Source organism: Youngimonas ophiurae (nom. illeg.), assembly GCF_049803795.1.
Classification (GTDB): domain Bacteria; phylum Pseudomonadota; class Alphaproteobacteria; order Rhodobacterales; family Rhodobacteraceae; genus Thalassobius.
In genome coordinates this window covers 1-55,586 of record NZ_JBNAGJ010000004.1, presented here as the reverse complement: position 1 = coordinate 55,586, position 55,586 = coordinate 1, and the positions used below count along the sequence as shown (strand labels likewise).

Annotated in this window: 57 protein-coding genes and 1 tRNA gene (1 of these 58 running past the window's edge); 19 read left to right on the top strand and 39 right to left on the bottom strand. The window is 60.2% G+C overall.

Translation table 11 applies throughout. The annotated features are described in order from the left end of the window. On the bottom strand, positions 1-500 hold the beginning of the coding sequence (locus tag ACP15O_RS10145) for an AMP nucleosidase (RefSeq protein ID WP_425095981.1). Its footprint begins 982 nt before the window's first position; 500 of the gene's 1,482 nt are visible here — the first part of the coding sequence; its start codon is at positions 498-500; the stop codon falls past the left edge of the window. Positions 501-685: 185 nt separating this feature from the next. Here ACP15O_RS10145 and ACP15O_RS10140 point away from each other — a divergent pair, with 185 nt between their 5' ends. After that, entirely contained in the window at positions 686-1,105 is a 420-nt protein-coding gene (locus ACP15O_RS10140) for a DUF1810 domain-containing protein (RefSeq protein WP_425095979.1), read from the top strand. A 64-nt stretch (positions 1,106-1,169) separates the two neighbouring features. Here the strand turns inward: ACP15O_RS10140 and ACP15O_RS10135 are convergent, their stop codons facing one another. From ACP15O_RS10135 to paaA, 5 genes are all read right to left on the bottom strand, one after another. Continuing rightward, entirely contained in the window at positions 1,170-2,213 is a 1,044-nt protein-coding gene (locus tag ACP15O_RS10135) for a 2Fe-2S iron-sulfur cluster-binding protein (protein WP_425095978.1), read from the bottom strand. 13 nt (positions 2,214-2,226) lie between these two features. Next, on the bottom strand, positions 2,227-2,721 hold the full coding sequence (gene paaD, locus ACP15O_RS10130) for a 1,2-phenylacetyl-CoA epoxidase subunit PaaD (protein ID WP_425095977.1): 495 nt from the start codon (positions 2,719-2,721) through the stop codon (positions 2,227-2,229). After that, entirely contained in the window at positions 2,721-3,467 is a 747-nt protein-coding gene (paaC, locus tag ACP15O_RS10125; RefSeq protein WP_425095976.1) for a 1,2-phenylacetyl-CoA epoxidase subunit PaaC, read from the bottom strand. Before paaC ends, paaD begins: the two co-directional genes overlap by 1 nt. Next, complete coding sequence (paaB, locus tag ACP15O_RS10120) at positions 3,467-3,751, bottom strand: 1,2-phenylacetyl-CoA epoxidase subunit PaaB (protein WP_425095975.1); 285 nt, start codon at positions 3,749-3,751, stop codon at positions 3,467-3,469. Before paaB ends, paaC begins: the two co-directional genes overlap by 1 nt. Before the next feature lie 92 nt (positions 3,752-3,843). Then, complete coding sequence (gene paaA, locus ACP15O_RS10115; RefSeq protein WP_425095974.1) at positions 3,844-4,827, bottom strand: 1,2-phenylacetyl-CoA epoxidase subunit PaaA; 984 nt, start codon at positions 4,825-4,827, stop codon at positions 3,844-3,846. Between the two features lie 107 nt (positions 4,828-4,934). Here paaA and ACP15O_RS10110 point away from each other — a divergent pair, with 107 nt between their 5' ends. Continuing rightward, positions 4,935-5,792: an SDR family oxidoreductase gene (locus ACP15O_RS10110; protein ID WP_425095973.1), complete on the top strand. Its 858-nt coding sequence runs from the start codon at positions 4,935-4,937 to the stop codon at positions 5,790-5,792. Here the strand turns inward: ACP15O_RS10110 and ACP15O_RS10105 are convergent. From ACP15O_RS10105 to ACP15O_RS10080, 6 genes are all read right to left on the bottom strand, one after another. Beyond that, the gene (locus tag ACP15O_RS10105; protein WP_425095972.1) at positions 5,789-5,974 is read right to left on the bottom strand and encodes a hypothetical protein; all 186 of its coding nucleotides are present in this window, start codon (positions 5,972-5,974) and stop codon (positions 5,789-5,791) included. The two genes, ACP15O_RS10110 and ACP15O_RS10105, sit on opposite strands and share 4 nt — an antisense overlap. 118 nt (positions 5,975-6,092) lie before the next feature. Further along, complete coding sequence (locus ACP15O_RS10100) at positions 6,093-6,272, bottom strand: hypothetical protein (RefSeq protein WP_425095971.1); 180 nt, start codon at positions 6,270-6,272, stop codon at positions 6,093-6,095. A gap of 133 nt (positions 6,273-6,405) precedes the next feature. Further along, positions 6,406-7,422, bottom strand: a complete 1,017-nt coding sequence (locus ACP15O_RS10095) for a glycosyltransferase family 2 protein (protein ID WP_425095970.1) — start codon at positions 7,420-7,422, stop codon at positions 6,406-6,408. 3 nt (positions 7,423-7,425) lie between these two features. Then, complete coding sequence (gene dxs / locus ACP15O_RS10090) at positions 7,426-9,354, bottom strand: 1-deoxy-D-xylulose-5-phosphate synthase (RefSeq protein WP_425095969.1); 1,929 nt, start codon at positions 9,352-9,354, stop codon at positions 7,426-7,428. Between the two features lie 19 nt (positions 9,355-9,373). Next, a complete protein-coding gene (locus ACP15O_RS10085; RefSeq protein WP_425095968.1) occupies positions 9,374-10,243 on the bottom strand; it encodes a polyprenyl synthetase family protein in 870 nt (289 codons plus the stop codon). A 7-nt stretch (positions 10,244-10,250) separates the two neighbouring features. Continuing rightward, positions 10,251-10,493, bottom strand: coding sequence for an exodeoxyribonuclease VII small subunit (locus ACP15O_RS10080; RefSeq protein WP_425095967.1), 243 nt, complete (start codon positions 10,491-10,493; stop codon positions 10,251-10,253). A 97-nt stretch (positions 10,494-10,590) separates the two neighbouring features. On the opposite strand from ACP15O_RS10080, the gene ACP15O_RS10075 reads away from it, so the two are divergent. Further along, positions 10,591-11,553, top strand: coding sequence for a phosphotransferase family protein (locus ACP15O_RS10075; RefSeq protein WP_425095966.1), 963 nt, complete (start codon positions 10,591-10,593; stop codon positions 11,551-11,553). Here the strand turns inward: ACP15O_RS10075 and ACP15O_RS10070 are convergent. The 3 genes from ACP15O_RS10070 to ACP15O_RS10060 form a co-directional block, all read right to left on the bottom strand. Next, positions 11,550-12,455 carry a histone deacetylase family protein gene (locus ACP15O_RS10070; protein ID WP_425095965.1) on the bottom strand — a complete coding sequence of 302 codons (906 nt, stop codon included), beginning with the start codon at positions 12,453-12,455 and terminating at the stop codon, positions 11,550-11,552. The two genes, ACP15O_RS10075 and ACP15O_RS10070, sit on opposite strands and share 4 nt — an antisense overlap. A gap of 81 nt (positions 12,456-12,536) precedes the next feature. Beyond that, positions 12,537-13,238: a response regulator gene (locus tag ACP15O_RS10065; protein ID WP_425095964.1), complete on the bottom strand. Its 702-nt coding sequence runs from the start codon at positions 13,236-13,238 to the stop codon at positions 12,537-12,539. Beyond that, on the bottom strand, positions 13,235-13,732 hold the full coding sequence (locus ACP15O_RS10060; protein ID WP_425095963.1) for a MarR family winged helix-turn-helix transcriptional regulator: 498 nt from the start codon (positions 13,730-13,732) through the stop codon (positions 13,235-13,237). The genes ACP15O_RS10065 and ACP15O_RS10060 overlap by 4 nt, the downstream gene beginning before the upstream one ends. A gap of 177 nt (positions 13,733-13,909) precedes the next feature. Between ACP15O_RS10060 and ACP15O_RS10055 the strand changes: the two genes are divergently transcribed. Next, entirely contained in the window at positions 13,910-14,776 is an 867-nt protein-coding gene (locus ACP15O_RS10055) for a branched-chain amino acid aminotransferase (RefSeq protein ID WP_425095962.1), read from the top strand. Between the two features lie 51 nt (positions 14,777-14,827). Here the strand turns inward: ACP15O_RS10055 and cobO are convergent, their stop codons facing one another. The 8 genes from cobO to ACP15O_RS10015 form a co-directional block, all read right to left on the bottom strand. Further along, positions 14,828-15,421, bottom strand: a complete 594-nt coding sequence (gene cobO, locus ACP15O_RS10050; protein ID WP_425095961.1) for a cob(I)yrinic acid a,c-diamide adenosyltransferase — start codon at positions 15,419-15,421, stop codon at positions 14,828-14,830. 87 nt (positions 15,422-15,508) lie between these two features. Next, the gene (locus ACP15O_RS10045) at positions 15,509-16,429 is read right to left on the bottom strand and encodes an ABC transporter permease (protein ID WP_425095960.1); all 921 of its coding nucleotides are present in this window, start codon (positions 16,427-16,429) and stop codon (positions 15,509-15,511) included. A 14-nt stretch (positions 16,430-16,443) separates the two neighbouring features. Continuing rightward, positions 16,444-17,736 (bottom strand): ABC transporter permease, encoded by a 1,293-nt coding sequence (locus ACP15O_RS10040; protein WP_425095959.1) that lies wholly within the window; start codon positions 17,734-17,736, stop codon positions 16,444-16,446. Positions 17,737-17,833: 97 nt separating this feature from the next. Further along, the gene (locus ACP15O_RS10035; RefSeq protein ID WP_425095958.1) at positions 17,834-18,907 is read right to left on the bottom strand and encodes an ABC transporter substrate-binding protein; all 1,074 of its coding nucleotides are present in this window, start codon (positions 18,905-18,907) and stop codon (positions 17,834-17,836) included. Positions 18,908-19,022: 115 nt separating this feature from the next. Continuing rightward, entirely contained in the window at positions 19,023-20,126 is a 1,104-nt protein-coding gene (locus tag ACP15O_RS10030; RefSeq protein ID WP_425095957.1) for an ABC transporter ATP-binding protein, read from the bottom strand. A gap of 374 nt (positions 20,127-20,500) precedes the next feature. After that, on the bottom strand, positions 20,501-21,571 hold the full coding sequence (locus ACP15O_RS10025) for an SMP-30/gluconolactonase/LRE family protein (protein ID WP_425095956.1): 1,071 nt from the start codon (positions 21,569-21,571) through the stop codon (positions 20,501-20,503). 38 nt (positions 21,572-21,609) lie between these two features. Next, positions 21,610-23,007: an aspartate aminotransferase family protein gene (locus ACP15O_RS10020; RefSeq protein WP_425095955.1), complete on the bottom strand. Its 1,398-nt coding sequence runs from the start codon at positions 23,005-23,007 to the stop codon at positions 21,610-21,612. Positions 23,008-23,102: 95 nt separating this feature from the next. Then, the gene (locus ACP15O_RS10015; protein ID WP_425095954.1) at positions 23,103-23,798 is read right to left on the bottom strand and encodes a GntR family transcriptional regulator; all 696 of its coding nucleotides are present in this window, start codon (positions 23,796-23,798) and stop codon (positions 23,103-23,105) included. Between the two features lie 150 nt (positions 23,799-23,948). Between ACP15O_RS10015 and ACP15O_RS10010 the strand changes: the two genes are divergently transcribed. The 5 genes from ACP15O_RS10010 to ACP15O_RS09990 all read left to right on the top strand — a co-directional run bounded on the left by ACP15O_RS10010 (position 23,949) and on the right by ACP15O_RS09990 (position 29,246). Next, positions 23,949-25,034, top strand: a complete 1,086-nt coding sequence (locus tag ACP15O_RS10010) for a polyamine ABC transporter substrate-binding protein (RefSeq protein WP_425095953.1) — start codon at positions 23,949-23,951, stop codon at positions 25,032-25,034. Positions 25,035-25,095: 61 nt separating this feature from the next. Further along, entirely contained in the window at positions 25,096-26,223 is a 1,128-nt protein-coding gene (locus ACP15O_RS10005) for an ABC transporter ATP-binding protein (RefSeq protein ID WP_425095952.1), read from the top strand. Between the two features lies 1 nt (position 26,224). After that, complete coding sequence (locus tag ACP15O_RS10000) at positions 26,225-27,112, top strand: ABC transporter permease subunit (RefSeq protein ID WP_425095951.1); 888 nt, start codon at positions 26,225-26,227, stop codon at positions 27,110-27,112. Beyond that, entirely contained in the window at positions 27,112-27,921 is an 810-nt protein-coding gene (locus ACP15O_RS09995) for an ABC transporter permease (RefSeq protein WP_425095950.1), read from the top strand. Before ACP15O_RS10000 ends, ACP15O_RS09995 begins: the two co-directional genes overlap by 1 nt. Positions 27,922-27,923: 2 nt before the next feature. After that, positions 27,924-29,246, top strand: a complete 1,323-nt coding sequence (locus ACP15O_RS09990; protein ID WP_425095949.1) for an NAD(P)/FAD-dependent oxidoreductase — start codon at positions 27,924-27,926, stop codon at positions 29,244-29,246. Here the strand turns inward: ACP15O_RS09990 and ACP15O_RS09985 are convergent. Continuing rightward, the gene (locus ACP15O_RS09985) at positions 29,243-30,166 is read right to left on the bottom strand and encodes a DMT family transporter (protein WP_425095948.1); all 924 of its coding nucleotides are present in this window, start codon (positions 30,164-30,166) and stop codon (positions 29,243-29,245) included. The two genes, ACP15O_RS09990 and ACP15O_RS09985, sit on opposite strands and share 4 nt — an antisense overlap. 135 nt (positions 30,167-30,301) lie before the next feature. Here ACP15O_RS09985 and ACP15O_RS09980 point away from each other — a divergent pair, with 135 nt between their 5' ends. Then, positions 30,302-31,816 (top strand): malonate--CoA ligase, encoded by a 1,515-nt coding sequence (locus tag ACP15O_RS09980; RefSeq protein WP_425095947.1) that lies wholly within the window; start codon positions 30,302-30,304, stop codon positions 31,814-31,816. Positions 31,817-31,997: 181 nt separating this feature from the next. After that, positions 31,998-32,573, top strand: a complete 576-nt coding sequence (locus tag ACP15O_RS09975; RefSeq protein ID WP_425095946.1) for an outer membrane protein — start codon at positions 31,998-32,000, stop codon at positions 32,571-32,573. 63 nt (positions 32,574-32,636) lie between these two features. Here the strand turns inward: ACP15O_RS09975 and msrA are convergent, their stop codons facing one another. The 9 genes from msrA to ACP15O_RS09930 form a co-directional block, all read right to left on the bottom strand. Next, the gene (msrA, locus tag ACP15O_RS09970; protein WP_425095945.1) at positions 32,637-33,134 is read right to left on the bottom strand and encodes a peptide-methionine (S)-S-oxide reductase MsrA; all 498 of its coding nucleotides are present in this window, start codon (positions 33,132-33,134) and stop codon (positions 32,637-32,639) included. Next, positions 33,134-33,580 carry a peptide-methionine (R)-S-oxide reductase MsrB gene (msrB, locus tag ACP15O_RS09965; RefSeq protein ID WP_425095944.1) on the bottom strand — a complete coding sequence of 149 codons (447 nt, stop codon included), beginning with the start codon at positions 33,578-33,580 and terminating at the stop codon, positions 33,134-33,136. Before msrB ends, msrA begins: the two co-directional genes overlap by 1 nt. 60 nt (positions 33,581-33,640) lie before the next feature. Further along, complete coding sequence (locus ACP15O_RS09960) at positions 33,641-33,859, bottom strand: helix-turn-helix transcriptional regulator (protein ID WP_425095943.1); 219 nt, start codon at positions 33,857-33,859, stop codon at positions 33,641-33,643. After that, complete coding sequence (locus tag ACP15O_RS09955) at positions 33,856-34,218, bottom strand: hypothetical protein (RefSeq protein ID WP_425095942.1); 363 nt, start codon at positions 34,216-34,218, stop codon at positions 33,856-33,858. The genes ACP15O_RS09960 and ACP15O_RS09955 overlap by 4 nt, the downstream gene beginning before the upstream one ends. A gap of 71 nt (positions 34,219-34,289) precedes the next feature. Beyond that, entirely contained in the window at positions 34,290-35,318 is a 1,029-nt protein-coding gene (queG, locus tag ACP15O_RS09950) for a tRNA epoxyqueuosine(34) reductase QueG (RefSeq protein ID WP_425095941.1), read from the bottom strand. 30 nt (positions 35,319-35,348) lie between these two features. Beyond that, complete coding sequence (fzlA, locus tag ACP15O_RS09945; protein WP_425095940.1) at positions 35,349-36,014, bottom strand: FtsZ-binding protein FzlA; 666 nt, start codon at positions 36,012-36,014, stop codon at positions 35,349-35,351. Between the two features lie 58 nt (positions 36,015-36,072). Beyond that, positions 36,073-36,885 (bottom strand): monofunctional biosynthetic peptidoglycan transglycosylase, encoded by an 813-nt coding sequence (mtgA, locus tag ACP15O_RS09940; protein WP_425095938.1) that lies wholly within the window; start codon positions 36,883-36,885, stop codon positions 36,073-36,075. Between the two features lie 60 nt (positions 36,886-36,945). Then, positions 36,946-41,484: a glutamate synthase large subunit gene (gene gltB / locus ACP15O_RS09935; RefSeq protein WP_425095937.1), complete on the bottom strand. Its 4,539-nt coding sequence runs from the start codon at positions 41,482-41,484 to the stop codon at positions 36,946-36,948. A 121-nt stretch (positions 41,485-41,605) separates the two neighbouring features. Then, positions 41,606-43,039 (bottom strand): NAD(P)-dependent oxidoreductase, encoded by a 1,434-nt coding sequence (locus tag ACP15O_RS09930; RefSeq protein WP_425095935.1) that lies wholly within the window; start codon positions 43,037-43,039, stop codon positions 41,606-41,608. Positions 43,040-43,263: 224 nt separating this feature from the next. On the opposite strand from ACP15O_RS09930, the gene ACP15O_RS09925 reads away from it, so the two are divergent. Then, entirely contained in the window at positions 43,264-44,067 is an 804-nt protein-coding gene (locus ACP15O_RS09925; RefSeq protein ID WP_425095934.1) for an undecaprenyl-diphosphate phosphatase, read from the top strand. Between the two features lie 48 nt (positions 44,068-44,115). Here ACP15O_RS09925 and ACP15O_RS09920 read toward each other — a convergent pair whose 3' ends face one another. Beyond that, the gene (locus tag ACP15O_RS09920; protein WP_425095933.1) at positions 44,116-45,093 is read right to left on the bottom strand and encodes a complex I NDUFA9 subunit family protein; all 978 of its coding nucleotides are present in this window, start codon (positions 45,091-45,093) and stop codon (positions 44,116-44,118) included. Between the two features lie 142 nt (positions 45,094-45,235). On the opposite strand from ACP15O_RS09920, the gene ACP15O_RS09915 reads away from it, so the two are divergent. The 7 genes from ACP15O_RS09915 (at position 45,236) to ACP15O_RS09885 (ending at position 49,203) form a co-directional block, all read left to right on the top strand. Then, positions 45,236-45,322 (top strand) — tRNA-Leu (locus ACP15O_RS09915). Between the two features lie 22 nt (positions 45,323-45,344). Further along, complete coding sequence (locus tag ACP15O_RS09910) at positions 45,345-45,956, top strand: ribonuclease D (RefSeq protein WP_425095932.1); 612 nt, start codon at positions 45,345-45,347, stop codon at positions 45,954-45,956. 42 nt (positions 45,957-45,998) lie between these two features. Continuing rightward, positions 45,999-46,604: an LPS export ABC transporter periplasmic protein LptC gene (gene lptC / locus ACP15O_RS09905; protein WP_425095931.1), complete on the top strand. Its 606-nt coding sequence runs from the start codon at positions 45,999-46,001 to the stop codon at positions 46,602-46,604. A 10-nt stretch (positions 46,605-46,614) separates the two neighbouring features. Next, a complete protein-coding gene (gene lptA, locus ACP15O_RS09900; protein ID WP_425095930.1) occupies positions 46,615-47,103 on the top strand; it encodes a lipopolysaccharide transport periplasmic protein LptA in 489 nt (162 codons plus the stop codon). A 4-nt stretch (positions 47,104-47,107) separates the two neighbouring features. After that, on the top strand, positions 47,108-47,866 hold the full coding sequence (gene lptB / locus ACP15O_RS09895) for an LPS export ABC transporter ATP-binding protein (RefSeq protein WP_425095929.1): 759 nt from the start codon (positions 47,108-47,110) through the stop codon (positions 47,864-47,866). Positions 47,867-48,124: 258 nt separating this feature from the next. Further along, the gene (gene hpf, locus ACP15O_RS09890) at positions 48,125-48,694 is read left to right on the top strand and encodes a ribosome hibernation-promoting factor, HPF/YfiA family (protein ID WP_425095928.1); all 570 of its coding nucleotides are present in this window, start codon (positions 48,125-48,127) and stop codon (positions 48,692-48,694) included. A gap of 44 nt (positions 48,695-48,738) precedes the next feature. Continuing rightward, the gene (locus ACP15O_RS09885) at positions 48,739-49,203 is read left to right on the top strand and encodes a PTS sugar transporter subunit IIA (protein ID WP_425095927.1); all 465 of its coding nucleotides are present in this window, start codon (positions 48,739-48,741) and stop codon (positions 49,201-49,203) included. Here ACP15O_RS09885 and ACP15O_RS09880 read toward each other — a convergent pair. From ACP15O_RS09880 to galU, 5 genes are all read right to left on the bottom strand, one after another. After that, entirely contained in the window at positions 49,191-50,630 is a 1,440-nt protein-coding gene (locus ACP15O_RS09880) for a nodulation protein NodH (RefSeq protein WP_425095926.1), read from the bottom strand. The two genes, ACP15O_RS09885 and ACP15O_RS09880, sit on opposite strands and share 13 nt — an antisense overlap. Before the next feature lie 6 nt (positions 50,631-50,636). Beyond that, positions 50,637-52,337, bottom strand: a complete 1,701-nt coding sequence (locus tag ACP15O_RS09875; RefSeq protein ID WP_425095924.1) for a DUF5927 domain-containing protein — start codon at positions 52,335-52,337, stop codon at positions 50,637-50,639. Beyond that, on the bottom strand, positions 52,334-53,344 hold the full coding sequence (locus ACP15O_RS09870) for a glycosyltransferase family 2 protein (protein ID WP_425095923.1): 1,011 nt from the start codon (positions 53,342-53,344) through the stop codon (positions 52,334-52,336). The genes ACP15O_RS09875 and ACP15O_RS09870 overlap by 4 nt, the downstream gene beginning before the upstream one ends. 45 nt (positions 53,345-53,389) lie before the next feature. After that, positions 53,390-54,613 carry a glycosyltransferase gene (locus tag ACP15O_RS09865; protein WP_425095922.1) on the bottom strand — a complete coding sequence of 408 codons (1,224 nt, stop codon included), beginning with the start codon at positions 54,611-54,613 and terminating at the stop codon, positions 53,390-53,392. A gap of 80 nt (positions 54,614-54,693) precedes the next feature. Continuing rightward, positions 54,694-55,569, bottom strand: coding sequence for a UTP--glucose-1-phosphate uridylyltransferase GalU (gene galU / locus ACP15O_RS09860; protein WP_425095921.1), 876 nt, complete (start codon positions 55,567-55,569; stop codon positions 54,694-54,696). Between the last annotated feature and the right edge of the window lie 17 nt (positions 55,570-55,586).

Sequence of the window (55,586 nt, the reverse complement as noted above, 5' to 3'; positions counted from 1 at the left end):
TCATCATTGGTGGTTCCCAGGTCCGGCACGTCAAACACGTCGCGCAGGGTAAAGGCCGCCGCCCCCTCTTGCGGGACCGTGGCCCCGCCCACCGCCATCGCGAAATGCACCGGCATGGGCGTGGTGGACACACCGATCACCACGGGCACCCCATGGTTATGGATCAGCAGGCCGATCTGCTGTTCAAGATAATGTTCGAACAGATCGGGCCGCGTGATGGTGGTGGCATAGGTGCCCGGCTCGGCCACATGGCCAAAGCTGAGACGCGAGTCGATCTGCGCAAAGCTGGTCGTGGTGATCCGCACCTCGGGATAGAACGCGCGAAACCGGGCCCTGGCCTGCCCGTCCCGCATGGCCTGCGCGAACCTGTCTTGCAGGAAGGTCACCGCGCCGTGGTACAGCTCTTGCAGCCGGGCAACGGCCAGTTTGGGATCGTCAAAAGCCTGCGGTTGCGACAAGTCGGGAATTTCAACAATTGAGTCCTGTGGGGTCGGGGTCATGCGTGCCTCTCTTTTCGGTAAAGTTGACACGAGGGACGGCCGCGTTCAACCTTTGCGCATCATCGGCGGCAAGGATGGCAAATGGATTACGAGACGGTCTCGGCCCGTGGTTTCGGGGCCAGCCTGACGGGGCTGAATGCGGAGGGATTTCCCTTGCGCGTTTTGCCCCCGCAGGAGCAGCCGTGATGGAAGGGCTGGACCGCTTCATTCTGGCGCAGGCGCGCAACCATGCCGATGCAGAACGCGAAATCGCCGCCGGCCACAAAGAAACGCATTGGATGTGGTACGTGTTTCCGCAATTGCGCGGGCTGGGCCGGTCAAACTTTGCCCAGCGGTATGGCCTGGAGGGGCTGTCCGAGGCGCAGGCCTATCTGGCGCATCCCGTTCTGGGGCCACGGCTGGAGCGGATGTGCAGATTAATGCTGACCCATCAGGGCACCCGGCCCGAGGCTATTCTGGGCAAAGTGGACGCGATGAAGCTGCGTTCCAGCGCGACGCTGTTTGCTGCAATCGCGGGGGCTGACTCGGTTTTCGATGAAATCCTGGACGGGTTTTTCGAGGGCTGGCCCTGTGCCAAGACCGTAAAGCTGCTGGAGCGGGCGTAAGGGGGGCTGACTGCCCCCCACGGCCTGCGGCCTCCCCCCGGAGTATTTTCATCAAAAAGAAGGGCTAGGCGGCGTCGAAATCCAGCACAAGTTTTTCGCTGGTCGGGCGGGCCTGACAGCCGAGGGTGAAGCCTGCCTTGAGCTCCCATTCTTCGAGAGAGTAGTTCACGGCCATTTCGGCGCTGCCTTCTTCGACCTTGCAGCGGCAGGTGCAGCACATGCCGCCTTTGCACGAATAGGGCAGTTCCAGACCCTGGCGGGCGGCGGCATCCAGAACGGTGTCATCCTGGGTGTCGAACTCGAAGATGCGGCGGGAGCCGTCCAGGATGACCTCGACCGTGACGCCTTGGGCCGCGGCGGCCTGGGCGGCGGCAGAGACCGGGGCTTTGGGGGCCTCGCCTTCGTAGAAGCGCTCGTAATGGATGGCGGTTTTGGCCACGCCTTCGGTTTCCAGCGTCGCGGCGACGTCGTCGATCATGTCACCGGGGCCGCATAGGTAGACACCGTCGGCCTTCGGGTTTATTGCGCCCGCGCGGGCCAGAGCGGCGATTTTGTCCCCGGTAATGCGGCCGTTCAGCAGGTCCACATCCTGGGGTTCACGGCTGAGGATGTGGATCAGCGTGAAGCGATCCGTATAGCGATCCTTCAGCGCGTCCAGAGCCTGACGGAACATGATGCTTTCGGTCTTGCGATTGCCGTAGACGAGTGTGACCTGATGCCCCTGCGCCAGTTGATCGGCGGCGATGGACACCATCGGCGTGATGCCGGACCCGGCCGCGATCAGGATCAGTTCCTTTTCGGCGTGGGGGGTAAAGCGTCCCTCGGGTGGCATGACCTGCATGGTATCCCCGGCCTTCAGCCCCTGTGCGAAGGTCGAGAATTTACCGCCCTCGACCCGTTTCACGCCCACGGTCAGCGGTGTGCCCGGCAGGCTGGCGATCGAGTAAGAGCGGCGCAGATCCTCGCCTGCGATGTCGGTACGCAGGGTCAGGTATTGGCCAGGCTTCCAGTCAAAAGCGCCGTTCAGATCGGTGGGCACATCAAAGGTGATCGCCACCGCATCGGGGGTTTCCTGGGTCACGGTCTGGATGGTCAGGGTGTGGAACATCTTGCCAGTCCTCTTAGATACATTTGAAATAGTCGAAAGGTTCGGCGCAGGACGTGCAGCGGTACTGTGCCTTGCACGCGGTCGAGCCGAACTCGCTCAGCCGTTCTGTCTGATCGCTGCCGCAGCGCGGGCAGGTCACGGTGGTTTCGCCGAACAGCATAAGACCCTTGCCGGTGGCCTCTTCCGGTGGCGCAATCCCGTAATCGCGCAGCTTTTGCCGCCCCTCGGCGCTGATCCAGTCGGTGGTCCAGGCGGGGGACAGAATGCGCTCGATCTGGACGTTTTCGAACCCGGCCTCGCGGATCGCGGTTTCGATCGCCAGCTCGATGGCCAGAGTCGCAGGACAGCCCGAATAGGTCGGGGTTACCCCGGCCTTTACGACACTATTTTCGAGCTTAACCCAGCGCAAAATGCCCAAATCGGCGACGGTGACGCAGGGGACCTCGGGGTCCGGCACCTGCGCCGCCGCGTCCCATGCGCGCGCCTCCTCCTGCGCGGCAGCGGACATTACCAGCTGGCTCCGGGATGCGCGCGATACAGCGATTGCATCTCGGCCAGCATATGCCCCAGATCCTCGCCATGGCGCCCATCGCGGCCACCCATATGCGGGTATTCCACGCTGGGCACATCCAGCAGAGCCTGATCGAAAATCTGCGCGATCACCGCATCGAACGCGGGACGCATCTCGGCGCGCTTGGGTAGAACACCCGCCGCTTCGGCCTCTTGCGCGGCTTCAGAGCTGTCAAACATCTCATCCACGTAGATCGAGAGCGCCTCGACAGCCGCCTTCATCCGCGTCGCGCTTTCTTCGGTGCCATCGCCCAGACGGATCACCCACTCGCCAGCATGACGAATGTGATAGGCCATCTCTTTCACGGCCTTGCCCGCCACACCGCGGATCACCTCGTCGCTGCTTGCGGCCGCAGCTTCCCAATAGGGCTTCATGAAGGCCGCGAAATACAGCTGGCGCAGCATGGTGTGGGCGAAATCCTCGTTGCGACGCTCGACCAGCAGACAGTTGCGATACTCGCGCTCCCCACGCAAATAGGCCATGTCGTCCTCGGATTGGCCCTTGCCTTCCAGCTCAGCCGCCCGCGCATACAGACTCCGCGCCGTCCCGATCATGTCCAACGCCATGTTCGGCATCGCCAGATCTTCCTCCAGCAAGGGCGCATGTCCGCACCATTCCGACACCCGATGCCCCAGCACCAGATTGTCGTCCGCCAGCTCCAGAATTGCCTGATAGATGGCCATCACATATGCCCCACTTCTTCGGGAATGTCATAGAACGTGGGGTGCCGGTAAATCTTATCCGCCGTCGGCTCGAAATTCTCTTCGGCCTGATCCGGATCGGACGCCACCACATCGGCAGACCGCACCACCCAGATCGAGGTCCCCTCCCCCCGGCGCGTATACACATCGCGCGCGGCCTGCACCGCCATCACCTCATCCGCAGCGTGGATCGAGCCCACATGCTTATGCGACAGCCCGTTCCGAGGCCGAATGAACACTTCCCAAAGCGGCGTGGTACGCACCATCTCGCTCTCCTCTCAATTTTCGTGAATCCCCAAAGGGACGGTGGGCGGGGCGATGTTGCCAACGGCAACGAGCGTCGTCCCACCCGTCCAAATTATTCCGCAGCCATCTTCCGGGCCTGGCGTTTCTCGGCATGGGCCAGCGCGGCCTCCCGCACCCAGGCCCCATCGTCCCAGGCCTTCTTGCGGTCCCGAATCCGATCCCGCGCCATCGGCCCATGCCCCTTCACCACACGCCAGAACTCGCTCCAGTCGATCTCGCCGTGATCATAGCCGCCCTTTTCCGCGTTCCACTTCAGATCGGGGTCAGGAATTTTCAGGCCCAGGTACTCGGCCTGCGGCACGGTCGCATCAATAAACTTCTGCCGCAGCTCGTCATTGCTGAAACGCTTGATCTTCCACGCCATCGACTGATCCGAGTGCTGGCTATCCGCGTCATGCGGCCCGAACATCATGATCGAGGGCCACCACCACCGGTTCAGACTGTCCTGCGCCATTTCTTTCTGCGCAGGCGTGCCCTGCGCCAGCGTCATCACGATCTCATACCCCTGACGCTGGTGGAAACTCTCTTCCTTGCACACACGGATCATCGCCCGCGCATACGGCCCGAATGAACAGCGGCACAGTGGGATCTGGTTCATAATCGCGGCGCCATCCACCAGCCAACCGATGGTGCCAATATCGGCCCAGCTCAGCGTGGGATAGTTGAAAATCGACGAATACTTGGCCTTACCCGAGTGCAGCTCTTCGGTCATCTCCTCGCGGCTGACGCCCAGCGTCTCGGCGGCGGAATACAGGTACAGCCCATGCCCGCCCTCGTCCTGCACCTTGGCCAGCAGCGCGGCCTTGCGGCGCAGCGTCGGGGCGCGGGTGATCCAGTTGCCCTCGGGCAGCATCCCCACGATTTCCGAATGTGCGTGCTGGCCGATCTGACGCACCAAGGTCCGCCGATAGCCCTCGGGCATTTCGTCATTCGGCTCGATCTTTTGCTCGGCGTCGATCCGAGCCTGGAACCGATCCAGAAACTCCTGAGTCTCCTGGGTGCTGCCATCAGCCCCGATCAAACCTTGCGAATACATGGCTGGGTCTCCTCCTGTCGCTCAATGCTTTATATGTTACGAAATTTATAAATGAAATAATTTTCGTAACACTTGTGGTCGGAAAAGTTTCAGCGCAGGTTAGTGACATGACTAAGACATTGATCTCATTCGGCCATGGCTATTGCGCTGCCGCCCTGGCGCAACGGCTGCTTCCCCAGGGTTGGGCCATTTTCGGCACCACGCGTAGCCCCGACAAAGCCAAAGCGATTCGCGCAACGGGCGTTGTGCCCCTGGTGTTAGGAGCGGATGACGGCCAGATCGCCAGGACGCTTGCCAATGCCACGCACATGCTGGTCTCGGCCGGTCCGGATGCGCAGGGCGATCCGACTTTGCGGCAGTTCGGCCCCCAAATCGGTGCCGTCAGCCATCTGGAATGGGCCGGATACCTGTCCACCACGGGCGTTTACGGCGATCATCAGGGCGGATGGGTAGATGAAAACACAGCCCTCACGCCCTCAACCCAGCGCGGGAAATGGCGTGTCGCTGCCGAGCGGGAATGGCAATCTTTGGACCTGCCGCTGCACATCTTTCGTCTGGCTGGCATTTACGGCCCCGGCCGCGGCCCCTTTGCCAAGGTCTGCAATGGCACCGCGCGACGGATCATCAAGGAAAATCAGCTGTTCAGCCGCATCCATGTCGCGGATATCGCGCAGACTCTGCACGCGTCGCTCCGGCGGCCAAATCCCGGCGCAATCTATAACCTGTGCGACAACGAAGCCGCCCCGCCCGAGGACGTCATTGCATACGCTGCCGAATTGCTGGATTTTCCGGTGCCTCCGGAAATTCCAATCGAGAAGGCCGACATGACCCCGATGGCCCGCAGTTTCTATGCAGAATCCAAACGTGTCAGAAATGATCGGATCAAGAATGAGTTGGACGTTGTTCTGCAATTTCCCGACTATCGCACGGGATTGCGGGCCCTGTTAGATCAGGAAAAGACCTAGCGCGCCGCGACCGCCGCGACCAGGACCAGGGCAATCAGCAAAACCGCGATGTTCCCGCTGCTGCTGGCGGCGACGTCATGCTCGATCACGGCAGGTGTAATGACGGTTTCACCACCCGCAAGCGCGGGCGAAACACTCAGAACCAAACCTGTCAGTATGGAAAAAGCAATTACCCGTTTCATGGAAAATCCCCCTATAAAGTTACGTAAAGTAACCCAGGATTGCCCAAAACGGGTAAAAAATCAAATTTTCAGGGGAAAGGGCGGGTTTCCCCGCCACAATTCATTCCCCGGATCGGCCTTAGTCGGCAGCGATCAGAACGGCCAGCAGCAGGGCCAGACCCATCACCGAGGCACCATCGCTGGAGCTGGAAGCTTCGGCGGCGATGACAACGGGCTCGACCGGCGCGGACTCGGGGTTGCCGGCAAAGGCCGGGGCGGCCAGGGTCATGCACAGTGCAGCTGCGATCAGTTTTTTCATTGGTAGTCTCCGTGGCTGGCAGTCTTTTGCTCGTCGCAGACATTTACGCGGAAAATGGGCGCGTTCAACCATACCGAAGCGCATGGTGCAGCGATGTCACAAAACCGTTGCAAAAATCATGCAGTCGCGCCAATCAAGCTTGGCTGGCGAAGGCCGAATAGGTTTGCGAGGCCACCAGGAACCCTTGCTCCACCAGCTGCCCCGGCCCGGCATAGACCTGCGATTGAGCCGGCGCGATCTGGAAATCTGTCGCGCCAACGGTGCCCATTCGCCGGGCATCCTCGGCATGATCCCAGGTTGCCTGGGCCACGCTGACCTGATCGCGCGCCACGAAGTCTCCGGCCAGCTTATAGTGTTTCAGAACAAAACTGACATCCGCCACAACCACCCCCGAGGCCGTATGCGGATGCGTCATCAGCTGCGCCCCCGGCAGGTTCCGCACCAGAGAATGTTTGGACAGCAGGCAATCCTCACCGAAAATCTCGCGGCGCAGGCCGCCAGTCAGCATGGTCACGCCCTCGGCGCCGCGATTGTCCTTCAGGAACCAGTGCAGCGCATTTTCCGGCGCGAAATACGGCACGCGGCCAAGTGCGCCCAGGCTATAGCGATCCGTCACCGCACGGGCCTGCGCATAGTCCAGCCCCCGCGTGCGCGACAGGGGCAGCGGCGCATAAAGATCCAGCATCTGCGAGACAACCGCCGTAAACCCCTGCGCATTGCAGTAATCCAGCAGCCTGCGCAACCCGCCGGGCATCTCGGCCATCTCATCGGAATCGGCGAACAGAATCCAGCCGCCTTGCAGCACCTTATGGGCGGCGGCCTCGCGCAGGTGGCATTCGTATTGCTTAGCCGGCAGCGTGTTGCGCAGCACCGTAACGCCCTCAAAGCCCTGCGCGATCTGAACCGTCTGATCGGTCGAACCATTGTCCAGAATCACGATATGCGCCACGCCAAGGGCCTGATGATGCCGGATGAAATCGGCCACCCAATAGGCTGCGTTCTTCATCATGGAAACGACAGCGCATTCATTGATCTGTAGCTGCACCCGTGCGGGGCCATGCAGCACCTGAGTCAGGCTCTGCACCATCCGCGCCTCTTGTCTGCGCCGCATCTTGTGCCGGGTTGCCCCCAGAAGACCGCGCAGACCCATCGCTTAGCCCGCCTGCCGCCCGATCGAGGCAATGCCCAGCACGTCCAGCACCTTGGCCTCGATGTCCTCGGCATTCAGCCCGGCGACGGCATACATGTCTTCCTGACTGGCCTGGTCGATGAAAATATCCGGCAGCACCATCGAGCGGAACTTCAGCCCGCCGTCGAACGCCCCGCTGTCGGCCAGGAATTGCGCGACATGGCTGCCAAAGCCGCCCACGGCACCCTCTTCGATGGTGATCAGAGCCTCGTGATCGGCGGCCAGCTGCGCGATCAGCGCCTCATCCAGCGGCTTGGCGAAACGTGCGTCGGCAATCGTGGGGGTGATGCCGCGCGCGGTCAGGGCCTCGGCGGCTTTCATCACCTCGGACAGGCGCGTCCCAAAAGACACAATCGCCACACGGCTGCCGGTTTGGATCACCCGGCCCTTACCGATTTCCAACACTTGGGGCACCTCGGGCATGTCCACGCCCACGCCCTCGCCGCGCGGATAGCGGAAGGCAATCGGGCCGTCATCATGCGCGGCGGCAGTGGCAACCATATGCGCCAGCTCGGCCTCATCCGCGGCGGCCATCACCACCATCCCCGGCAGGTTCGCCAGATAGGCAATGTCAAAGCTGCCCGCGTGGGTGGCCCCATCCGCCCCCACCAGACCGGCGCGATCAATGGCAAAACGCACGGGCAGGCGCTGAATCGCCACGTCATGCACCACCTGGTCATACCCGCGTTGCAGGAAAGTCGAATACATCGCGCAGAACGGTTTCAGCCCGCCAGCGGCCAGGCCCGCGCTGAAGGTCACGCCGTGCTGCTCGGCAATGCCGACGTCGAAACAGCGGCTGGGGTATCTCTCGGCAAAGAGATTCAGCCCGGTCCCGTCGGGCATCGCGGCAGTGACAGCGCAGATTTTATCGTCCTTGGCGGCCAGGCTCAGCAACGTGTCGGCAAACACATTGGTATAAGAGGGCGCATTGCTGGGCGCTTTTTTCTGCTGGCCGGTCAAGACGTCGAACTTGGCGGTCGCATGGCCCCTGTCTCGGGCCCGTTCGGCGGGGGCATAACCCTTACCCTTCTTGGTGATCGCATGGATCAGAATGGGCCCCGTCGCCCGCGCCTTGACCGTGCGCAGCACCGGCAGCAGCTGATCCAGATCGTGGCCGTCAATCGGCCCGATATAGCTGAACCCCAGCTCTTCGAACAAAGTGCCGCCGACAGTCATGCCCTTCAGCATTTCCTTGGCGCGTTTTGCCCCCTCACGGAAGGGTTCGGGCAACAGGCTGACGGCCCCCTTGGCGGCGGCCTTGAATTCCTGGAACGGCTCGCCCGCATAAAGACGGCTAAGATAACTGGACAGCGCCCCCACCGGCGGGGCAATCGACATTTCATTATCGTTCAGAATGACGATCATCCGCTTTTTCAGATGGCCGGCGTTGTTCATTGCCTCAAACGCCATGCCCGCGCTCATCGAGCCATCGCCGATCACGGCAATCGCATCGCCCAGCCCGCCTTCGGCACTGCCGCCCAGATCACGGGCCACGGCAAAGCCCAAAGCGGCGGAAATCGAGGTCGAGCTATGCGCCGCACCGAAAGGATCAAAGGGGCTTTCGGATCGTTTGGTAAAACCGGACAGCCCGTCCTTTTGGCGCAAGGTGCGGATACGATCACGCCGCCCGGTCAGGATTTTATGCGGATAGCATTGGTGGCTGACATCCCAGATCAGTTTATCCTTGGGCGTGTCGAATACGGCGTGCAGGGCGACCGTCAGCTCCACCACACCCAGACCCGCGCCCAGATGCCCGCCCGTCACGGATACCGCACTGACGGTTTCGTCGCGCAATTCCTGCGCAAGCTTATGCAGTTGCGCATCGGTGAATTGCTTCAGATCCGCAGGCAGGCTTACCTGATCCAGCAATGGCGTCTTCGGTCGGTCCGACATGGCCCCTCCGGGCTGGCTGTTAGCTTGCACGCGAGATAACGAACCGGGCCGCATCCCGCAAGGTTTCTGCCTCGTTCGCATAAGGATCTAGCGCATCGCAGGCCCGTGTCACCAGATCATGCGCGCGGTCTTTTGCCGCCTGAAGGCCCAGCAGCGAGACAAAAGTCGCCTTGCCCGCATCCGCGTCCTTGCCCACGGCCTTGCCGACGGTTTCGGCGTCGCCCTCAATATCCAGAACGTCATCCCAGATCTGAAAGGCCAGCCCCAGGCATTCGGCATAGGTGGCCAGCGGGCCACACTCCGCGCCCGCCATCACCGGGCCCGCCGTCGCGGCCCATTCGATCAAGGCGCCGGTTTTGCCCGCCTGCAACCGCGTGATTTCCTGCAAAGTCAAAGCCTGCGCAGCCGTTTCAGCCGCAATATCCATTTCCTGACCGCCAACCATCCCGGCAATCCCGGCGCGCGCGGCAAAGCCCTGGATCAATTCCAGTTTACGGCCTGCATCACACTCGGCCCGGCACAGCATTTCAAACGCCAGAGATTGCAGCGCATCCCCCGCCAGAACGGCCGTGACCTCGTTCCATTTGCGATGGACCGTCGGCTGGCCGCGGCGCAGATCGTCATCATCCATGCAGGGCATATCATCGTGGACCAGCGAATAGGCGTGCATGGCCTCGATCGCGGCGGCGGCGGGCAGGGCAGCCTGCGCATCGACGCCATGCAAACGCGCGCTTTCCAGCACCAGGAACCCACGCAGCCCCTTGCCGCCCCGGCACGCATACAGCATCGCCTGCGCCACCGGGCTGTCCTGACCGTTCAGCGTCTGCGCAATATAGCCTTCGGCCTGCGCGCGCGCATCGGCCAGAGCCGTCGCCAATACCACCGTCATTGTGAAATCACAGCCCCTCGGCCGGTTTCAGACCTGTCGCGTTCCCATCCGCATCCTGAGTAATCACAGCGACCTTTTCCTCGGCCTCGCGCAGCTTGGTCTCGCAGCGTTTTTTCAGATCGGCCCCACGGGTGTAGAGCTCGATCGACTCTTCCAGCGTGGCTTCTCCGCCCTCTAGCTTGTCAACGACAGCCGTTAGCTCGGCCATGGCCTCTTCGAAGGACATTTCAGATACGGGGCGGGCGGTCATCGGACACTCCTTAGCGGTTTCGCAGGCACCATAGCGGCGCAGGCGGGCAGGTTCAATTCGGTTGACGCGCCGCGCCCCCTGCCGGATGCTGCCAGGGATGAGCATCGTGACAACCAACAACGCCAAGGCCTTTCCTCAAGAGGCCGCCGCCGCCAGCCTGCTGGTTGAACAAGCCGCAAGCGCCGCCGGATTGCAGGCCCAGATCACGCAGCTGTTTCGCTTTGTCCCCGACAACCGGATCATTTTGCGCGGCACGTTGGCGCAGCAGGACGCCGTGTTCCGGATGCCTTTGTCTGCCGCCAGCCGCAAACAGATCACCCGTGAATGGGCCGAGCTGAACCGGACGCATCCCTATATGTCCCGCGGGCCCTGTCAGGTGGCCTGTCCGCTGCATTTCGATGAGGTCTCGGGCCTGATGGTGATCAGTCATATCCCCGGCACTCCGCTGATGAAACATCTGTGGACGCTTAACCCAGAGGACCGCGCCCCGGTGTATGCCCATGCAGGCGATTGGCTGGCCGCCTACACCCAACCCAGCCAGAGCACCCGCCAGGCCAATGTGCGCCACTGGCTGATCCGGGCGCGCGATGCGGCAGCCAAACAGCCTCATCCTGCCCTGGCCGAGGTCGAAACCCGCGTGTTCCGCAAAATGCGGCACCTGTCCAGGCAGATCGGCGGGCACGATTGGCGCGTGTCCATCCCGCACGGGGATTTTCACCCCAATAACCTGATCCTGAACGGCCAGATTCTGACAGGCATCGACACCGGCGGCTCTTCGGTCGCGCCGATCTACAAGGATATGGCCCGATCCCTGACACATATGGCACGGCGCGGGCTGTTCTTTGGCCAGGCGCGGAAATTCGGAGTGGACGCGCTGGCTTTTGACGCGCTGGCCAAGGCAATGCAGCTGACCGCGCCGGAACAAGAGCTATATCTGCCCTATCTGATCTGCTTTGAAACCCTGTTCCGGGTCGAGCACCCGCAGATGCCGCAGCACCGTGTCGAACACGGCAGGGAAATGGCGAAATCGCTGCTCCGAGACCTGCGGCAGATCACCTAACCGTCCATCAGCGCAGCCACATGGGCGGCCACGCACATGCCCAATGCGTGCAGATCATAGCCGCCTTCCAGCACGGAAACCACGCGCCCCTTTGCGTATTGTTTCAGTTGACGGGTCAGCCAGACGAAATCCTCGACCTCCCAGTTCAATTGCGCCAGAGGATCGGCACGATGCGCATCGAACCCGGCCGAGATCAGCAGCAGTTCGGGCGCAAACGCGTCCAGCATCGGGAAAACGCGGCGCTCATAGGTTTCACGCATCTGGGCCCCGCCGGATTCGGGCAGCAGGGGCAGATTAACGATCTGATCGTGCGCGCCGCGTTCGCCTTCGGTGCCGGTGCCGGGCCACAGCGGCGATTGATGCGAGGAAAAGAACAGCGCCTGCGGCTCGTCCCACAGCAAATCCTGCGTGCCATTGCCATGATGCACGTCGAAATCCACCACAGCAACGCGTGCCACCCCCCGCGCCAGCGCATGTTTGGCCGCAATCGCCACATTCCCGAACAGGCAAAATCCCATCTGACGGGCGGTTTCTGCATGGTGGCCCGGCGGGCGACAGGCGACAAAGGCGTTATCCGCCCGCCCATCCAACACCGTATCGACAGCGGCAACAGCGGCTCCGACCGCCCGGCGCGCCGCCTGAACCGACCCGGCCGACATGAACGTGTCTTCGTCCAGCGCAACCGAGCCGGCCTGCGGCTCGGCCTTCAGGATCTTTTGCAGATAGGTTTCAGGGTGACATAGCAGGATCTGCGCATCCGTTCCCAAAGGCGCTTCGTGACGGTCCAGGGCCATTCCCTTCAGCGCCGTGGTCACGGCATCCAGGCGTGCCACCTGTTCGGGATGCCCCGCAGGGGTGACATGCCCCCAACACGCCGTATGAGAATAAAACGCGGTCGTCATCTCTGACCCTCCTTCGTAAGGCCCAAAGGATCATCCCCCATCGCGCCCGCCGGATCAATCGCCCCCCCGCCGGCTGAACGGTCAGTCCGGGGCCAGCATGTACCCGGCCCCGCGGACCGTCTGCAAATACCGAGGCTGCTTGGGGTCTGCCTCGATTTTCCGGCGCAGACGTGTGATCTGTACATCCACCGCGCGTTCCTGCGCCTGCCCCCGATCGCGGCCCAGATCCTCGACCAGTTTGGCGCGGGAAATCGGCTCGTTCGGGCGGGCCGAGAAAATCTTCATCAGCTGGCTTTCGGTGGCGGTCAGGCGGATCATGTCTTCGTCCTGCCACAGCTCGCCCCGGTCCACGTCATAGCGGATCAGGCCCAGCGTCAGCACCTTGGGGGCCGTGTCGGCGGGGGCGGCCTCGGGCATCCGGCGCAGAATGGCGTTGATCCGCAGAAGCAGCTCCTTGGGCTCAAAGGGCTTGGCCAGATAATCGTCTGCCCCGGCCTCCAGCCCGGCAATCCGATCCTCGGTTTCGCCCTTGGCGGTCAGCAGCAGGATCGGGGTAGAAATGTCCGCGCGCAGGGCCCGTGTAAGGCTGATCCCGTCCTCGCCCGGCATCATCACATCCATCACGATCAGGTCGAACTCCAACCCCGACAAAAGCCGCCGCGCATGAACCGCATCCCGCGCCGCAGACACCAGAAACCCGTTACGCATCAGGTATTTCTGCAACAGCCCGCGAATGCGTTCGTCATCGTCAACGATCAGCAGATGAGGATCGACGTCATTCATGCGCCATTCTCGCGCAGGGCGTGGTATTTGCGCCGCATTTCAGGGTCCATCATTGCCTCCAACACCTGGCGGAATCCGGCCACCGCCTGCGGCCCCGCCGCACGATAGGCCGTCCGCATCCGGGCCCGCTGCGCATCGGACAGTTTGCGCTCCAGCGCCGCGCCCTCTTCGGTCAGGAACAGGTGCCGTTCGCGTTTATCGGCAACGCCGACCCGGCTTTCGACAAGACCATCTTCGATCAGGGTGCGCAACACACGATTCAGCGATTGCTTGGTCACCCCCAGCAGGATCAGCAGATTGTTAACGGTCGTTCCCGGTGCGCGATTGATGAAATGGATTGCCCGGTGATGCGCGCGCCCATAGGCCATGCCCGCCAGAATACGATCCGGATCTTCGGTAAACCCCCGATAAGCAAAGAACATTGCCTCGATTCCCTGGCGCAGTTGTTCGTCTGTCAGGAACAGAAGGTTCTCGCCGGTGGTTACTTCTGACATCGCCATCCCCTGTGAAAACTGTTAACAAAATGCCCGCGCAAGAGGCAGCTTAAGTCAGTCTTGTTGACATTCCAAGAGCGAACTGATACCGAATCGCAGCTTTCGCGCAAGAAACTGTCCGATACGGACCGAAATTGCGCAACTTTCGAAAATCGAACGAGGGTAAGGGGAACAGCAATGGCCGGGTATGATGACCGCGATGGTAAAATCTGGATGGATGGTAAAATGGTGGACTGGCGCGACGCCAATGTCCACATTCTGACCCATGCCCTGCACTATGCCTCCTCTGTTTTCGAAGGCGAGCGCTGCTATGACGGGAAAATCTTCCTGTCGCGCAAACATTCCGAACGCCTGCTGCGCTCGGGTGAAATGATGGACATGCCCATCCCCTACACCGTGGATGAAATCGAGGCCGCCAAACAAGCCGTTCTGGACGCCAACAACCTGACCGACGCCTATGTGCGCGTCGTCGCCTGGCGCGGCGCAGGCGAAGACATGGGCGTATCCGCCGCCCGGAACCCGGTGCGCATGGCCGTCACCGCCTGGGAATGGGGCAGCTATTATGGCGATGCGAAATACCAGGGTGCGAAACTGGACGTGGCCAAATGGAAACGCCCCTCGCCCGAAACCATCCCGACCTCGGCCAAGGCAGCGGGTCTCTATATGATCTGCACCATGTCCAAACACGCGGCCGAGGCCAAAGGCTGCTCGGACGCGCTGTTCATGGATTACCGTGGCTACGTGGCCGAGGCGACCGGCGCCAATATCTTCTTCGTCAAGGACGGCGAGGTCCACACCCCCCTGCCCGACGCCATCCTGAACGGCCTGACCCGCCAAACCGTGATCGGCATGTTGAAGGACCGCGGCATCACCGTGCACGAACGCCACATCCTCCCCGAGGAACTGGACGATATGGAACAATGCTGGCTGACCGGCTCGGCCGCCGAGGTCACCCCCGTGGGTCAGATCGGCGATTGGACATTCGAAGTGGGCGATCTGTGCCGCGAAATTTCCGAAGCATATGAGGCGCTGGTCCGCGCCTGATCTCTGACCGATAAAATGGAAACGCCGGCCCTTAGCGCCGGCGTTTTTACTTTAGAAATCCACCCCACGCTGCGCCTTGATACCGGCGGCGTAAGGGTGCTTGATCTCAGTCATTTCCGTCACCAAATCGGCATAATCACACAGCAGTTCCGGCGCATCGCGGCCCGTCAGAATCACGCTGGTCCGGTCAGACCGGCGCTTAAGCCCCTCCAGCACCTGTTCAGCAGACAGATAATCATACCGCAGAGCAATGTTGATCTCGTCCAACACGATCAGATCGTAATCGCCGCTTTCCATCATCTCGCAGGCACGATTGAACGCCGCCGTGGCCGCTGCAATATCGCGGTCCTTGTCCTGCGTATCCCAGGTAAATCCCTCACCCATCGTGTGCCAGTCAACACCGCCCAGACGATCAAAGAACTGGCGCTCTCCGGTGATCCATTTGCCCTTGATGAACTGCACAACGCCCACAGTTTTCCGCCAGCCCAGCGCACGGACGATCACACCGAAAGCAGACGAGGATTTGCCCTTGCCGTTGCCCGTATGGATCAGAATCAGCCCGCGATCAGGGTCGGTTGCCTCGGCCACCTTGTCCTGATGCGCCTTTTGCATCTTTTGCATTTTTGCCTTGTGATCGTCGCTCATATCCGCCTCCTGTTCGCCCCTTCCCATATAGAAAAAGCCGGGAAATTCCACCCCCGGCTCTTTCATCTTGCTGTAAATACTCAAAAATCAGCCAGGGCTCATCCCGCGCAGACGCTCCGAGCGGCGCCGCAGCAGTTCCACCGTGGTCAGCAGCGCAATTGAGATCAGCACCAAAATCGTCGCCACCGACAGGATCGCCGGGCTGATCTGCTCACGAATCCCGTTCCACATCTGACGCGGGATCGTCTGTTCATCCAGGCCACCGACGAACAGCACCACCACCACCTCGTCAAACGAGGTGACAAAGGCAAACAGCGCGCCGGAAATCACGCCGGGCAGGATCAGCGGCATCTGTACCCGGCGGAAGGTGCTGATCGGGTCCGCGCCCATATTGGCCGCCGCGCGGGTCAGCGAATGGTCAAACCCCACCAGAGTCGCCGTCACGGTGATAATCACAAACGGAATGCCCAAAGTCGCATGAGCCAGGATCACGCCCAGATAGGGAATGCCCCAATTCTGGATCGCAATCTCAGAGTAGAAAAAGAACAGCCCCGTAGCCACGATGATGATCGGCACGATCATGGGCGAAATCAGGATCGCCATGATTACCCGGCGAAAGGGCATCTCGGGGCGGGACAGACCCAGCGCCGCCACAGTGCCCAGCCCGGTGGCCAGAATGGTGGAAAAGAAACCGATGATGATCGAGTTCTTCGCCGCATTGATCCAGGCCGCATTCGACCAGGCATCGGCCCACCAGCTGAAATCGCGCGGGGCCTCGGGGGCCAGCATCCCAAAGGTCAGCAGCAGGTCATACCAACGGGTGGAATAGCCGGTTGGGTCCAGTCTCAGCATTTTCTCGGTGAAGGTGAAATAGGGCTCAGAGTTGAAACTGAGCGGTATAACCACCAGAATCGGCGCGATCAGGAACAGAAAGATCAACGCGCAGATCACCAGATAGGTGTAGTGCCAGGCTTTTTCCAGCGGATCGGCGTAGGACGGAAGTGCCATGTCTGTCTCTCCTCTTAGCCCAGTTTCAGATTGTCGATGCCGATCAGGCGGTCATACAGCCAGTACAGGATCATCACCCCGCCCAGCAGCATCGCAGCCAGCGCCGCAGCCAGGGACCAGTTCAGCGATTTCTGCATGTGGAACGCGATCAGGTTGGAAATCAGCTGACCATCGGCCCCCCCCACCAGCGCGGGCGTGATGTAATAGCCAACCGCCAGAATGAACACCAGCAGCGCGCCAGCCCCAATGCCCGGCACCGTTTGCGGGAAATAGATCCGGCGGAACGCGGTCCAGCTGGTTGCACCCAAACTGCGGGCCGCACGCACATAGGACGGGTTGATCGGACGCATCACCGAATACAGAGGCAGCACCATAAAGGGCAGCAGGATATGCGTCATCGCAATCACCGTCCCCAGCTGGTTATACATCATCTGCAATCGGTTCTCATCCCCCAGCAGGCCAATCCCCACCAGCGCATCGTTGACCACGCCTTGGGATTGCAGCAGCACCATCCAACTGGTCGTACGCACCAGCAATGACGTCCAGAAAGGCAGCAGCACCAGGATCATCAGCAGGTTCGAGTGGCGCAGCGGCAGTGTCGCCAGCAAATGCGCAATCGGATAGGCCAGCACAAAAGTCAGAAAGGTAATCAACAGCGACAGGAACAGCGTCCGCTGGAACAGCTTTACATAGACCTGCCGGTTTTCATTCACCATGACGATATTGCCATCCGCATCCTTGGTACGGTCGGCGGCAGCCAGGTAGAAGTTGAACGTATAGGACGAGGACGCATCGCGCATCACACGCCACAGGGCGGGATCGCCCCAATCCTCATCCAGATCCAGGATCGCGGCCTTATACGGAGGCTCCAGTTTTTTGGCTTTTCTTGCGGCCTTGGTGAACATCGAGCGCGAGCCCGACAGTTCATAGTTGATCCGGGTGCCGGCCTGACCGGCAGCGCGCAGATCCTTCAGCACCAGCAGATCAGCGGCCAGCGCAGCATAGGCGGCCTCGTCCGGTTCAGTGCCCAGCGGGTTGTCATTAAACCACGCTTTCAAATTCGCCATAATCGGGGTGCGAACGCCAGTGCCGATTTCCTCGTGGATCGTGAAACCTTCGTTATGCACGGATCTCTTCAGCATCTGGCCAATTGGCATCACGAACGTGATCAGAATAAAGGCTAAAAGCGGCAGCACCAGAAAGAATGCGCGCCGTCTGGCATGGGACTGTGCCCTGGCCAAAGCCTGCTTCAGCGGCTTGCCATCAGCCGTTGTCAGCATCTCTCCGTTCGCACTTGCGTCGGTCATGTGGATGTCACCTTTCCCCGTGGTAGGCCGGGCCTTGGTGGCCCGTACCCGAAAGTGTCAGGATCGCCCCCAGGTCAGGGGCGACCCAAAGGCCGGATCAGTTGGCCAGCCAGGCGTTGAAACGCTCGTTCAGCTCGGCGTCTTTATCGACCCAGAACTCAAAGTTGTTAACCAGAGCGTTGGTCAGGTTGGCCGCAGCGGTCGGCATATGCGGGCCCATTTCGGTCACGCCATCCGAGTATTTACCCACCAGAGCACCCGACGATTTACGCGCAGGACCGTAGGAAATCCACGAAGCCTGATCGGCCAGGCGCTGGGTATCGGTTGCGAAGGCGATGAACTCCATCGCGGCGTCCTTGTTGGGGGCGCCTTTGGGCACGACGAACAGGTCAAAGTCCATGATCTGACCGTCCCAGACGACTTCCAGCGGCTGGTTTTCGGCAACCGCAGCGTTGAAGATACGGCCGTTATAGGCGGTCGACATCACGACCTCGCCATCTGCCAGCAGCTGCGGCGGCTGAGCGCCGGCTTCCCACCAGACGATGTCTGCCTTGATGCTGTCCAGCTTGGCAAAGGCGCGATCCACACCGGCATCGGTGTCCAGCAGGTCATAGACTTCGCCCGCAGGAACGCCATCCGCCATCAGAGCCATTTCCAGGGTCGCTTTGGCCGATTTCCGCAGGCCGCGTTTGCCGGGGATTTTTGCGGTGTCAAAGAAGTCGGCGATGGTGGCGGGCGCCATCGAGACGTTGTCTTTGTTATAGGCAAAAACGGTTGACCAAACGATGTTCGCAACCGCGCAATCCTGAATCGCGCCGTCGATGAAATCGTCAGCAGCCGGGGTGCCATCGGGGGCTGCGGGCAGCATCGAGGCGTCGATTTCTTCCAGCAGGCCTTCGTCACACAGACGCACAGCATCCGAGAATTCCACGTCAGCCACGTCGATCGAGACATTCCCGGCCTCAACCTGCGCCTTGATCGGGGTCGCGGGGTTGTCCGCGTCGATCGAGTTGATCTTCACGCCGGTCTTGGCGGTGAAGGGCTTGTGATAGGCCTCGACCTGCGACTTGGTGTAGGCGCCACCCCAGGACATTACCGTCACTTCGCCAGCCTGAGCGGCAAACGCTGCGGTGGTCAGCGCCGAAGCCAGAAGAGCAGTCTTGAGTTTCATTGTCATAACTCCCATTGGTGCCCGTAATTTGATGATGACAGAGAGAGTGAAACGGGCAAAGTCACCTCTCCTTGAACGACACAGGCCCAGCCTCTGACCGGGCCTGCGGATTCTATCAGGCGTCCAGGGCGTGGCAGTCCTGAGGCAGCCAGCCGATTTCCAGCTGTTGCCCCGGAACCAGACGATCCTGGTCAGGTGCGTTCCGGGTTTTCACAACGAATTCTTCGTTTCCGGCCACGCGCAGACGGGTGCGGAAAATGTCACCCATATAGATGAACTCCAGCACCTCGGCCTTTAGCGTATGAGCGCCCTCTTGCAGGCGGTCCTTGTTGAATTCGACACGTTCGGGGCGGATCGAGACGCGGGTCTTCTCGCCCGGTTTCGAAACATTGACCGGCTTGGCGTCAATCAGCTCGCCATCTTCCAGGCGGACAACGCATAGATCGGGGCCTTTTATTTCGACCACCTCACCCAGCAACGTGTTGTTTTCACCGATAAATTGGGCAACAAAGCTGTTTTGCGGGGCTTCATACAGCTGATCCGGCGGGGCCAGCTGCTGAATGCGGCCATCATCGAAAACGGCCACGCGGTCAGACATGGTAAGAGCCTCGGTCTGGTCGTGGGTCACGTAAACGGTGGTGATCCCCAGCTCATGCGCCAGACGGGTGATTTCAAACTGCATGTGCTCGCGCAGCTGTTTATCCAGCGCGCCCAGCGGTTCGTCCATCAGAACCAGCTCGGGCTCAAACACCAGCGCGCGGGCCAGGGCGATCCGCTGCTGCTGCCCCCCGGACAGCTGCGCCGGACGACGATTGCCGAAATCGCCCATCTGCACCATGTCCAAGGCCCGTTTGATCTTGGTCTCGCGCACGGATTTATCCATGCCGCGCACTTCCAGCGGGAAGGACAGGTTTTCAGCCACGGTCATGTGGGGGAACAGCGCGTAATTCTGGAACACCATGCCGATGCCACGCTTATGCGGCGGAATGTTGTTGATCGGACGACCGTCCAACAAGATTTCGCCGTGTGTGGCGGTCTCAAACCCGGCAAGCATCATCAGGCACGTGGTTTTCCCCGACCCAGACGGCCCCAGCATCGTAAGGAATTCGCCCTTCGGCATACTGAGGTTCAGATCTTTGACGACAAGCGTCTCACCGTCATAGCTCTTTTGCACTCGGTCGAACTGGACGAATGCATCCTTGGTTTGTTGTTCAGCCAAGATATGGCTCCCCGTTTTTTTTGTAACTCGCAGTTAAACTGCTTTATTTAAGGTAAACTAAAACGCGGGTTGGATCGGGTTGCAACCGGATAGCGGCACTTTTGGGCCAAATTCGACATTCTCACGATTTTTGAATGTTCCCCCAGACCTTATTGCCATTATATTAAACACTACCCTGATCCTTTGATTTCTATGCAAAATTTTTTGCTTAGTTCACATGCAAACTTCGGATATTTTAATATTTTTGAATTCTGAAAAAATTCTTACCGCCTAAATTTGAGGCGCATTCAAAGGGCGACCTAAGGGGAGGCGCGCGCGCCAAAGATGTATCGCCTATGCAAAAATCCCCCATTTAGAGATTCTGTTGAAAGGAATCAGTTCGCCGGCAACACCCCCAGACGGCGCTCGGTCAGCGAGGACACAAAGATGCTACCGTCAGCGGCGGTGATGGCGCCGGTTGTCAGTGCGTAGCTTCCGGCGGGGTCTTGCAATGTTTCAAGAACCCGCCCTTCGGCATCCATGCGCAACACGAACCCATAGCGTTTCGGCGCGGGCCTCATCGTTTCCGGCAGCCTGAGGATCGCCTGCCTTAACCGTGGCCGCGCAGACAGCCGATCGACAATCGGATTTCGGGGACTGACCAGCCCCAGCCAGAAGCTTCCGTCCGGGGCGGCATTTAGATTATCCGGAAATCCGGGCAGATTCCGCAGCACCTGACGCCCCGTCCCATCCGGCGCGTATCGCCAAACCGAGTAAGTCCCGGTTTCAGCCACGTAGACATCCCCGTTTGCGCCAATGGAAATCCCGTTCGGAAAGGTCAGCCCATTGGTGAACAAGGTGGCTTTACCCGTCTGCGGGTCGTATTTCAGAACCCGCCCATTACTGGAATGTTCGATCAGGTCCAGAATCGAGGCAGGCAGCGTACCCCCATGCGCCTTAGCACCAAAACGGGTCGAGGCATCGGTGAAGAAGATCGTACCATCCGCCGCAATATCCACATCATTGGCATAACGGATCGGCACCCCATCCGCGCTGTCCGCCAGCAAGCTGACTTGGCCCTGCGGGTCGATCGCCAGCAAACCCAGATAGGCATCGGCAACATACAGCACCCCATCCGGTCCGAACTCGATCCCCAGCGGGCGGCCCTTTGTGGTTGCAAAAACCTCGGTCTGACCACCGTTCTGAGCGCAGCGCAGGATTTCCCCGTCATGAACCGCGATATAAAGCATTCCGTCAGGGCCAATCGCGATATCTTCGGGGCCGGAACGCCCTGCAATGTCCAGAAATGTCAGCTGTTTCAGCCGTTCATTGGGTTCGAACGCCCCGGAATATCCAGGGTTTTTCGGAGCGTTCCAAGGTTTGGGATCGACCGGGACAGGCCAGAAAACCAGATAGGCAACACATACAACAGCTACAATTGCCCACAGCCCCAGAAACGATTTCATTGCCTGCTCCTTTGTCTTGGGAAGCAGGAATTGCGTGCTTAGGGTGCTGCCTCCCACAATCCCTCATCTTTAACGCGAGCCAACCCTTCGTCAAGCGACTTCACCGCGCGGTCGATCAGCGTGTCCACTTCCTCGCGCGAAATCACCAGGGGCGGGCTGATGATCATCCGATCCCCGACGTGACGCATGATCAGGTTGTTGGCAAAGCACCGTTCGCGGCAGATATATCCCACAGTCCCGGCCTCGGCGGCAAAGGCCGCGCGGCTTTCCTTATGCGGGGTCAGCGCGATCGAGCCCATCATCCCGACAATCTTGGCCTCGCCCACCATAGGGTGATCGGCCAGGGCTTCCCATTTTTCTTTCAGATAGGGGGCGATGTCATCGCGGACGTAATCCACGATTTTCTCTTCCTGCATGATATTCAGGTTTTCCAGCGCCACGGCGGCCGCCACCGGATGGGCGTTGTAGGTATAGCCGTGATTGAATTCGCACGCGCCAATGACAGCGGCAATTTCATCGCTGACGATCGAGCCACCAATCGGCTGATAGCCCGAGGACAGGCCCTTGGCGATGGTCATGATGTCCGGAGTCCAGCCCACGGTTTCGCTGCCAAACCAATTGCCGGTCCGACCGAAGCCACAGATCACCTCGTCCGCGATCAGCAGAATATCGTACTGGTCGCAAATGCGCTTGATTTCGGGCCAGTAGGTTTCGGGCGGCACGATCACACCGCCAGCCCCCTGCACGGGTTCGGCGATAAAGGCGGCAACATTGTCTTCGCCCAGCTCATGGATGGCTTGCTCCAGCTGGCGAGCACGTTCCAGGCCAAATTCCGCAGGGGACATGTCTGCGCCTTCGGCCCACCAGTTAGGCTGATCAATGTGGTGGATGTCGGGGATCGGCAGCCCGCCCTGCGCGTGCATTCCGCTCATCCCGCCCAGGGAACCGGCCGCAACCGTCGAGCCGTGATAGGCATTTTTCCGGCTGATGACGATCCGCTTCGAGGGCTTGCCCTTCTGCGCCCAATAGGTCCGCACCATACGCAAATTCGTGTCATTTGCCTCGGACCCCGAGCCCGCATAGAACACATGGTTCAGATCGCCCGGCGCGATTTCGGCCAGTTTCTGGCTCAGCGCGATCGCGGGCACGTGTGTCGTCATGAAGAACGTGTTGTAATAGGGCAGTTCAGCCATCTGGCGCGCGGCGACATCGGCCAGGCGCTGGCGGCCATAGCCGATGTTTACACACCACAGCCCGGCCATCCCGTCGATGATCTGGTTGCCCTCACTGTCGTGCACCCAGACCCCATCGGCCCGCGTGATGATACGCGCGCCTTTTGCGGCCAGCTCATCCTGGGTCGTGAACGGGTGCATATGATGCGCCGCATCCAGTTTTTGCAATTCTTCGGTGGGCATATGATTGCTGATGATGGTCATCCCAGGCCTCGTCGTTCGAAATGGCGAATCACGGCCAGACTGTGAACTGGCCGCGTTCATTCACAATATGATCAAATTTTTGCGTGTCAATCGAATCAGTTTAATTCGGTCTGCGGCTGCAACATGTCCCGCACTTGCTCCATTCCTTGCAGCATGTCTTCGCGACAGGCACGCGCTGCGGCCTCTGCGTCTCCGGTCCGCATGGCCCCCAGCAGATCCTTGTGACGATCCGGCAAATTCTGGGTCCCCAGCCGCCCGCACACCACCCTCAGAGAGGGGCCGAAGCGCAGCCAGAGTCCCTCGGCCATGGTGGCCAGAATCGGGGCATCGGCCAGTTCGTAAATCTTGGCGTGGAACCGATAGTTATACTCCAGATAACCGCGCAGATCACCGCGTGCGATTGCGGCATCCAGGGCCGCGTCCAGCTCGGTCAGAACCGACAGATCCTCGGGCGTTGCACGCTCGGTTGCGCGCAGGCCCATATGGGACTCAAGCCATTGCCTTGCATATATAATTTCCGATATATTCTCGGCCGTCAGAGGCGGCACGATGACCCGGCGATTGCCCTGGAATTTCAGCGCACCCTCGGCCGTCAGCCGCCGGATCGCCTCGCGCACCGGCGTCATCCCGGCCTCCAGGCTTCCGGTCAGCCCCTGAATGGTAACGGGTTGCCCCGGCGCAATCTCTCCGAAGAGAATCTGTTCACGCAATTTACGATAGATCACCTCATGCGCAGGAAGCCGCGCTTTGCCGGTTTCTTTAGTGGCGGTTTTTTGGGCGTCCCCATCCATGCTGCCTTTTTTCTCCGCATTGGCTTTCATCCATTTGTTGCGAGTTTAAATGACCCGTGGAAACATTACCATATTGCCTTGACGGGCATTTTTTGATCAAATTTGGATAGACCGGAGAAAAACCACCGGGAATCCAAGGGGAGAAAGAAAATGAAGAACTGCCTGCTATCCGTGACAGCCATCGCCGCCCTGTGCGCCGGCATGGCCAATGCCGAAGAAGTCCGCGTCTACAACTGGTCCGACTACATCGACGAAGGCCTGCTGACCAAATTCGAAGAAGAGACCGGCATCAAGCTGATCTACGACGTGTTCGACAGTAACGAAGTGCTGGAAACCAAGCTGCTGGCAGGGGGCTCGGGCTATGATGTCGTGGTTCCGACCGGCTCGTTCCTGCAACGCCAGATCCAGGCGGGCGTGTTCCAGAAACTGGACACCGCCAAGCTGTCCAACATCGGCAATCTGTGGGACACGATCCAGGATCGCACCGCGCGGTTCGACCCCGACAATGCTTACTCGATCAACTACATGTGGGGCACCACCGGGATCGGCGTGAATGTCGGCAAGGTCAAAGAGATACTGGGAGACGATGCGCCGATCGACTCGTTGTCTTTGGTGTTCGACCCGGTCAACATGGAAAAGCTCAGCGCCTGCGGCGTGCATTTCCTGGACGCCCCGGACGAGATGATCCCCGCCGCGCTGACCTATCTGGGTGAAGATCCCAACAGCCACGATAAGGACGCGTTCAGCAAGGTCGAAGCGCTGTTCGTCGGCGTGCGCCCCTATGTGCAGAAGTTCCACAGCTCGGAATATATCAACGCGCTGGCCAATGGTGATATCTGCGTGGCCGTCGGCTGGTCGGGTGACATCCTGCAAGCGCGTGACCGCGCGGACGAGGCCGACAATGGTGTCGAGATCGCCTATAACGCCCCGTCCGAAGGCGCCCTGATGTGGTTTGACCAGATGGCCGTTCCCGCCGACGCCCCCAACCCCGAAGCGGCGCATAAGTTCCTGAACTTCATTCTGGACGCAAACAACATGGCCGCAGCGTCGAACTATGTCTACTACGCCAACGGCAACAAGGCCTCGCAGGAATTCCTTGAGGAAGACGTGATTGGCGATCCGGCGATCTATCCCAGCGCCGAGGCCATGGCGAACACCTATATCAAAGGCCCCTACCCGCAGAAGGTTCAGCGCACCGTGACCCGCCTGTGGACCAAGATCAAATCGGGCACCTAAGAAACGCCTGTACCGGCCCGCGCTGTCATGGCGCGGGCCCTTTTTATGTGTAGAGACTGACATGACCGAAACCGTATTCGCCCCCTGGGAAGACCAAACCGAAACGCCTCTGATTCAGTTCAAAAGCGTGACCAAACGGTTTGGCGATTTCACCGCCATCGACAACCTGACCCAAGACATCTACGAGCGCGAATTTTTTGCGCTACTGGGGCCGTCGGGCTGCGGGAAAACCACCATGATGCGGATGCTGGCTGGCTTTGAAACCCCCACGACCGGGCAGATCATCATCGCCGGGCAGGACATGGCACAGGTACCGCCGAATGAACGCGCGGTGAACATGATGTTCCAGTCCTACGCATTGTTCCCGCATCTTTCGATCTGGGACAATATCGCCTTTGGGCTAAAGCGGCAGAAAATGCCAAAAGATCAGATCAACACGCGGGTCGAGGAAATGCTGCGCCTGACCCGCCTGTCCAAATTCGCCAAACGCAAGCCGCACCAGATCTCGGGCGGGCAGCGTCAGCGTGTGGCCCTGGCGCGATCGCTGGCGCGCGCGCCGAAACTGCTGCTGCTGGACGAACCCCTGGGCGCGCTGGACCGCAAACTGCGCGAAGAAACCCAGTTCGAGCTGATGGACATTCAGGAAAAAACCGGCACCACCTTTGTGATCGTCACCCACGACCAGGAAGAGGCCATGACCGTCGCCAGCCGCGTTGCCGTCATGGACGAGGGCCGCATCATGCAGGTCGCCACCCCCGCGAATATCTATGAAGAGCCGAACTCGGTCTATGTGGCTGATTTCATTGGGGACGTGAACATCATTCAAGGCACGGCCACGCCAACCGGCCCGGACGGGTATGACATCAAATGGCACGCCGATCAGCCCCCTATTCATGCCCAGACCAGCCGCACGCTTGTGGACGGGCAAACCGCCTTTGTCGCGATCCGGCCCGAGAAAATCAGCATTTCCGCCGAAAAGCCCGAAGGCGCCGTGAACGCCGTCAAAGGTAAGATCATCGACATCGGCTATCTGGGCAATATCTCGACCTATCACGTTGAAATTCCCGGCGGCCTGATGGTCAAGGCGCAGGCCACCAACACCCGCCGCCTGTCGCGCCGGGGCTTTACCTGGGAAGACGAGGTCTGGCTCAGCTGGACGCTGACCGCCGGCTCGGTACTGGAGCAATAACATGCGGCGCCTGTTTCTGATCTCTGTTCCGTATATATGGCTGTTGGCGCTGTTCCTGATCCCCTTTGTGATCGTGTTGAAAATCTCGCTGAGTGACGTCGCGCTGGCCATTCCGCCCTATACGCCCACACTGGATCTGGGCGGCGGCTGGGCCGCGATAAAGGACTTCTTCAGCCAGCTGGATTTCGAAAACTTCGTCTGGCTGACCGAGGATGACCTGTATTGGAAGGCCTATGTCTCCAGTCTGCAAATTGCCGTGGTCTCGACGCTGCTGACGCTGCTGGTGGGCTATCCGATTGCCTATGGCATGGCGATGGCCCCCGATGAATGGCGCCCCACGCTGATGATGCTGGTGATCCTGCCATTCTGGACCAGCTTTCTGATCCGCGTTTATTCGTGGATGGGCATCCTGTCAAAAGAGGGTTTCCTGAACCAGTTCCTGATGTGGACCGGCCTGATATCCGAGCCGCTGACCATCCTGAACACCAATACCGCCGTCTACATCGGCATCGTTTACACCTATCTGCCTTTCATGATCCTGCCGATCTATTCGGCGCTGGAAAAGCTGGACGGGTCGCTGCTGGAGGCCGCCGAGGATCTGGGCTGTTCGCGTCTGTCGGCGTTCTGGCTGGTGACGATCCAACTGTCCAAAAGCGGCATCATCGCGGGCTGTTTCCTGGTGTTCATCCCCACGATTGGCGAGTTTGTCATCCCCTCGCTTTTGGGTGGGTCCGGCACGCTGATGGTGGGCAAGGTTCTGTGGGAAGAGTTCTCGGCCAACCGTGACTGGCCTGTCGCCAGCGCCGTGGCGGTCGTCTTGCTGCTGATCCTGATCATTCCGATCATCCTGTTCCAGCGGAACGAACAAAAAGAGCGGGAGAAGGGCTAATGAGACGTTTCACTTGGTTTAATGCCACCTCGCTGACGCTTGGCTTTGCATTTCTGTATCTGCCGATGGTCATTCTGGTGATCTACAGCTTCAACGCGTCGAAACTGGTCACTGTCTGGGCCGGATTCAGCACCAAATGGTATGGCGAGCTGCTGAACAACGATGCCTTCCTCGAAGCCGCCTGGGTCACGCTGCAAGTAGCCGTTGTCAGCTCGACCATCGCGACGGCCCTGGGAACGATGGCCGCCTATGTGCTGGTCCGCGCGGGGCGGTTCCATGGGCGCACGCTGTTTTCCGGCATGATCTATGCCCCGCTGGTGATGCCCGAGGTAATCACCGGCCTGTCCTTGCTGCTGCTGTTCATCGGGATTGGCCTGGACCGCGGCATCGTCACCATTATTCTGGCGCATACGACTTTCTCGATGTGCTATGTGTCGGTGGTGGTGTCCTCGCGGCTGGTCAGTTTCGATAAATCCCTGGAAGAGGCCGCGCTGGATCTGGGCTGCACACAGTTCGAATCCTTCCGCCTGGTGACGCTGCCGATCATTGCGCCGGCGGTGATTTCGGGGTGGCTGCTGGCCTTTACCCTGTCGCTGGACGATCTGGTGATCGCGTCCTTTACCTCGGGGCCGTCGGCCACCACCCTGCCGATCAAGATCTGGTCCGCCGTGCGCCTGGGCGTCTCGCCCGAGATTAACGCTCTCTCGACCATCATGATCGGGATCGTTGCGGTGGGGGTCATCACGGCCTCGCTGGTAACGAAACGCGCGGCGGTGCAACGCCAGCAAGAAGAGCGCGCAGCAGGCTGACCATGGAACGCGTTCTGGACCAGTTCGCCTATGGGCCCGGCCCCCTTGCCGATTGCTATTGGGGGCCAACCAGCCTGCAAGGGCTGGACAAGCTTCAGGGCGATCAGCACGCAAAGATTGCCATTGTCGGCGCGGGGTTTACCGGCCTGTCCGCCGCGCTGCATCTGGCTGCTCAGGGCTGCGCGGTGACCGTTCTGGACGCGCAGACACCCGGATGGGGGGCCTCGGCCCGGAACGGAGGGTTTTGCTGTCTGGGTGGCACTGCGCTTGGCTCTCAGACCATTCGCAGGCGGCACGGGCCGGAAGGCCTGCACCATTGGCGCGCAACCGAGCTGGCCGCAATCCAGCTGGTCCGCAACCTGCTGACCACCCATGACATTGACGCCGAAACCCATTCCGAGGGCGAAACCATTTTGGCGCATTCCCGGCGGGCCATGGCGCATTTACGCAAGAATCAGGCTGAAATAGAGACTGATTATGGCTTTGCCACCACCCTGCATGAACGCGCAGACCTGCCCGGATTAGGGATGCGCGGGCCGTATCATGGTGCGCTGACCCTACCGCATGGATTCGGTCTGAACCCACGCAAATACGCCGACGGATTGGCCCACGCCGCGCGAAACGCGGGCGCGCGCATTCATGGGCACAGCCCCGTGCTGTCCGTCACCCGGCAGAATGGCAGCTATACGCTCGGTACAGCCGCCGGACGTCTGCGCGCGGATAAGGTGATCTTTGCCACGAACGGCTATTCCTCAGAGGATGTGCCGCCCTGGATGCGCAGCCGTTTCATGCCGCTGCAATCCAATGTCCTGGTCACTCGTCCGCTGACCGATACAGAAATCGCCGACGGCTGGAACAGCACCCAGATGGCCTATACCGAGTCGACTTTCCTGCATTATTTCCGCCTGATGCCGAACAAACGGTTCCTCTTTGGGATGCGCGGCGGCTATTTCACTGGCCAGCGCGCGTTTCAGTCGATGCGCGCACGCACCCGCCGCCAGTTCGAGCAGGCCTTTCCCTTCTGGCGCCACGTGGAAACGCCCTATGGCTGGAATGGCGTTCTGGCTTTTACTCCGAACCTGTCCCCTTACGTGGGCGCGATCCCCGAAATGCCCGGTGCTTTCACCGGGTTTGGCTATCACGGGAACGGGGTGGCGATGGGCACGCAGGCCGGCGCAATCCTGGCGCGGCTGACCTTGGAGCAGGAGGCCGGGCCGCACTATCCGGCCTTGATGCGCGATGTCCCCAAAGCCATGCCTTTGGGGCGGTATCGGCGGGCATTGATGGCACCGGGTTATGCGGCGGCCCGCCTGCTGGGCCACTAACCCTGCGGCGTGATCCCCGAGCGCGCCTTGGACCGTTTCAGCCCCAGATGCCCCTCGCGCAGGATGATCAGAACCCCGGCAGCAATCACAATCGCAGCGCCCAGCAGCATCTGCGTGGTGGGTGTTTCGGCAAAGATGAAATAGCCGATCAATAGCGCGAACACCATCGAGGCATAATCGAACGGTGCCACCACCGAGGCCCCCGCAAACCGATAGGCCGAAGTCAGGAAAATCTGCCCCATCCCGCCCAGCAGCCCGGCAACGATCAGCAACAGCGCCTCGCGCGGGGCGGGCAACACCCAGCCAAAAGGCAGCGTCAGCAGCGACAACAGGGTCGAAGTCAGCGAAAAATAGAACACAATGGCCGAGGTCTGCTCGGACTGGACAAGCTTGCGAATGTAGATCTGCGCCAATGCCGCACAGACCGCCCCCATCAGCGTCAGAACAGCGCCAACGGCCTGGGCCATCTGCACGGTTTCCTCGGACAGCAGGGTCAGGCGCGGGGCCAGGATGATCAACACTCCGCTCAGCCCCAGCGCAACCGAGGCCAGGCGGAATACGCCCACCGTTTCCCCCAGAAACATCGCCGCGAAAACCACCGTCAGCAGCGGCGCGGCATAGCCCAGCGCGGTTACCTCGGGCAGGGGCAACAGGCCAAGCCCGGCAAACATCATACCCATCGCCGCCGTCCCCACGAACCCGCGCCAGAAATGCGCCATGGGGGATTTCACCCTTAGGCCTGTCCGCAAATCCCCGCGGATCGTCAGCCACGCCAGGATCACCGGCACCGCGAAAAGCGAGCGAAAGAACACCGCCTGCCCGGCCGGCACATGATCCGACGTTGCCTTGATCAAAGAGGCCATGGAGATGAACATCAGCACTGAACAAAGCTTCAGCGCGATCCCGGTCAGCGGCTGCATTGGATTTCCCTTCGCATGTTAATCGAATGCTGCGCCGATCCGCAGCAAAGGTCAATCCGGGCAAAGCCCTTGATCTTGGGGAAATCTGTGCCAAAACCGTAGCGCTTTGGACGTTGATCACTGGAAGGCCCGCGCATGTATCCCTCGAATTACCTCGTCAGCCGTTTGTCTCATGCAGCCGACAGCACCCCGGACAAGGTGTTCGCCACGCGGCCTGGCCTGCCGGATGTCACCTATGCGCAGCTGTTCGCCGGTGCGCAGCAAATGGCGCAGAAGCTGCAGGCGCTTGGGCTGCTGCCGGGGGATCGTGTGGCCGTGCAGGTGGAAAAAACGCTGGAGGCCGTGCAGCTTTATCTGGGCACCGTGCTGGCGGGCGGAGTGTTTCTGCCGCTGAACACCGCCTACACCGGCCCCGAGGTTGCCTATTTCATCACTGATGCCACCCCCCGCGTGCTGGTCTGCGATCCCGCGCGGCTGGACGAGCTGTCATCGCTGGCTGGGGACGCCACTGTTCTCACGCTGGATCAGGACGGAGCCGGAACGCTGACCGCCGATCTGCCAGCGCTGGATGCGGTCTTCCGCCCCGCCGCTCGCGAAGCTGATGATCTGGCCGCAATTCTTTATACCTCGGGGACCACGGGCCGATCCAAAGGCGCGATGCTCAGCCATAAGAACCTGGCCTCGAATTCGGAATCCCTGCGTCAGCTGTGGCGCTTTACCCCCGATGACGTGCTGATCCACGCGCTGCCGATTTTTCACACGCACGGCCTGTTCGTGGCCACCAATGTGGCACTGCTATCCGGGGCCTCGGTTGTGTTCCTGCCCAAGTTCGACGCACAGGCCATTCTGGACGCCATGCCCTCGGCAACCGCGCTGATGGGCGTGCCCACCTTCTATACCCGTCTGCTGGATAATCCGCGTTTGACGCTGGAACAGGCTCGAAATATGCGCCTTTTCATCTCGGGCTCGGCGCCGCTGCTGGTGGACACGCATGAGCAATGGGAACAGCGCACTGGCCACCGCATTCTGGAACGCTATGGGATGACGGAAACCAACATGTCCACCTCCAACCCCTATGACGCGGAACGCCGCGCGGGCACCGTGGGCTTCCCTTTGCCCGGTGTGGAACTGCGCATCATGGACGACGGGGCCGAAGTCGCCCAGGGTAAGATCGGCGTGATCGAGGTGCGCGGCGATAACGTCTTTCAGGGCTACTGGCAGATGCCGGAAAAAACCGCCGAAGAACTGCGCCCCGACGGCTGGTTCATCACCGGAGATCTGGCCACGCGCGATGCGGATGGCTATGTCACCATCGTGGGCCGCGCCAAGGATCTGATCATCACCGGCGGGTTCAACGTCTACCCCAAAGAGCTGGAGAGCCTGATCGACGACATCCCCGGCGTGCTGGAAAGCGCTGTCATCGGCGTGCCGCATCGTGACTTCGGCGAGGCCGTGGTGGCCATTGTCGTCGCCTCTGACCCTGGGCTGAGCGCGGACCAGATCGAGACCGTCACCTCGGCCCGGCTGGCCAAGTTCAAACAGCCCAAAAAGATCCTTTTCCTGCCCGAGCTCCCGCGCAACACCATGGGCAAAGTCCAGAAAAAAGCGCTGCGCGAGGCACATGGCGGCCTGTTTGGATCATCTCTCTGAGTTGTGATGACCCGTGCCGCCCTGTCGGCCAGACTTTGCCACCCGTTCGGGCTGGTTTCAGCCAGCCTTTGCCGACCTTTCGGCTGTCTCTCCACTTCTGCGACGGAACTCTTATCTGGCCCGTTACAGCAATAACGGTGCCGCAATGTCGCGGCGCCGGAGGCAGTTGAAAGGAACGAAAATGACACTCAAATCCGTCCTGATGGGCACCGTCGGCGCCACCCTGATCGCCGCCCCCGCGCTCGCCGGCTCGCCCGAGCCAGCCCCCGCGCAGCCTGCTATTGAAACGCCTGTCGCGGTGCCGCTGACCGGGGATTGGACCGGCGGCTATGTCGGTGGTCAGATCGGCTGGGGCGACGTGTCGGGCGATATTTCCGGCGACGATCTGATCGGTGGTCTGACCCTGGGGTATGACTATGACTTTGGCTCTTGGGTGCTGGGGGCCGGTGTGGATTACGACTGGGCAGAGATCGACGCAGGCGGCAACACGCTGGAAAACCTGGCGCGTCTGAAACTGCGCGCGGGCTATGACACCGGGCCGGGCCTGGTCTATGCCACCGCCGGTGCAGCCCGCGCCGAGATTGACACGCTGGGCAGCGACGAAGGCTATTTCGCCGGTATCGGCTATGAGCACAAACTGACCGATAACATGACCGTCGGCGGAGAGATTCTGTACCACGATTTCGGGGATTTCAACGGTTCGGGCACGGATGTCGAGGCCACCACAGCGCAGGTGCGCGCCAGCTTCCGTTTCTGATAACGAAAGGGGCGTCCCACATGGGGCGCCCAGTCTCTTGTTCAGGCTCTAATTCAGCTGAACTCAGCGTTTCGGCAGCACCCAATCGGGCCGTGGGAAATGGCAGGTATAGCCATTGGGCAGACGTTGCAGGTAATCCTGATGCTCGGGCTCGGCATCCCAGAAATCGCCTACGGGTTCTACCTCGGTCACGACTTTGCCGGGCCACAGACCGCTGGCCTCGACATCCTGAATCGTGTCGATGGCACAGGCTTTCTGCGCCGCATCCACATAGTAAATCGCAGACCGATACGACATCCCCAGATCATTGCCCTGACGGTTCAGTGTGGTCGGGTCGTGGATCTGAAAAAAGAACTCCAGCAGCGCCCGATACGAGGTTTTCGCCGGGTCGAAAATGATCTCGATCCCCTCGGCGTGGGTGCCGTGATTGCGATAGGTCGCGTTGGGCACGTCCCCGCCGGTGTATCCGACACGGGTGCGCAACACGCCCGGCTGGTGCCGGATCAATTCCTGCATTCCCCAGAAACACCCGCCTGCCAGAACAGCGCGTTCTTCTGCCATTACACGTCCTCCACCTGGTTCAGATAATCGCCGTAGCCCTCGGCCTGCATGTCATCGCGATGAATAAACCGCAGACTGGCCGAGTTGATGCAATAACGCAGCCCCCCGCGATCAGGCGGCCCATCCGGAAACACGTGCCCCAGGTGACTGTCTCCATGGGCCGAGCGCACCTCGGTTCGGATCATGCCATGGGTGGTGTCGTGCAGCTCGGCGATATGAGCGGGCTCGATCGGCTTTGTAAAACTGGGCCAGCCGCACCCGGATTCATATTTATCCCCCGAGGCAAACAGCGGCTCGCCACTGACAATATCCACATAAATCCCCGGAGCCTTATTGTTTAGCAGCACGCCCGTCCCCGGCCGTTCTGTTCCGTTTTCCTGAGTCACCCAATGCTGTTCGGGCGTCAGGGCCGCGATGACATCCGGGTTCCGCTCGTATTTTGGCATGGTGTCCTCCGTTTGGTTTTGCCCATTAGATGGGCCAGACGTAAGAAATGCAAAGGGTGCTCACGGATTCGTGCCATCAGGCGGCTCCGGGTGAAACACGTCCTCAACCCGTACTGCGAATGCACGCGCGATCTGAAAGGCCAGGGACAGGCTGGGATCGTAGCGGCGTTTCTCGATGGCGACGATGGTCTGGCGCGACACGCCACATGCGGCCGCCAGATCTGCCTGCGTCCACCCTTTGTCTCGGCGCAAGGCACGTACCTGATTTGTGATTTTCATCGGTAACGGCGCATAACAATGACCTGAGATACCGCCCAGCTCAGCCCCATGATTCCCCACACCCAGAAGGCGCTTTGACGTGGAAATCCTGCGCTTTCAAGAAAACCATAATTGAATGTGATCAGCGCCGTCAGTACAAAGGCCATCCCGATGGATTCTGCCATGATTTGCTTTTGCATCTCATCCATCCGCCGGATGTTCCGCAAAACCGCCCAGGCCACCAGGAAAGTCGCCGGCACGGGCAGAACAGAGACCCACAGCCCCTCGTACCCGTAGTGGGTAAACAGAAAGACAGACAGGCCAACCATCGCCGCATAGATGAAAATAGCCCCGGTAAACTCAAGCATATAGGCGCGCATTGGCAGACCTCTCGGATAAAATGTAAAACTGACTTTACATTGCGGATGCTCGCCAAGAAGTCAAGTGTGCTTTACATTTTATCCAGACGCTTCACCGCCCATCTTGCCGCATCCGCCACCGTGGCATCCGGATCCTGGCACAAATCCCGCGCAATGGGCTGTAGCCGTGGCTGCCCCGAATTCCCTATGGCATACAAGACGTTACGCACGAATCTATCCCGCCCGATCCGCTTGATCGGAGAGCCGCTGAAAAACGCACGAAACCCTGTGTCATCCAACACAGCCAACGCCGCCAAATCCGGAGACAGCAGCTCGGGCCGCGCGCCATACCGGATTTCACGTGCCTCGATTGCGAATTTGTTCCATGGACAGGCGGCCAGACAATCGTCGCAGCCATAAATCCGATTGCCCATCAGGCCGCGCAGGTCTTCGGGCACCGGGCCGTGATGTTCGATAGTCAGATAGGAAATGCAGCGCCGGGCATCCAACTGATAAGGCGCGGGAAAGGCCCCAGTCGGGCAGACGTCCTGACAGGCAGTGCAAGAGCCGCAGTGATCCACCTCGGCCCTGTCCTCGGGCAGCTCTAGCGTGGTGAAAATCGACCCAAGAAAGAACCAACTGCCCAGATCGCGGCTGACCAGATTGGTGTGTTTCCCCTGCCAGCCAAGACCCGCCGCCTGCCCCAAGGGTTTTTCTGCAACGGGGGCGGTATCGACGAATACTTTCACCTCGCCGCCCGCCTGGGCGATCAGCCAGCGCGCCAGCCGTTTCAGGCGCTTTTTGACCAGATCGTGATAGTCCTTGTTCTGCGCATAAACCGAGATCGCGGCCCGGTCCGGCTGTTGCAGAATATCCAGCGGATCATGCTCCGGCGTATAGCTTTCGGCCAGCATAATGACCGAGCGCGCCTGGGGCCACAACGCGGCCGGGTTCCCGCGCCATTCCACGCGTTTCTCCATCCAGGCCATCTGCCCGTGATACCCGTTTTCCAGAAAAGCCCCCAAACGCGCGGGCACTTGTGGAATCGCCGTTGGCAGGCAGATTTTACAGGCATCGAACCCTTCGGCCCGCGCTTGTTCAATCAGGCTCTGTTTCAGCATGAAACCGCCCCCATGCGGGGCAGGCCGGGATTAGAAATCCAGATCTGCATAATGCGGCGGCTGCGGAAAGCCGGGAATCTGATCGGCCAGAATCGAGCGAAACGCCGGGCGGGATTTAATCTTGGCGTACCAATCCTTGACCACCTCAGAGCGGTTCCAATCCACGTCTCGGATATAGTCCAATGACGACAGATGCGCCGCAGCTGCGAAATCCGCCAACGTCATGCTGTCTCCGGCCAGCCAGCGCCGGTGATCCAGCAACCAGGCCATGTAATCCAGATGGTATTTGATCGCCTTGGCCCCTGCCTTGACGTTTCCGCTGTCGGGAAAGCCGCGCGCCATGACCTTCTTGTTGACCCGCTCATACAGCAGTTTCGAGGTCACCTCGTTATGAAACTTGTCGTCAAACCAACTGACCAGGCGACGCACCTCATAGCGGCCTTCGGGATCGCTGGGCATCAACGGCGGATCTGGATAGAGTTCCTCAAGATATTCGCAGATTGCCGCGCTTTCGGTCAGGATTTTCCCGTCCAGACGCAATACAGGCACCTTGCCGGCGGGGTTGCGGCGCAGGAATTCGGTGTCCTGCTCCCAGTAGCGTTCTTCCTCCAGTTTCACGTCGATCCGCTTTTCGGCCAGGCTCAGACGGACCTTGCGGCAGAACGGGGACAGAGGAAAATGGTATAGTTGCGCCATGGTTGGGTGTGCTCTTGGGTTGAGGATATTCCTTCAATGCCCGCTTGCCGGAGGATTTTCAATCCTCGAAACAGGCAGATCGGTCATCCGCGCGGATCGTGGCTGCTCCGTCCTGAATGGCGGCGGTCCGGCGGCGCATCAGCTCATTCGGGCGCGAGGCAGACCGCACCTTGGGCGAGGGCAGCACCGCTGCCAGTCGCGCGGCCTGTAACGGGGTCAGCGCATCGGGCCCCACACCAAAGTAATGCCGCGCCGCAGGTTCCACCCCGAAAATGCCCTGATCGAACTCGGCCACGTTCAGATATACCTCAAGGATCCGCTCTTTGGACCAGACCAGCTCCACCATCGGCGTGATCAGCGCCTCCAGCGCTTTGCGAAGGTAACTGCGCCCATGCCAGAGGAACACGTTCTTGACCACTTGCTGCGTCAGGGTCGAGGCCCCGCGGTTTCCGCCCTCGGCAATCGCGGCGCGGATGGCCGCAATATCGAACCCGCCATGCAGGCAAAAATTGACGTCCTCGGCCGCCACAACCGAGCGCTTCATGACCGGGGCGATTTCCTCCATCCGGACCCATTGGCGATCCACCTCGCCCAGGCGCGCCTTTTCCTGCCAGATATACAGCGTCGTGGGCGGGTTCACGATGGAATAGACAACGACCCACAAAAACAGCAGCACCAGAAACATCGCAAACCCGCGCGCGCACCAGCGCAAAAACCCAAGCGCCGGACGCACCGGCAGTATCTCGCGCTTGGGCGCGGGTTTGCGCTGAGACTTGCGCGCAGGTGCCTTCTTGGCGGGTGTTTTTTTCGTCTTGGCCACGGCCCAGCTATAGGCGGCGGGCGCCGTGCTGAAAAGGGATTCGCGCCACATCACCCCGAAAAGCAAAAAGGCGCCCCGAAGGACGCCTTTCCACGAAGATCAACCGGGGGGTTACTCGGCCGGAACCGCCGTATCCTCCAGGCTCAGCGGGTGCGGGATATGCACCAGCATCTCTTTGGGGCACACCTGCATGAAGTTGCCCTTTTCCATGTCCCAATGCTGCAAAATATCTGCGGCCTTGCGGCTGCCGGTTTCGGCAACATGGCGTTCGATCAGGCCTTTCAGCTCGGCCTCCCAATGGTCCACGGTCACGGGGCAGGTTACCAGCGTTTCCATGTTCATCATGTCGGCGGCATCACCGTTCGGATCATACAGATAGGCCATACCGCCCGTCATACCCGCCCCGAAGTTCGCCCCGATAGAGCCCAGGATCACCGCAATCCCGCCGGTCATGTATTCACAACCGTTGGAGCCACAGCCCTCGATCACCACCTTCGCACCCGAGTTGCGGACGGCGAAACGCTCGCCCGCGCGGCCGGCGGCAAACAGGTAACCATCGGTCGCGCCATACAGAACCGTGTTGCCGATGATCGTGTTATCGCTGGCCACCAGCGGCGAGTGCATCGGCGGACGCACCACGACAGTACCGCCCGACAGGCCCTTGCCGACATAGTCGTTGGCGTCACCAGACACTTCGATCTTCAGACCGGGGGCGGCAAAAGCCCCCAGCGACTGCCCGGCCGAGCCCGTCAGTTTCACCGTCAGATGATCCGGTTGCAGCGCGTTGCGCATCCCGAAGTTCTGCACGATATGGCTGGAGGTACGCGTGCCCACGGTGCGGTGCGTGTTCTGCACGGCATAGGACAGCTGCATTTTCTCGCCATCTTCTAGGAAGCGATGCGCATCGCGCACGATTTCCGCGTCCAGCGTATCGGGCACAGCGTTGCGATCTTTGTAGCGGTCGTAAACGATGTCCTTGGCGCCATCCACGGTCAGCAGCAGCGGGTTCAGATCCAGATCGTCCAGGTGGGCGTTACCGCGGCTGACCTGGCTGAGCAGATCGGCACGGCCGATCACCTCGTCCAGGCTGCGCGCCCCGATCGAGGCCAGAATCTCGCGCACTTCCTGCGCGTAGAAGGTGATCAGATTCACCACCTTATCCGCATTGCCGGTGAACTTGGCCCGCAGTTCCTCGTCCTGGGTACACACGCCGACGGGGCAGGTGTTGGACTGGCACTGGCGCACCATGATACAGCCCATCGCGATCAGCGCGGCGGTGCCGATGCCGTATTCCTCGGCACCCATCATGGCGGCCATCACGATGTCACGCCCGGTGCGCAGGCCACCATCGGTCCGCAGAGTCACACGGCTGCGCAGGTTGTTCATCGCCAGAACCTGATGCGCCTCGGTCAGGCCCATTTCCCAGGGCAGACCCGCGAATTTGATCGAGGTCGCGGGCGACGCCCCCGTCCCGCCGTTATGGCCCGAGATCAGGATGATGTCTGCCTCGGCCTTGGCCACACCGGCAGCAATCGTGCCAACGCCCGAGGACGCCACCAGTTTCACCGTCACCTTACAGCGCGGGTTGATCTGTTTCAGGTCATAGATCAGCTGCGCCAGATCCTCGATCGAGTAGATATCGTGGTGCGGCGGCGGCGAGATCAGCGTCACACCCTTTGTCGAGTGACGCAGTTTCGCGATCAGGTCAGTGACCTTCATGCCGGGCAGCTGGCCGCCCTCGCCGGGTTTCGCACCCTGGGCGACTTTGATCTCCAGCTCTTCGCAATGCAGCAGGTATTCGGCGGTCACACCGAAACGGCCCGAGGCCACCTGCTTGATCTTCGCGCTGGCGTTATCGCCATTGGGTTCGGGGGTGAAATCATCGGGGCTTTCGCCGCCTTCACCCGAATCCGATTTGGCGCCGATGCGGTTCATCGCGATGGACAAGGTCCGGTGCGATTCCGGGCTGAGCGCGCCCAGCGACATGCCGGGGGTCACGAAACGCTTGCGGATTGCGGTGATGCTTTCGACCTCTTCGATCGGCACCGGGTTGCCCAGCGGTTTGATCGCCAGCAGGTCACGCAGGTGGATCGGCGGCATGGACTGCATCTTGGCCGAGTACTGTTTCCACAGCTCGAACGAGGCACGGTTGCAGGCCTGCTGCATCAGGTGCATGGATTGAGCTTCCCACGCGTGAGTTTCACCCGATTTCCGCGCCTTGTAGAAGCCCCCGATGGGCAGCACATCGCGCCCGCCAAGGAACCCCTGGGCGTGGACCTCTTCCACTTTTTTCTGAATCCCGTGGACACCGATCCCCGAAATCCGGCTGGTCATACCGGGGAAATATTCGGCGCACATGGCGCGCGACAGGCCCACGGCTTCGAAGTTCAGGCCACCGCGATAGGACGAGATCACCGAAATCCCCATCTTCGCCATGATCTTCAGCAGACCCTGATCAATCGAGTTCCGATACCGGCGCACGTTTTCCGTCAGCGTGCCATCCAGCAGGCCGCGCTCGATGCGTTCAGCCAGGCTGTCCTCGGCCAGATAGGCGTTCACCACGGTCGCCCCGCAGCCGATCAGCACGGCAAAATAATGCGGGTCGATACATTCCGCCGAGCGCACATTCAGCGAGCAGAAGGTCCGCAGCCCCTTGCGCGTCAGATGCGAATGCACCGCGCTGGTGGCCAGAATCATCGGCATCCCGACCTTATCCTGCCCCTGATGTTCGTCGGTCAGAACGATATGACCAGCCCCCGAGCGCACGGCGTCCTCGGCCTCGGCGCGGATGCGCTCCAGGCCGACATGCAGCGCTTCTTCGTCGGCGCCAGCCGGGAAGGTACAGTCGATGGTCACCAGATCGGCGTTGAACTGACGGGTCAGCTCGTCAAACTGAGCGTTGCCCACAAAGGGGCTTTCCAGCACCAGAATTTCGGTCTGGGCGCTGCTTTCGTCCAGCACGTTTTTCAGATTACCGAACCGCGTTTTCAGGCTCATCACGCGGTATTCACGCAACGAGTCGATCGGCGGGTTGGTCACCTGGCTGAAGTTCTGACGGAAGAAGTGGCTGAGCGGGCGGTATTTATTCGACAGAACCGCCGACGGGGTGTCATCCCCCATCGAGGCCAGCGCTTCTTTGCCGTCCTCGGCCATCGGAGCCAGGATTTGTTCCAGTTCTTCAATGGTATAGCCCGCCGCGATCTGGCGGCGGCGCAAGTCGGCACCGCTAAAGAGAGGCTTCTCGGTCAGGCCAGACAGGGCCGTATCCAGATCGTTGATCTTACCGACCCATTCGCCGAACGGCTGGCTGGCGGCCAGTTTGTTCTTGATCTCTTCGTCGTGGTACAACTTGCCCTCGGCCATATCGACGGCCAGCAGCTGACCCGGCCCCAGGGCGCCTTTTTCCACAACGGTGGATTCGTTGGTCGGGACCATGCCCACCTCGGACCCGGCGATCAGCAGGCCATCGCCCGTCACGACGTACCGCATCGGGCGAAGGCCGTTACGGTCCAGACCGCCGCATACCCAGCGGCCATCGGTCATGGCCAGGGCGGCGGGGCCGTCCCAGGGCTCCATCACCGAGTTGCAGTAGGAATACATGTCGCGCCATGCCTGGGGCAGCTCGACCGCTTGCTTGGACCAGCTTTCCGGCACCAGCATGGTTTTCGCCATGGGCGCGTTGCGGCCGGCACGGACCAGAACCTCGAACACCGCATCCAGCGCAGCCGAGTCGGACGAGCCCGACGGGATGATCGGCTTGATGTCTTCGGCCAGATCGCCGAACGCACCCGAGGCCATGCGGATCTCGTGCGACTTCATCCAGTTGACGTTGCCCTTCAGCGTGTTGATCTCACCGTTATGGGCCAACATGCGGAACGGCTGCGCCAGCCACCACTGCGGGAAGGTGTTGGTGGAATAACGCTGGTGGTAGATCGCAAAGGCGGATTCGAAACGGTCGTCCAGCAGGTCAGGGTAGAATTCAGCGACTTGCTCGGCCAGCATCATGCCCTTGTAGATAATCGAGCGGCAGGACAGCGAACAGATATACAGCTGACCGACACCGGCAGCGGCGGCGGCTTTTTCGATGCGGCGACGGATGACGTACAGCTCGCGCTCGAACGCTTCTTCGTCGATGTCTTTGCCGTTCGAAATCAGGATCTGTTCGATCTCGGGACGGGTTGCGTTGGCTTTTTCACCCAGGCAGGACACATCAACGGGGACGTGACGCCAGCCATAAATCTTGTGCCCCATGCGCAGCACTTCGGTTTCGACGATCGTCCGGCATTTTTCCTGAGCGCCAAAATCCGTGCGCGGCAGGAACACCTGACCCACAGCCATCAGGCTGTTGGGGTCGGGCACATGGCCGGTGCGTTTGATCTGGTCATAGAAGAAGGGCACAGGGATTTGCACGTGGATACCCGCGCCATCGCCGGTCTTGCCGTCAGCGTCCACAGCACCGCGGTGCCAGATTGCCTTGAGCGCGGTGATCCCGCTTTCGACAACCTGACGGCTGGGTTTGCCATTCAGGCTGACCACCAGGCCAACCCCACACGAGGAATGCTCTTCTTCGTGCGAATAGAGGCCGTTTTCGGCCATGTACTGACGCTTGGCTTCTTCGTTTGCCACCCAGTTTTCATCGTAGACAGTCATTGTCGTCTCCTTCTCGCGGATCTGATACGCCTCGCATCGCGGGTCCGTTCATCAGATCGTATCCTTGCCCGTTTGCTGCTTGGGCTGGGGTAATTTTCTAAGGGCCCGAGCGGGCCGGAACTCATTCAGCGGCGACGGCCTTGGCGTCGTTCAGATAGTCCAGAACCGCATCGGCGCAGTCGCGGCCATCCTTGATTGCCCAGACCACCAGCGATGCACCGCGCACGATGTCGCCCACCGCGTAAACGCCATCCAGGCTGGTTTTGCCGGTCTTGAAATCGGCTTTCACGGTGCCCCAACGGGTCACTTCCAGACCGTCCACACCCCAGAGTTTCGGCAGATCCTCGGGCTCGAAGCCCAGTGCCTTGATCACCAGATCGGCGTCTTCGACATAATCGGCACCTTCGATCACTTCGGGCGACTGACGGCCGGACGCATCGGGGGCACCCAGACGCATTTTCTGCACCATCACGCCGCTGACAGGATCACCGGCAAAGCCCTTGGGCGCGGCCAGCCAGACGAATTCCACGCCTTCTTCTTCGGCGTTCTGCACTTCGCGCTGGCTGCCGGGCATGTTGGCGCGGTCACGGCGGTACAGACATTTCACGCTTTCGGCGCCCTGACGGATCGCGGTGCGCACACAGTCCATCGCGGTATCACCGCCGCCGATCACGACGACCTTCTTGCCGGCAGCGTTCAGGGTACCGTCTTCGTATTCTTCCACAGTGTCGCCAAAGGACAGCTTGTTGGACACGGTCAGGTAATCAATCGCCCGCACGATCCCATCGGCACCCGAGCCGGGGCCCTCCAGGTCGCGGGTCTTGTAAACGCCGGTCGCGATGATGACCGAGTCGTGCTTGCCGCGGATCGCATCAAAGGACAGGTCTTCGCCGACATTGCAGTTCATCACAAACTCGACGCCGGATTTCTCCAGCTGCTCGATACGGCGCATCACCACGTCTTTTTCCAGCTTGAAACCGGGGATACCATAGGTCAGCAGCCCCCCCGCACGGTCATAACGGTCATAAACAGTGACCTGCACACCGGCGCGGCGCAGCATATCCGCCGCGGCCAGACCGCCGGGGCCCGCACCGATGATACCAACCGACTGATCACGCTCGACCGTCGGAGCAATCGGCTGCACCCAGCCGTTTTCCCAGGCGGTATCGGTGATGTATTTCTCGACCGAGCCAATGGTCACGGTGCCGTGGCCCGACTGTTCGATCACGCAGTTGCCCTCGCACAGACGGTCCTGCGGGCAGATGCGGCCACAGATTTCCGGAAAAGTGTTGGTGGCCTGGCTGATGTTATAAGCTTCCTCCAGACGGCCCATCGCGGTCATGCGCAGCCAGTCGGGGATATTGTTGTGCAGCGGACAATGCGCCTGGCAATAAGGCACGCCACATTGGCTGCAACGGCTGGCCTGCTCTTTGGCCTTTTCATCAGCATATTCGGCGTAGATTTCATTGAAATCCTTGTTCCGCTGATCTGCGTCCCGCTTGGACGGCATGTCACGCGAAATGTTTACGAATTTCAGCATCGGTTGCTTAGCCACGGCGCTGCCTTTCTGCTAGATGTAACTCGGTCGGACTTCTTTAATTCAGCTGGCCGGGAAATAAAAGTCACATGTACTGACCTATATTGAGATTTCTTTCTGACCCTGCGAACTTTTTACCGGAGATCAGCGCCAATTTATGACCGAATCGGTACTAAATGAATTCTTTATGAATATTTTCAAACGGTTATAAAAAGCCATCCAAAGGCGTAGCGTAACAAATCATGACACTCTTTCATTTGCTGATCATCGCGATAATTCAGGGCATTACCGAGTTCCTACCCGTTTCTTCCTCGGGGCACCTGATTCTGCTGCCGAATCTGACCGGGATGGAGGACCAGGGCCAGGTTATTGATGTGGCTGTGCATGTCGGCACTCTGGCTGCTGTTGTCCTGTATTTCTGGGCGGATGTGCGTGTGGGGCTGGCGGGCATCCCGCGAATGCTGACCGGACGCATTGACACGCCCGGCGCCAGGCTGGCCTTTTTGCTGATGATCGCAACCATTCCGGTGATCCTGTTTGGACTGGCCCTGAAACTGACCGGCCTGGACGACAGAATGCGCGGAATCGAGGTAATCGGCTGGACGATGCTGCTGTTCGGGCTGGTGCTGTATTGGGTGGACCAGAAGGGCGCGACCACCAAAACCGAGGGCGACTGGTCCCTGCGCGACGCGCTGATCATGGGCGTGTGGCAGGCGGTGGCGCTGATCCCCGGAACGTCTCGGTCCGGGATCACGATTACTGCGGCGCGGCAGCTGGGCTATGCGCGGCATGATGCGGCCAAGCTGGCGATGTTGATGTCCATCCCCACGATTTTCGCCAGTGGGGCGCTACTGTCCGCCGAGGTGATCGCCGAGGCCAACACCGCCCTGGCCCTGGACGGAGCGATTGCCGCTGGGTTTGCTTTTGTCGCGGCTCTTTTGGCACTGAGCCTGATGATGCGATTGCTGCGCTCGGTCAGTTTCACGCCCTATGTCATCTATCGCGTGATCCTGGGGATCGTCCTGCTGACCATTGCTTATAAGTAAAAGGGCGCGCCACGCGGCACGCCCTTTTGAAAATCCAATCCGGTTGTCTTAGTTGACGCGCAGGTTCTTGGCCGATTCCTTGATCGCAGCGTATTGGCCCGACGGGCGGAAACGCCACAGGTAATCGGGCAGGACGGCCTCGGGTGCGACGGGCTTGATGCCCAGATCGGCAAAGCCCTTGGCATCGGCGCTGACGATATTGTCGGATTTCAGCGCCTTCACCTGATCACGGGTCAGCGCGGATTTGAACAGACCGCCCGTCAGTTTCTGCGTCAGGTCAAAGCCGAACGCCATCAGCGAACCAACAAAGTAAGGCAGGTTCACGATCAGCTTGCGGCGGCGGATCACGCCCAGCATCTCTTGGATCAGCGCACGGAAAGTCTGCACCTCGGGGCCGCCCAGTTCATAGATGCCGGCGGGGGCCTTACCCTCGACACCCAGAACAGCGGCCTGAGCCACGTCATCCACATAGACCGGCTGGAACTTCACATCCGCCCCAACCAGAGGGATCACCGGGCCCATCATCGCGGCAAAGCGGTTAAAGAACTGATCCTCGGGCCCAAAAATCACCGAGGGGCGCAGGATCACGGCGTTCGGCATATGCGCCAGAACGGCGGCCTCGCCTGCGGCTTTGGTCTGCTGATATTCGCTCTCGGACTCGGCATCGGCGCCAATGGCCGAGATATGCACCATGTTCTGAACGCCCTGCTGGGCTGCGATCTTGGCAATGCGGCCTGCGCCTGCGGCCTGAACGGCGTCAAAGGTGTTCTTGCCCAGCTGATGCATGATGCCCACGCAGTTCACCACCGCATCGGCCCCGTTCATAACGGCAGCTACGCTGGCATCGTCACGCACGTTACACAAAACGGGCTCGACCTGACCGGGAACGCCATAAGGTTTGACATGCATGGCTTCGTTCGGGTGACGCACGGCCACACGGACGCGCCAGCCATCCTTGGCCAGACGCCGAGCAATGTAGCGGCCGACGAACCCTGCGCCGCCATAGATGGTCACGAGTTTCGACATGAGTAGCTCCGGCTTGAAAATCCTTCTCTGTTCCTACCGCCCAAGGGGGTTTTCCACAAGAAGATATGCCGTCGCAGAAAAAAGTTGAAAAACCTCGTTGACACTACCGGACCCCACCTATAAATCGCCCCTCACGACACCTGCCCAGGTGGCGGAATTGGTAGACGCGCTAGCTTCAGGTGCTAGTGTCCGTATGGACGTGGAGGTTCGAGTCCTCTCCTGGGCACCATTCCCTCCACAGAGGGAATGAGATGACAAACCACCTTTATATAAACGATATTCCCGCCGATCTGGACATGGGTCCGGTGGTGGCGATTGATTGTGAAACCATGGGCCTGAACCCCCACCGTGATCGTCTGTGCGTGATTCAGATGTCGGGCGGTGACGGGCATTCCCACATCGTACAGATCGAAAAGGGCCAGACCGAGGCGCCCAACCTGTGCGCCATGCTGGAAAACCCCGAGGTGCTGAAGCTGTTCCATTTCGGGCGATTCGACATTGCGGCCATGTACAATGCCTTTGGCGCGCTGACTGCGCCGGTTTATTGCACGAAAATCGCCAGTAAACTGGTGCGCACCTACACGGACCGTCACGGGCTGAAAAACCTGCTTCAGGAATTGCTAAGCACAGACATTTCCAAACAGCAGCAAAGCAGCGACTGGGGCGCGCCCGAACTGACCAAAGCGCAGCTGGATTACGCGGCCTCGGACGTGCTGTACCTGCATCAGCTCAAGGCCGAGCTGGACCGGATGCTGGAACGCGAAGGCCGCACCGAGTTCGCGCAGGCGTGTTTTGACTTCTTGCCGACGCGTGCCAAACTGGATCTGGCAGGCTGGCCCGAGATTGATATCTTTGCCCACTGATCCGGCCAACAGCGGCCCCACACGAAGGACAGGCACGGCGCGATGATCTGGCAGGAAACCTTCTACACCCGTTTGGTGAGCTGGCTGAAAATCCTGCTGCCGCTGACCGCCCTGGCGATTCTGTCCACGCTGTTCCTGCTGTCGCGCGGGAAGGAATCGGCGACCTCGCTGCCCTATTCGCGTGTCGATCTGCAAGAACGGATGAAAGAGGGCACCGTCAACAAGCCGCATTTTTCAGGCGCCACGCGGGGCGGCGATCTGATCACCTTTACTGCCGAAACCGCCAAGCCAGACGCCCAGGATGACACCAAGGCCCAGGCCACCCATCTGTCCGCGCGGATCGATCTGACCAGCGGCACACAGATCACCTTTGCCTCGGATCACGCGCTGCTGGACATGAGCGCCGATACCGCGCGCCTGTCTGGCGGTGTCAGCGTCAACAGCTCGACCGGGTATGACCTGCATACCGAAACTCTGTTCACCTCCATGCGCGAGATTGCCGCCGAAACAGAGGGCCGGGTTACGGGCACCGGCCCGGCGGGCTCTATTGACGCGGGCAAAATGACCCTTACCTCTGACCCTGCGACAGGTGATGCCCATTTGCTTTTCACAAACCGGGTAAAGCTGGTATATCAACCGCAAAACTAGGAAATTTCTCGTGTTTAAGCTGCGTCATTTTTTGATTTGCACGACCCTGGCGATTGTTCTGCCGCTGGGTCCGGTTTCCGCCCAGGGCCTGGCCTTTGGCAATTCGCGCGCAACCTCGGATCAGCCGGTTCAGGTTGAGGCCGACAGCCTGTCCGTCAATCAAAAGGACGGCACCGCGACCTTCACCGGGAATGTGCAGATTTCGCAGGGCGAGATGCTGCTGAACGCGCCCAGAGTGCTGGTCGTCTATGCCGAGGACAGCCAGAAAATCACCCGGCTGCAAGCCAGCGGCGGCGTCACCCTGGTGAATGGCCCCGATGCCGCCGAGGCGCAGTCTGCCGACTATAACATCGACGCCGGCACGGTGCTGCTGACGGGGCAGGTGCTGGTCACGCAGGGGCAGAACGTGATGTCCGGCGACAAGGTGACGATCAATCTGGATCAGGGCACGGCTCAGGTCGGTGGGCGCGTGCGCACCACGCTGGAAACCAAGGAATAACCCGATGGCCAAGCCCGAACTGAACGTGACCGAAGGGGCCTCGGGGTTACAAGTGACGCACCTGCGCAAAAGCTACAAAAAGCGCGTCGTCATCCGTGATTTCAGCATGGAACTGAACCGCGGCGAGGTCGTCGCACTGCTGGGCCCCAACGGCTGCGGGAAATCCACAACATTCTACATGATCGCGGGGCTGGTTTACCCCGAGGGCGGGCAGGTCACGGTGGACGGGCGCAATATCACCAATCTGCCGATGTATCGCCGGGCGAAACTGGGCATTGGCTATCTGCCTCAGGAAATGTCGATCTTCCGCGGCCTGAATGTCGAGGATAACATCACCGCCGTTCTGGATATCACCGAGAAGAATCGCCACAAACGCCGCGAGCGGCTGGAAGAGCTGCTAAGCGAATTTTCCATCGAACACCTGCGCCGCGCGCCCGCGCTGGCCCTGTCCGGGGGCGAACGCCGCCGCGTGGAAATCGCCCGCTGTCTGGCCGCGAACCCCAAATATCTGCTGCTGGACGAACCCTTTGCCGGGGTCGATCCGATCAGCGTGGGCGACATTCGCCATCTGGTGGCCGATCTGAAAAAACGCGGCATCGGTGTGCTGATCACCGATCACAACGTCCGCGAAACGCTCGAAATCGTGGACCGTGCCTATATCCTGCATGACGGTAAGGTGCTGATGTCCGGCACGCCCTCGGATGTTGTTGAAAATGAAAACGTCCGCCGCGTCTATCTGGGCGACAATTTCCGGATTTCCTAGGAATTTCATAATATTCCTGCGGCGCAGCGCCTCTCTGAGCACAAATATTTTCCAAGTCCGATTGACAGACCCCCTGCGACTCGCCTCAAATGGGAGTATGACATTCTTGGATTTCGCCCCTTTGTTGATGCTGGTCTTCTTGCCAAGGCCGGGTCGCGGGCAAGCCCCTGAAATGTCGAATTCCAGCATTCGGGCATAAATAAACCGGGGGCCAATTGCGCCCGGACAAATCCCGATTTGTCACGCAAAGGAGACAGGATGCGCTATCAAATCAGTGGAAAGCAGATCGACATCGGTGAGGCACTGCAAACCCATGTAAAAGAAGAACTGGGGGCCGCCGTGCAGAAATACGCCGAGCGACCGACCGACGCGAACATCATTTTTTCGAAGTCGGCCAATGAGTTCGTCTGCGAAGCCACTGTGCATCTATCCACCGGCCTGACCGCTCAGGCCAAGGCACACGCGCATGAAATCTATGCGGCATTCGATGGCTGCTGCGAAAAGATGGAAAAACAACTGCGTCGCTACAAACGCCGCCTGAAGGACCACCACCGCGAGCGCGCGGAGCCTGTTGAACTTCTGGGCGCATCGTCATATATCCTCGCCTCTGATGAGACCGAAGGGGATTCGGAACCGGAAAGCTTGCAACCGATCATCGTGGCCGAGATGGAATCAAAAATTCCGTCCCTCTCAGTAGGAGAGGCCGTGATGCAGATGGAATTGGCTGGCGCCCCGGTTTTGGTTTTCCGCAACGAGGCAAAAAGCGGGCTGAACGTCGTGTACCGCCGGGATGATGGCAACATCGGCTGGATCGACCCGCAGCAATGAGGTGAACCGGGGCACTCCCCCGTTTTCGGAGCAACGTACCCAAGATGCAACTGTCGAATATCCTCAAGCCCGAGGCCGTGAAAGTCGTATCCTCGGCATCGAGCAAGAAGCGTCTTTTGCAGGATCTGGGGGATCTGGCGTACTCGGCCTATGGTATCAGCGCCCCCGCCGCGGTCGAAGCTCTGATGGAACGCGAAAGCCTTGGCCCCACTGGTGTGGGCCATGGCGTCGCCCTGCCCCATGCGCGGTTTCCCGGTCTGGACAGCGTTGCCGGCGCATTTCTGCTGCTGGAAAAACCTGTTGATTTCGACTCGGTTGATCGTCAGCCCGTGGACATCGTTTTCGCGCTGTTCGCCCCCGAAGATGCCGGTGTCGAACATCTGAAAGCGCTGGCCCTGGTGTCGCGTACCCTGCGTGAAAATGCGCTATGTGCGAAATTGCGGGCGAACGCGGATGCCGCGACGCTTTATGCCATCCTGACTGAAAACCAGGCGGTTCAGGCCGCCTGATCTGCCCAGGGCGCAAATCCGAATTTCAGATAATCACGGCTATAGACCGCGCGCAGCTTTGCCTCGATCTCGGCGTCATAGATCTGCTCCAGAGTGATCGGCCCATCCGCCACAGGCGGCAGCATCGCAGGCGGATCCAGATAGCCCACCTGCCCGGCCAGAATCGGCAGCATCTGCGGCAAGTCCCATTCACGCAAAACGAAATCCGGCTGCCCGACCGAGGCAAACCCCTTCAGAATTTCGGATTGGCTGACCCAGTTGGGATCAATCCGCTGGCTGGTCTGCCCCTGAATATTGTCCTGCACGAAATCCAGAAACACCAGAAAAGCCGCGCGGTGCTGCGCTGCGTCGTACCCTTCGGGGATGCCCGATTTCGGCAGAGGCATCTGGTAAAGCTGGCACAGCGTTTTGCGAATTTTAGGAAAGGATCCGGGGCCACTGTTCAAAATGCGTTTGCAGAACGCATGATGCGCCCGCGTGGCCGGATGGCGTAAAACGGTAAAGCTGCGGTGCCCAGGATTGTCAGAACGCCAGCGGCGCAGGGTTTTCTGCGTGAATTCGGATTGCAGCGCCTCCGGATCCGCCCCATCCAGCGCGGCCAACCAGGCAGCCACCTGCGGCTCGGCGCCACCGGGCACGGGCATGTACAGCAATGGGGCCCGCGCTCCGGCCATATATCCAGGGACGGCAGCACCCCGGCGTGGCTCGAAATTCGGGGTGCGGGTCAGATTGAACCGATCCAGCCCGGCCAACGATCTTTCCATCTGATCGAAATTCTGAACCTTCGCCGACAGAGGCTGGGGATTTTGCTTTTTCAGCTTGGAATCCAATGCCTCAAGCGGGGCTTCGGCCCCCAGCCACTGGCCCAGACCGTTGAGCACCTCCAGATTTTGCAGATCCTCATAATCAATGTAAAACGCCGTCTGTCCCAAGGTCTGCAACGCATTCAGCAGCCGCACCTGGAACGCTTGCAACGCCGTAAGATGCGCCTCGAATTCCTGCGCCGAGAACTCGGCCGAGCCCGCCTTGCGCCGTTTCATATTCGTCAGCTTCCACTGGCCCGTGGATTGCGCGATTTTCCAGCTGACGTAGCTTTCGGCCGGGTTGCGCGTCAGGATGATCTTAGCGCAGCGCGGATCGTCCAGCATCGTCTGCAACACACGCGGATCGTGATCATGGAAATACCGGAAACCGGCCAGCCCGTCGGGGTGATCCCGCACCGTGTTCAGCAGCCGCTCTGGATCGGCCTCGCGCTGTTTTTGCGTCACGCCCAGAATATCCTGACTGTTCGGATAGCCGATGAAATGCGGGTTGAACGCCTCGCCCAGGCAGGTGATGCCGTCCATGGCGTTCAGGTTCGCCTCTAGGAAATTCGAGCCCGTCCGCATTTCCGCAAACACAACGAAATAGTCAAAATTATTGCTCATATAACCTCAGCGAACGAGATAGGGTTTACGCGGAACAGAAGAGGGCAGCTCTGGGTCTTGCGCGACCGGGAAATCGCCCATCAGATAGGGGTGCATCCCCTGGTTTTTCAGGTTCTGAAGGAACTGCCCAAACCCTTTCAGGTCAGCCATACGCGGCGCTTCGGACAGGCGGGACATGCGTTTTGCGCCGATCTCATCGACAATGGTTTGCAGCGGCTCCATCGGGGCCTCGATGAACTCGGCCATCGTCCAGATGCGAATCCGCGCCTTGGTGTAGGGCGAGCGCAGGGTATTCAGAAACTCAGCCTCGATTTTCTGCAAGCGCGCGGCCTCTTTGCGCAGGGCCGAGAAATTCAGATTGGAGCGGAACAGCGGCACCGCCCAGGCCCCGCTGATCACCGAGATATGGGCATTCGTATCCTTGGCCAGAAACCAGCTGATCGCCTGATTGTCCGCCGGGCCGAACTGGAAACACTGGCGCTCACCTCGGGTGTTCCAGATCAGGTTTGTCATGAACGCGTGGCTGTCATTGTCACGGATCGCGGCACTGTCGGACATCGCCCCGTTCATCACCGTCTGCCCGCCTGCATATTCCACGCGTTTGCGGGCAAACAGGTGGCCATGCACACGGGTATCGGTGGATTTATGCAGCCAGTCCTCGAAATTCTCAAACAGGTCCGAGAACCCCTGAAACACCGAGTATTTCCCCGAAGTCACCCCGTTTTCCCAGCCCTCATTCGGTTTGCGGCTTTGCATCACCAGGCCGGCGCGGCCGCGGGTGCGCCGATCTACCGCCTTGGCGAAAATCCGGTCAATTTTACCCGGCTGAGGTTCGGCCATTTTGCCATGCCCGTCGCCGTCACATAAAAACGCCTCATAGAGACGATCCGCATGGGGCCAGATTTTCCGCGCCACAAAACAATCGGACCGGCGCAGCAGTTGCAGGTGATCGTCGTAGAAAATATGCGGCTTACCCTGAAAGTCAAATTTGGACAGGGTCAGCGAGCGGCTCTCGATATTGGTGGAGTAGAGCCGGGACAGGGTCTGAAAATAGCTCTCGTCCGGAATCCAGACTTTCTCAAAATAGGTGTCGTACTCGGGCCGGTCCGGATCTTCCAGAATCGCAGACAAGGTTTGCCGCGTCAGGCACCACCACTGGCTGCCCATATGGGGCGTGATCCCGTTGGGAATGCGGCGCTTGATCCCGATTTTACGCTGCAAGGTCACATAGGCGTCAAACAGCGCCCGGTGCCGTTTCCACGAAAACGGAAAGCGCAGGGTAAACCGTTCATGATCCAGCCCGCCCACAGTCCAGGGCACATCGGCGGTGGTGGCGCTTTCGATAAAATCCGTGCGCGGACGGGCATCCAGATAGCTGACCAGATCCTTGACCGGACGCAGCGGCAGGCACGACCCGGACGCCAGATAGACATGACGGACATCGGGGTATTGCGCCAGCATCTGCGCCGCCGCCGCCTGCGAGGCCGCGACAATCCCCCATGTCCCCCATTCACAGGTATGTCGCTGCGAAAACCGCACATCGGGCAGATCCTCAAGCGATTTGACAAAGGCGCTGTAGGTGCGCCGGTTCACCTTGCGATCCACATGGATCACCACCGGACACCCATCCGCTGCCCAGTGACGCGCAACCCGCTCGGCCCGGCCCAGAGCGGTATGCACCAGCATGATGATCCCGACCGTGCTCATGCCCAGTTTCCCTTGGACATGAGGCCCAGAATCTCAAGCTGGCGCCAGTTGATATATTGCTCGGACCAGCGGCACCACAAATCCGGGTCGTCCTTTAGCTGAGCGGCATAGGCCTTGTATTCCACACTGGCCGCGTAATGCTGTTTGCGGGTCAGCTCTTCGTCGGCTTTCTTAGTGAAGGTATCCAGAAATTTGGTATGCAGCAGCGCGCCGCTGGCCTTTTCCCCGCCCCATTCATCGTAAACCTGATTCAACCCGCGCGGCAGCAGCATATGGGTTGAGCTGACAAAAGCGTATTTACGATCCCATTTGACCAGCGGGATCTTGTTCAAGGCAGGCGCCTTGTCGGGTGTTTTCGGAAAAAAGACACGTGTCCGCGGCCCGCCCTGAATCCACAGGTTCCCGTAGAAATCGTTCTTCTTATAGGTGTAGTTCCCGGAATCGAACCAATTGGCGATCTCCAGCGGATCCTGCCCCTCTTGGTAGGGCTGCGCATCCAGCCGGCCCTTGGGGTACATATCCAGCAACATCGCGCTGAACGACTTGATCGAGGACGCATCCAGCCAATCCGTCAACGCCCGCAGCGACCGGGTATCGCAGAAAGGATAGACCAGAAATTCATCGGGATCGACAACAAGCGCCCAGTGATCATGGGCATATTTGAACTGCAACCAGTTCAGCCAGTCCACCCCGAACCGCGCGCGTTTATAACTGGCCGAGGTCCGCCAGACAGACACGTCCGGCTGATCCGCCAGATAGCTGGCGGCACCATCGGTGCTGTCATTATCCACGATAAAGAAGTGGTTCACCCCCAGATCGCGGTAATATTTCAGGAAAAACGGCAGGCGGATTTTCTCATTCCGCTGGGTCGAAAACAGCAGGATATCGCCCGGTTTAATCGCGCGCGTCCGGTCGGCCACGACGCTTAGCTCGCGCCGTTTGCGAAAGGCACGGATCAGCAGGCGTTTCCGCCGCAGTCGCCGCCGATATGCATCCGTCCAGTTCAATCGCTACTCCTGCCCACGATGCGGACTTGTGACAAACAGCCGGTATCAAAGACGCCTTAATACAGCGTTGAAATGCTGCTGCCATGTCAGAGCACCAACCCCCTGACCGCCAGAAACCTGCCTGTCTGCCCCCTGAGGCCGCATCAACCCCATGATCTTATTCTGCCAAAGATACCGATCATGGATTCCTGCGTAAACGGGAATATCGCCCATTGTCTCTCGATAGACGGGCAGATCGTTGCAAATAACCGGAACATTCTGCGCGGCGGCCTCGATCGGAGGCAGACCGTAGCCTTCGGTAACTGACGGAAACAGCAGACCCTTTGACGCCCTAAGCAGCGCATTCACCTGACCGTCAGGCAGCCCCGCGCATTCAAAAACGCGGTGCCCGACCAGAGGATTCCGGTCCAGCCATTGCAGCACGGCCTCGTTTCGCCAGCCACGGTGCCCACAGATCACCAACTGCGGCGCGTCCTGCCCCATTTCCTCCCATAGCGACAAAAGCAGAGCATGGTTCTTACGTGGTTCAATCGTGCCAAGCGTGACGAAAAACGCCTTGTTCGGGTCGAATCCGGGGATGTCCGGCAAATGCGTCACAGGGGCGATCTCTACCCCCAGATGCGCCACCACGGTGTCCGGCACCATACCCCATTTGGCCATGTGACGCGTTACATCCGCCTGCGTCTGCCCCGAGTTGCAGATCACCAGATCCGCCATCTGCTGCACCCGCTTCAGCATCCGCTGAAACTTGGCCTCGGTCTCGGGCCTTTGCAGGTCCGGAAAATCCAGCGGAATCGTGTCATGGATCATCACCGCAATCCGCAGTCTGGCGTGATGCCTGACGGAATGCAGCACCCTCTGAGTCAGGTTCGAGTGACCGACATTCAGATAAACCCCGCCCGGGGACAGGTTACGCCGCAGCATCCGGGGCAAACGCTGCGGCAGACATCGCGCAATAGCCCAGCGGCGCAGGTCAGACTCGGCCCGCTTCTGATCCACGCTTAGCCGCATCCCCCAAGACAGCCGATCCGGCGCACCCCAAGGCTGGTGCCCCTGCACACGCGCCCCAAACGCCTGCAATCCCGCGCGATCCAGCAACACATATCCCAAACGCGTGCGCGCCAGGCCAAAGACCGGCGTATCCAACTGCATAAAATGCGTCAGATAGGCCAGCTCAACCCGGTCCACACCAGTCGGCACACGCCCTGCCCGGCGCAACAGGCGCGTTATATCCAGCAAATACGCTGTAGGGCCGCTCTGCGCTGCCATCAGACACCCGTGTCTTGAAACCGATCCCGTCAGGCTAGCCCCTTTGCCCGTTCACGCAACCCCAAAGGCGAGGGCGGTCGTCAGGCGGTCACGGCCTGCAGGTAGTCCATGAGCTCATCGCGCAGGTCGTCGCGTGAGAGGCCGAAGGCGATGGTGGCCTGCAAGAAGCCCGCCTTGGAGCCGCAATCGAAACGCTCGCCGTTGAAACGCAGCCCGTAGACGCCGCGGCCCTGGGTGATCTCGCGGGCGATGGCGTCGGTCAGCTGGATTTCTCCGCCCGCGCCGGTTTCCTTTTTATCCAGCGTTTTCAGCACGTTGGGCGACAGGATATAGCGGCCGATCACCGCCAGGTTGGACGGCTCGGTGCCGGCGGGGGGCTTTTCCACCATGCCGTTCACCGACACGACCGAGCCCATGTCTTCCTTCACGTCCAGCACCCCGTAGGCCGAGACTTTCTCGGGCGGGACTTCCATCGCGGCGACCATGCTGCCGCCGGTTTCCTGATAGGCCTCGACCATCTGTTGCAGGCAGGGCTTTTCCGCCGCGATCACGTCATCGGGCAGGATCACCGCGAAGGGTTCGTCATGGATCAGACGGCGCGCGCACCACACCGCATGTCCCAGACCCAGCGCCTGAGCCTGGCGGATATAGGCCACCGCGCCGCTTTCCATATTGGTGGTTTCCAGAACCTCCAGCAGCTTGGTCTTGTTCTTCTTGCGCAGCTCGTCTTCCAGATAGGGGCGCTGATCGAAATAATCCTCAAGCGCCGATTTCCCGCGCGAAGTGACAAAGATGAATTCCTCGATCCCGGCGGCGCGGGCCTCGTCGATCGCGTATTGCACCAGCGGGCGGTCCACCAGCGTCATGATCTCTTTGGGCACCGATTTCGTCGCGGGCAAAAAACGCGTCCCCAGGCCGGCAACAGGAAAAATCGCCTTCGTAACCTTACGTGTCATCATCAAGTCCTTTGGAA

Bases quoted from the DNA above. Each gene is read 5' to 3' on its own strand.
- ACP15O_RS10140 (WP_425095979.1), top strand. From the start codon at position 686: ATGGAAGGGCTGGACCGCTTCATTCTGGCGCAGGCGCGCAACCATGCC.
- ACP15O_RS10135 (WP_425095978.1), bottom strand. From the start codon at position 2,213: ATGTTCCACACCCTGACCATCCAGACCGTGACCCAGGAAACCCCCGAT.
- paaD (WP_425095977.1), bottom strand. From the start codon at position 2,721: ATGTCCGCTGCCGCGCAGGAGGAGGCGCGCGCATGGGACGCGGCGGCG.
- paaC (WP_425095976.1), bottom strand. From the start codon at position 3,467: ATGGCCATCTATCAGGCAATTCTGGAGCTGGCGGACGACAATCTGGTG.
- paaB (WP_425095975.1), bottom strand. From the start codon at position 3,751: ATGGTGCGTACCACGCCGCTTTGGGAAGTGTTCATTCGGCCTCGGAAC.
- paaA (WP_425095974.1), bottom strand. From the start codon at position 4,827: ATGTATTCGCAAGGTTTGATCGGGGCTGATGGCAGCACCCAGGAGACT.
- ACP15O_RS10110 (WP_425095973.1), top strand. From the start codon at position 4,935: ATGACTAAGACATTGATCTCATTCGGCCATGGCTATTGCGCTGCCGCC.
- ACP15O_RS10105 (WP_425095972.1), bottom strand. From the start codon at position 5,974: ATGAAACGGGTAATTGCTTTTTCCATACTGACAGGTTTGGTTCTGAGT.
- ACP15O_RS10100 (WP_425095971.1), bottom strand. From the start codon at position 6,272: ATGAAAAAACTGATCGCAGCTGCACTGTGCATGACCCTGGCCGCCCCG.
- ACP15O_RS10095 (WP_425095970.1), bottom strand. From the start codon at position 7,422: ATGGGTCTGCGCGGTCTTCTGGGGGCAACCCGGCACAAGATGCGGCGC.
- dxs (WP_425095969.1), bottom strand. From the start codon at position 9,354: ATGTCGGACCGACCGAAGACGCCATTGCTGGATCAGGTAAGCCTGCCT.
- ACP15O_RS10085 (WP_425095968.1), bottom strand. From the start codon at position 10,243: ATGACGGTGGTATTGGCGACGGCTCTGGCCGATGCGCGCGCGCAGGCC.
- ACP15O_RS10080 (WP_425095967.1), bottom strand. From the start codon at position 10,493: ATGACCGCCCGCCCCGTATCTGAAATGTCCTTCGAAGAGGCCATGGCC.
- ACP15O_RS10075 (WP_425095966.1), top strand. From the start codon at position 10,591: ATGAGCATCGTGACAACCAACAACGCCAAGGCCTTTCCTCAAGAGGCC.
- ACP15O_RS10070 (WP_425095965.1), bottom strand. From the start codon at position 12,455: ATGACGACCGCGTTTTATTCTCATACGGCGTGTTGGGGGCATGTCACC.
- ACP15O_RS10065 (WP_425095964.1), bottom strand. From the start codon at position 13,238: ATGAATGACGTCGATCCTCATCTGCTGATCGTTGACGATGACGAACGC.
- ACP15O_RS10060 (WP_425095963.1), bottom strand. From the start codon at position 13,732: ATGTCAGAAGTAACCACCGGCGAGAACCTTCTGTTCCTGACAGACGAA.
- ACP15O_RS10055 (WP_425095962.1), top strand. From the start codon at position 13,910: ATGGCCGGGTATGATGACCGCGATGGTAAAATCTGGATGGATGGTAAA.
- cobO (WP_425095961.1), bottom strand. From the start codon at position 15,421: ATGAGCGACGATCACAAGGCAAAAATGCAAAAGATGCAAAAGGCGCAT.
- ACP15O_RS10045 (WP_425095960.1), bottom strand. From the start codon at position 16,429: ATGGCACTTCCGTCCTACGCCGATCCGCTGGAAAAAGCCTGGCACTAC.
- ACP15O_RS10040 (WP_425095959.1), bottom strand. From the start codon at position 17,736: ATGACCGACGCAAGTGCGAACGGAGAGATGCTGACAACGGCTGATGGC.
- ACP15O_RS10035 (WP_425095958.1), bottom strand. From the start codon at position 18,907: ATGAAACTCAAGACTGCTCTTCTGGCTTCGGCGCTGACCACCGCAGCG.
- ACP15O_RS10025 (WP_425095956.1), bottom strand. From the start codon at position 21,571: ATGAAATCGTTTCTGGGGCTGTGGGCAATTGTAGCTGTTGTATGTGTT.
- ACP15O_RS10020 (WP_425095955.1), bottom strand. From the start codon at position 23,007: ATGACCATCATCAGCAATCATATGCCCACCGAAGAATTGCAAAAACTG.
- ACP15O_RS10015 (WP_425095954.1), bottom strand. From the start codon at position 23,798: ATGGATGGGGACGCCCAAAAAACCGCCACTAAAGAAACCGGCAAAGCG.
- ACP15O_RS10010 (WP_425095953.1), top strand. From the start codon at position 23,949: ATGAAGAACTGCCTGCTATCCGTGACAGCCATCGCCGCCCTGTGCGCC.
- ACP15O_RS10005 (WP_425095952.1), top strand. From the start codon at position 25,096: ATGACCGAAACCGTATTCGCCCCCTGGGAAGACCAAACCGAAACGCCT.
- ACP15O_RS10000 (WP_425095951.1), top strand. From the start codon at position 26,225: ATGCGGCGCCTGTTTCTGATCTCTGTTCCGTATATATGGCTGTTGGCG.
- ACP15O_RS09995 (WP_425095950.1), top strand. From the start codon at position 27,112: ATGAGACGTTTCACTTGGTTTAATGCCACCTCGCTGACGCTTGGCTTT.
- ACP15O_RS09990 (WP_425095949.1), top strand. From the start codon at position 27,924: ATGGAACGCGTTCTGGACCAGTTCGCCTATGGGCCCGGCCCCCTTGCC.
- ACP15O_RS09985 (WP_425095948.1), bottom strand. From the start codon at position 30,166: ATGCAGCCGCTGACCGGGATCGCGCTGAAGCTTTGTTCAGTGCTGATG.
- ACP15O_RS09980 (WP_425095947.1), top strand. From the start codon at position 30,302: ATGTATCCCTCGAATTACCTCGTCAGCCGTTTGTCTCATGCAGCCGAC.
- ACP15O_RS09975 (WP_425095946.1), top strand. From the start codon at position 31,998: ATGACACTCAAATCCGTCCTGATGGGCACCGTCGGCGCCACCCTGATC.
- msrA (WP_425095945.1), bottom strand. From the start codon at position 33,134: ATGGCAGAAGAACGCGCTGTTCTGGCAGGCGGGTGTTTCTGGGGAATG.
- msrB (WP_425095944.1), bottom strand. From the start codon at position 33,580: ATGCCAAAATACGAGCGGAACCCGGATGTCATCGCGGCCCTGACGCCC.
- ACP15O_RS09960 (WP_425095943.1), bottom strand. From the start codon at position 33,859: ATGAAAATCACAAATCAGGTACGTGCCTTGCGCCGAGACAAAGGGTGG.
- ACP15O_RS09955 (WP_425095942.1), bottom strand. From the start codon at position 34,218: ATGCGCGCCTATATGCTTGAGTTTACCGGGGCTATTTTCATCTATGCG.
- queG (WP_425095941.1), bottom strand. From the start codon at position 35,318: ATGCTGAAACAGAGCCTGATTGAACAAGCGCGGGCCGAAGGGTTCGAT.
- fzlA (WP_425095940.1), bottom strand. From the start codon at position 36,014: ATGGCGCAACTATACCATTTTCCTCTGTCCCCGTTCTGCCGCAAGGTC.
- mtgA (WP_425095938.1), bottom strand. From the start codon at position 36,885: ATGTGGCGCGAATCCCTTTTCAGCACGGCGCCCGCCGCCTATAGCTGG.
- gltB (WP_425095937.1), bottom strand. From the start codon at position 41,484: ATGACTGTCTACGATGAAAACTGGGTGGCAAACGAAGAAGCCAAGCGT.
- ACP15O_RS09925 (WP_425095934.1), top strand. From the start codon at position 43,264: ATGACACTCTTTCATTTGCTGATCATCGCGATAATTCAGGGCATTACC.
- ACP15O_RS09920 (WP_425095933.1), bottom strand. From the start codon at position 45,093: ATGTCGAAACTCGTGACCATCTATGGCGGCGCAGGGTTCGTCGGCCGC.
- ACP15O_RS09910 (WP_425095932.1), top strand. From the start codon at position 45,345: ATGACAAACCACCTTTATATAAACGATATTCCCGCCGATCTGGACATG.
- lptC (WP_425095931.1), top strand. From the start codon at position 45,999: ATGATCTGGCAGGAAACCTTCTACACCCGTTTGGTGAGCTGGCTGAAA.
- lptB (WP_425095929.1), top strand. From the start codon at position 47,108: ATGGCCAAGCCCGAACTGAACGTGACCGAAGGGGCCTCGGGGTTACAA.
- hpf (WP_425095928.1), top strand. From the start codon at position 48,125: ATGCGCTATCAAATCAGTGGAAAGCAGATCGACATCGGTGAGGCACTG.
- ACP15O_RS09885 (WP_425095927.1), top strand. From the start codon at position 48,739: ATGCAACTGTCGAATATCCTCAAGCCCGAGGCCGTGAAAGTCGTATCC.
- ACP15O_RS09880 (WP_425095926.1), bottom strand. From the start codon at position 50,630: ATGAGCAATAATTTTGACTATTTCGTTGTGTTTGCGGAAATGCGGACG.
- ACP15O_RS09875 (WP_425095924.1), bottom strand. From the start codon at position 52,337: ATGAGCACGGTCGGGATCATCATGCTGGTGCATACCGCTCTGGGCCGG.
- ACP15O_RS09865 (WP_425095922.1), bottom strand. From the start codon at position 54,613: ATGGCAGCGCAGAGCGGCCCTACAGCGTATTTGCTGGATATAACGCGC.
- galU (WP_425095921.1), bottom strand. From the start codon at position 55,569: ATGACACGTAAGGTTACGAAGGCGATTTTTCCTGTTGCCGGCCTGGGG.